This window comes from Mucilaginibacter ginsenosidivorans (assembly GCF_007971025.1).
Lineage (GTDB): Bacteria > Bacteroidota > Bacteroidia > Sphingobacteriales > Sphingobacteriaceae > Mucilaginibacter > Mucilaginibacter ginsenosidivorans.
In genome coordinates this window covers 3457250-3514332 of the sequence record NZ_CP042436.1, presented here as the reverse complement: position 1 = coordinate 3514332, position 57083 = coordinate 3457250, and the positions used below count along the sequence as shown (strand labels likewise).

Annotated in this window: 62 protein-coding genes and 1 tRNA gene (1 of these 63 cut by a window edge); 22 read left to right on the top strand and 41 right to left on the bottom strand. The window is 43.7% G+C overall.

The window, feature by feature from the left end; genetic code table 11:
- From FRZ54_RS16185 to FRZ54_RS16145, 9 genes are all read right to left on the bottom strand, one after another.
- Positions 1-76, bottom strand: partial view of a Crp/Fnr family transcriptional regulator gene (locus FRZ54_RS16185; protein ID WP_147032622.1) — the beginning only. 596 nt of this gene lie to the left of the window's left edge; 76 of the gene's 672 nt are visible here — the first part of the coding sequence; it begins with the start codon at positions 74-76; its stop codon lies off the left edge, out of view.
- A gap of 308 nt (positions 77-384) precedes the next feature.
- Positions 385-1062: a LysE family translocator gene (locus tag FRZ54_RS16180; protein ID WP_147032621.1), complete on the bottom strand. Its 678-nt coding sequence runs from the start codon at positions 1060-1062 to the stop codon at positions 385-387.
- Between the two features lie 2 nt (positions 1063-1064).
- A complete protein-coding gene (locus FRZ54_RS16175) occupies positions 1065-2852 on the bottom strand; it encodes an NRDE family protein (protein WP_147032620.1) in 1788 nt (595 codons plus the stop codon).
- A complete protein-coding gene (locus FRZ54_RS16170; protein ID WP_147032619.1) occupies positions 2840-3340 on the bottom strand; it encodes a DinB family protein in 501 nt (166 codons plus the stop codon). Before FRZ54_RS16170 ends, FRZ54_RS16175 begins: the two co-directional genes overlap by 13 nt.
- 33 nt (positions 3341-3373) lie before the next feature.
- A complete protein-coding gene (locus FRZ54_RS16165; RefSeq protein WP_147032618.1) occupies positions 3374-3775 on the bottom strand; it encodes a DoxX family protein in 402 nt (133 codons plus the stop codon).
- Between the two features lie 13 nt (positions 3776-3788).
- Entirely contained in the window at positions 3789-4484 is a 696-nt protein-coding gene (locus FRZ54_RS16160) for a phosphopantothenoylcysteine decarboxylase domain-containing protein (RefSeq protein ID WP_147032617.1), read from the bottom strand.
- 28 nt (positions 4485-4512) lie between these two features.
- Entirely contained in the window at positions 4513-4953 is a 441-nt protein-coding gene (locus FRZ54_RS16155) for a YHS domain-containing (seleno)protein (RefSeq protein WP_147032616.1), read from the bottom strand.
- Between the two features lie 46 nt (positions 4954-4999).
- Positions 5000-5464: a YHS domain-containing (seleno)protein gene (locus tag FRZ54_RS16150; protein WP_147032615.1), complete on the bottom strand. Its 465-nt coding sequence runs from the start codon at positions 5462-5464 to the stop codon at positions 5000-5002.
- 412 nt (positions 5465-5876) lie between these two features.
- The gene (locus tag FRZ54_RS16145; protein ID WP_147032614.1) at positions 5877-7673 is read right to left on the bottom strand and encodes a sigma 54-interacting transcriptional regulator; all 1797 of its coding nucleotides are present in this window, start codon (positions 7671-7673) and stop codon (positions 5877-5879) included.
- A 314-nt stretch (positions 7674-7987) separates the two neighbouring features.
- Here FRZ54_RS16145 and FRZ54_RS16140 point away from each other — a divergent pair, with 314 nt between their 5' ends.
- Genes FRZ54_RS16140 through FRZ54_RS16125 form a run of 4 tightly spaced genes read left to right on the top strand, consistent with a single transcriptional unit; the run spans position 7988 to position 10009 of the window.
- On the top strand, positions 7988-8317 hold the full coding sequence (locus FRZ54_RS16140; RefSeq protein WP_187359641.1) for a thioredoxin family protein: 330 nt from the start codon (positions 7988-7990) through the stop codon (positions 8315-8317).
- Between the two features lie 11 nt (positions 8318-8328).
- On the top strand, positions 8329-8931 hold the full coding sequence (locus FRZ54_RS16135) for a sigma-70 family RNA polymerase sigma factor (RefSeq protein WP_147032612.1): 603 nt from the start codon (positions 8329-8331) through the stop codon (positions 8929-8931).
- A 13-nt stretch (positions 8932-8944) separates the two neighbouring features.
- A complete protein-coding gene (locus FRZ54_RS16130) occupies positions 8945-9301 on the top strand; it encodes a hypothetical protein (protein ID WP_147032611.1) in 357 nt (118 codons plus the stop codon).
- An 18-nt stretch (positions 9302-9319) separates the two neighbouring features.
- Positions 9320-10009 (top strand): SDR family NAD(P)-dependent oxidoreductase, encoded by a 690-nt coding sequence (locus FRZ54_RS16125; protein ID WP_147032610.1) that lies wholly within the window; start codon positions 9320-9322, stop codon positions 10007-10009.
- A gap of 136 nt (positions 10010-10145) precedes the next feature.
- Here FRZ54_RS16125 and FRZ54_RS16120 read toward each other — a convergent pair whose 3' ends face one another.
- Complete coding sequence (locus tag FRZ54_RS16120; protein ID WP_147032609.1) at positions 10146-10481, bottom strand: DUF1622 domain-containing protein; 336 nt, start codon at positions 10479-10481, stop codon at positions 10146-10148.
- Between the two features lie 177 nt (positions 10482-10658).
- On the opposite strand from FRZ54_RS16120, the gene FRZ54_RS16115 reads away from it, so the two are divergent.
- Positions 10659-11153: a DinB family protein gene (locus FRZ54_RS16115; protein ID WP_147032608.1), complete on the top strand. Its 495-nt coding sequence runs from the start codon at positions 10659-10661 to the stop codon at positions 11151-11153.
- Positions 11154-11450: 297 nt separating this feature from the next.
- Here FRZ54_RS16115 and FRZ54_RS16110 read toward each other — a convergent pair.
- Positions 11451-11524: transfer RNA gene (locus FRZ54_RS16110), tRNA-His, on the bottom strand.
- A gap of 106 nt (positions 11525-11630) precedes the next feature.
- On the opposite strand from FRZ54_RS16110, the gene FRZ54_RS16105 reads away from it, so the two are divergent.
- Together FRZ54_RS16105 and rnhA are read left to right on the top strand one after the other, a co-directional pair.
- Positions 11631-13724, top strand: a complete 2094-nt coding sequence (locus FRZ54_RS16105) for a heavy metal translocating P-type ATPase (protein WP_147032607.1) — start codon at positions 11631-11633, stop codon at positions 13722-13724.
- A gap of 97 nt (positions 13725-13821) precedes the next feature.
- Positions 13822-14292, top strand: coding sequence for a ribonuclease HI (gene rnhA / locus FRZ54_RS16100; RefSeq protein WP_147032606.1), 471 nt, complete (start codon positions 13822-13824; stop codon positions 14290-14292).
- Between the two features lie 129 nt (positions 14293-14421).
- Here rnhA and fbp read toward each other — a convergent pair whose 3' ends face one another.
- The 11 genes from fbp to FRZ54_RS16055 all read right to left on the bottom strand — a co-directional run bounded on the left by fbp (position 14422) and on the right by FRZ54_RS16055 (position 23163).
- On the bottom strand, positions 14422-15471 hold the full coding sequence (gene fbp, locus FRZ54_RS16095) for a class 1 fructose-bisphosphatase (protein ID WP_147032605.1): 1050 nt from the start codon (positions 15469-15471) through the stop codon (positions 14422-14424).
- Between the two features lie 24 nt (positions 15472-15495).
- Positions 15496-15987: a metallophosphoesterase family protein gene (locus tag FRZ54_RS16090; RefSeq protein WP_147032604.1), complete on the bottom strand. Its 492-nt coding sequence runs from the start codon at positions 15985-15987 to the stop codon at positions 15496-15498.
- Positions 15975-16277 (bottom strand): hypothetical protein, encoded by a 303-nt coding sequence (locus FRZ54_RS24760; protein WP_228462512.1) that lies wholly within the window; start codon positions 16275-16277, stop codon positions 15975-15977. Before FRZ54_RS24760 ends, FRZ54_RS16090 begins: the two co-directional genes overlap by 13 nt.
- Positions 16278-16991 carry a tRNA1(Val) (adenine(37)-N6)-methyltransferase gene (locus FRZ54_RS16085; protein WP_147032603.1) on the bottom strand — a complete coding sequence of 238 codons (714 nt, stop codon included), beginning with the start codon at positions 16989-16991 and terminating at the stop codon, positions 16278-16280.
- 3 nt (positions 16992-16994) lie between these two features.
- A complete protein-coding gene (gene gloA2, locus FRZ54_RS16080) occupies positions 16995-17384 on the bottom strand; it encodes an SMU1112c/YaeR family gloxylase I-like metalloprotein (protein ID WP_147032602.1) in 390 nt (129 codons plus the stop codon).
- Between the two features lie 95 nt (positions 17385-17479).
- A complete protein-coding gene (gene tnpA / locus FRZ54_RS16075; protein WP_147032601.1) occupies positions 17480-17938 on the bottom strand; it encodes an IS200/IS605 family transposase in 459 nt (152 codons plus the stop codon).
- Positions 17939-17987: 49 nt separating this feature from the next.
- Positions 17988-18134: a hypothetical protein gene (locus FRZ54_RS24510; RefSeq protein WP_187359640.1), complete on the bottom strand. Its 147-nt coding sequence runs from the start codon at positions 18132-18134 to the stop codon at positions 17988-17990.
- Between the two features lie 37 nt (positions 18135-18171).
- The gene (gene purL / locus FRZ54_RS16070; RefSeq protein ID WP_147032600.1) at positions 18172-20394 is read right to left on the bottom strand and encodes a phosphoribosylformylglycinamidine synthase subunit PurL; all 2223 of its coding nucleotides are present in this window, start codon (positions 20392-20394) and stop codon (positions 18172-18174) included.
- Positions 20395-20550: 156 nt separating this feature from the next.
- Positions 20551-21360, bottom strand: a complete 810-nt coding sequence (locus FRZ54_RS16065; protein WP_147032599.1) for an energy transducer TonB — start codon at positions 21358-21360, stop codon at positions 20551-20553.
- A 118-nt stretch (positions 21361-21478) separates the two neighbouring features.
- Complete coding sequence (locus FRZ54_RS16060) at positions 21479-22057, bottom strand: DUF4468 domain-containing protein (protein ID WP_147032598.1); 579 nt, start codon at positions 22055-22057, stop codon at positions 21479-21481.
- A gap of 68 nt (positions 22058-22125) precedes the next feature.
- A complete protein-coding gene (locus FRZ54_RS16055) occupies positions 22126-23163 on the bottom strand; it encodes a porin (RefSeq protein ID WP_147032597.1) in 1038 nt (345 codons plus the stop codon).
- A gap of 768 nt (positions 23164-23931) precedes the next feature.
- On the opposite strand from FRZ54_RS16055, the gene FRZ54_RS16050 reads away from it, so the two are divergent.
- Positions 23932-26106, top strand: a complete 2175-nt coding sequence (locus FRZ54_RS16050; protein WP_147032596.1) for a glutamine synthetase III family protein — start codon at positions 23932-23934, stop codon at positions 26104-26106.
- 19 nt (positions 26107-26125) lie between these two features.
- Here the strand turns inward: FRZ54_RS16050 and FRZ54_RS16045 are convergent, their stop codons facing one another.
- Positions 26126-27547, bottom strand: a complete 1422-nt coding sequence (locus FRZ54_RS16045) for a chloride channel protein (protein ID WP_147032595.1) — start codon at positions 27545-27547, stop codon at positions 26126-26128.
- Positions 27548-27612: 65 nt separating this feature from the next.
- Between FRZ54_RS16045 and FRZ54_RS16040 the strand changes: the two genes are divergently transcribed.
- Positions 27613-28791, top strand: a complete 1179-nt coding sequence (locus FRZ54_RS16040) for an AIR synthase related protein (RefSeq protein WP_147034515.1) — start codon at positions 27613-27615, stop codon at positions 28789-28791.
- Between the two features lie 249 nt (positions 28792-29040).
- On the opposite strand, the gene FRZ54_RS16035 is transcribed toward FRZ54_RS16040, so the two are convergent.
- From FRZ54_RS16035 to FRZ54_RS16000, 8 genes are all read right to left on the bottom strand, one after another.
- On the bottom strand, positions 29041-30072 hold the full coding sequence (locus tag FRZ54_RS16035) for a PAS domain S-box protein (protein ID WP_147032594.1): 1032 nt from the start codon (positions 30070-30072) through the stop codon (positions 29041-29043).
- 25 nt (positions 30073-30097) lie between these two features.
- Positions 30098-30649, bottom strand: coding sequence for a hypothetical protein (locus FRZ54_RS16030; protein ID WP_147032593.1), 552 nt, complete (start codon positions 30647-30649; stop codon positions 30098-30100).
- A 24-nt stretch (positions 30650-30673) separates the two neighbouring features.
- Entirely contained in the window at positions 30674-30910 is a 237-nt protein-coding gene (locus FRZ54_RS16025; RefSeq protein WP_147032592.1) for a hypothetical protein, read from the bottom strand.
- A 100-nt stretch (positions 30911-31010) separates the two neighbouring features.
- Positions 31011-31643 (bottom strand): response regulator, encoded by a 633-nt coding sequence (locus tag FRZ54_RS16020; protein ID WP_147032591.1) that lies wholly within the window; start codon positions 31641-31643, stop codon positions 31011-31013.
- Complete coding sequence (locus FRZ54_RS16015; protein ID WP_147032590.1) at positions 31615-32703, bottom strand: ATP-binding response regulator; 1089 nt, start codon at positions 32701-32703, stop codon at positions 31615-31617. The genes FRZ54_RS16020 and FRZ54_RS16015 overlap by 29 nt, the downstream gene beginning before the upstream one ends.
- Positions 32704-32714: 11 nt before the next feature.
- Positions 32715-33719 (bottom strand): PAS domain S-box protein, encoded by a 1005-nt coding sequence (locus tag FRZ54_RS16010; protein WP_147032589.1) that lies wholly within the window; start codon positions 33717-33719, stop codon positions 32715-32717.
- Between the two features lie 7 nt (positions 33720-33726).
- Positions 33727-34149 carry a response regulator gene (locus FRZ54_RS16005; RefSeq protein WP_147032588.1) on the bottom strand — a complete coding sequence of 141 codons (423 nt, stop codon included), beginning with the start codon at positions 34147-34149 and terminating at the stop codon, positions 33727-33729.
- Positions 34146-36497: a PAS domain S-box protein gene (locus FRZ54_RS16000; RefSeq protein ID WP_147032587.1), complete on the bottom strand. Its 2352-nt coding sequence runs from the start codon at positions 36495-36497 to the stop codon at positions 34146-34148. The genes FRZ54_RS16005 and FRZ54_RS16000 overlap by 4 nt, the downstream gene beginning before the upstream one ends.
- Positions 36498-36832: 335 nt before the next feature.
- Between FRZ54_RS16000 and FRZ54_RS15995 the strand changes: the two genes are divergently transcribed.
- Positions 36833-37348 carry a hypothetical protein gene (locus FRZ54_RS15995; RefSeq protein WP_147032586.1) on the top strand — a complete coding sequence of 172 codons (516 nt, stop codon included), beginning with the start codon at positions 36833-36835 and terminating at the stop codon, positions 37346-37348.
- 104 nt (positions 37349-37452) lie between these two features.
- Complete coding sequence (locus FRZ54_RS15990) at positions 37453-38160, top strand: DUF4397 domain-containing protein (RefSeq protein ID WP_147032585.1); 708 nt, start codon at positions 37453-37455, stop codon at positions 38158-38160.
- A 40-nt stretch (positions 38161-38200) separates the two neighbouring features.
- On the opposite strand, the gene FRZ54_RS15985 is transcribed toward FRZ54_RS15990, so the two are convergent.
- From FRZ54_RS15985 to FRZ54_RS24845, 3 genes are read right to left on the bottom strand one after another with little or no spacing between them, the layout of a single operon-like run.
- On the bottom strand, positions 38201-38389 hold the full coding sequence (locus tag FRZ54_RS15985) for a hypothetical protein (RefSeq protein ID WP_147032584.1): 189 nt from the start codon (positions 38387-38389) through the stop codon (positions 38201-38203).
- Positions 38390-38434: 45 nt separating this feature from the next.
- Positions 38435-38755, bottom strand: coding sequence for a hypothetical protein (locus FRZ54_RS15980; protein ID WP_147032583.1), 321 nt, complete (start codon positions 38753-38755; stop codon positions 38435-38437).
- Position 38756: 1 nt separating this feature from the next.
- The gene (locus tag FRZ54_RS24845) at positions 38757-38891 is read right to left on the bottom strand and encodes a hypothetical protein (protein WP_262712265.1); all 135 of its coding nucleotides are present in this window, start codon (positions 38889-38891) and stop codon (positions 38757-38759) included.
- A gap of 307 nt (positions 38892-39198) precedes the next feature.
- Between FRZ54_RS24845 and FRZ54_RS15975 the strand changes: the two genes are divergently transcribed.
- Positions 39199-39390, top strand: coding sequence for a hypothetical protein (locus FRZ54_RS15975; RefSeq protein ID WP_147032582.1), 192 nt, complete (start codon positions 39199-39201; stop codon positions 39388-39390).
- Positions 39391-39454: 64 nt separating this feature from the next.
- On the opposite strand, the gene FRZ54_RS15970 is transcribed toward FRZ54_RS15975, so the two are convergent.
- On the bottom strand, positions 39455-39943 hold the full coding sequence (locus tag FRZ54_RS15970; protein ID WP_147032581.1) for a cytochrome c: 489 nt from the start codon (positions 39941-39943) through the stop codon (positions 39455-39457).
- Between the two features lie 24 nt (positions 39944-39967).
- Entirely contained in the window at positions 39968-41593 is a 1626-nt protein-coding gene (locus tag FRZ54_RS15965) for an ArnT family glycosyltransferase (RefSeq protein ID WP_147032580.1), read from the bottom strand.
- Between the two features lie 189 nt (positions 41594-41782).
- On the opposite strand from FRZ54_RS15965, the gene FRZ54_RS15960 reads away from it, so the two are divergent.
- The 5 genes from FRZ54_RS15960 to dnaJ all read left to right on the top strand — a co-directional run bounded on the left by FRZ54_RS15960 (position 41783) and on the right by dnaJ (position 46822).
- Positions 41783-42934: an acyltransferase family protein gene (locus FRZ54_RS15960; RefSeq protein ID WP_147032579.1), complete on the top strand. Its 1152-nt coding sequence runs from the start codon at positions 41783-41785 to the stop codon at positions 42932-42934.
- Positions 42935-42961: 27 nt separating this feature from the next.
- A complete protein-coding gene (locus FRZ54_RS15955) occupies positions 42962-43339 on the top strand; it encodes a hypothetical protein (RefSeq protein ID WP_147032578.1) in 378 nt (125 codons plus the stop codon).
- A gap of 3 nt (positions 43340-43342) precedes the next feature.
- Positions 43343-44881 (top strand): GMC oxidoreductase, encoded by a 1539-nt coding sequence (locus FRZ54_RS15950; protein WP_147032577.1) that lies wholly within the window; start codon positions 43343-43345, stop codon positions 44879-44881.
- A 134-nt stretch (positions 44882-45015) separates the two neighbouring features.
- Positions 45016-45576 (top strand): nucleotide exchange factor GrpE, encoded by a 561-nt coding sequence (locus FRZ54_RS15945; RefSeq protein WP_228462511.1) that lies wholly within the window; start codon positions 45016-45018, stop codon positions 45574-45576.
- An 85-nt stretch (positions 45577-45661) separates the two neighbouring features.
- Positions 45662-46822, top strand: coding sequence for a molecular chaperone DnaJ (gene dnaJ / locus FRZ54_RS15940; RefSeq protein ID WP_147032576.1), 1161 nt, complete (start codon positions 45662-45664; stop codon positions 46820-46822).
- 84 nt (positions 46823-46906) lie between these two features.
- Here the strand turns inward: dnaJ and FRZ54_RS15935 are convergent, their stop codons facing one another.
- Positions 46907-47917: a nucleoside hydrolase gene (locus FRZ54_RS15935; RefSeq protein WP_147032575.1), complete on the bottom strand. Its 1011-nt coding sequence runs from the start codon at positions 47915-47917 to the stop codon at positions 46907-46909.
- 66 nt (positions 47918-47983) lie between these two features.
- Here FRZ54_RS15935 and FRZ54_RS15930 point away from each other — a divergent pair, with 66 nt between their 5' ends.
- The 4 genes from FRZ54_RS15930 to FRZ54_RS15915 all read left to right on the top strand — a co-directional run bounded on the left by FRZ54_RS15930 (position 47984) and on the right by FRZ54_RS15915 (position 52366).
- On the top strand, positions 47984-49162 hold the full coding sequence (locus FRZ54_RS15930) for an exo-alpha-sialidase (protein ID WP_147032574.1): 1179 nt from the start codon (positions 47984-47986) through the stop codon (positions 49160-49162).
- Positions 49163-49224: 62 nt separating this feature from the next.
- Positions 49225-50136, top strand: coding sequence for an ABC transporter ATP-binding protein (locus FRZ54_RS15925; RefSeq protein ID WP_147032573.1), 912 nt, complete (start codon positions 49225-49227; stop codon positions 50134-50136).
- Positions 50137-50138: 2 nt separating this feature from the next.
- On the top strand, positions 50139-51365 hold the full coding sequence (locus FRZ54_RS15920; protein ID WP_147032572.1) for an ABC transporter permease: 1227 nt from the start codon (positions 50139-50141) through the stop codon (positions 51363-51365).
- 71 nt (positions 51366-51436) lie between these two features.
- A complete protein-coding gene (locus tag FRZ54_RS15915) occupies positions 51437-52366 on the top strand; it encodes a Ppx/GppA phosphatase family protein (RefSeq protein WP_147032571.1) in 930 nt (309 codons plus the stop codon).
- 18 nt (positions 52367-52384) lie between these two features.
- Here the strand turns inward: FRZ54_RS15915 and FRZ54_RS15910 are convergent, their stop codons facing one another.
- The gene (locus FRZ54_RS15910) at positions 52385-53182 is read right to left on the bottom strand and encodes a carboxypeptidase-like regulatory domain-containing protein (protein ID WP_147032570.1); all 798 of its coding nucleotides are present in this window, start codon (positions 53180-53182) and stop codon (positions 52385-52387) included.
- A gap of 163 nt (positions 53183-53345) precedes the next feature.
- Here FRZ54_RS15910 and FRZ54_RS15905 point away from each other — a divergent pair, with 163 nt between their 5' ends.
- Entirely contained in the window at positions 53346-55337 is a 1992-nt protein-coding gene (locus FRZ54_RS15905; RefSeq protein WP_147032569.1) for a M1 family metallopeptidase, read from the top strand.
- 4 nt (positions 55338-55341) lie between these two features.
- On the opposite strand, the gene FRZ54_RS15900 is transcribed toward FRZ54_RS15905, so the two are convergent.
- Genes FRZ54_RS15900 through FRZ54_RS15890 form a run of 3 tightly spaced genes read right to left on the bottom strand, consistent with a single transcriptional unit; the run spans position 55342 to position 57081 of the window.
- Positions 55342-55908, bottom strand: coding sequence for a DUF4337 domain-containing protein (locus FRZ54_RS15900; protein WP_147032568.1), 567 nt, complete (start codon positions 55906-55908; stop codon positions 55342-55344).
- A 47-nt stretch (positions 55909-55955) separates the two neighbouring features.
- The gene (locus FRZ54_RS15895) at positions 55956-56525 is read right to left on the bottom strand and encodes a Maf family nucleotide pyrophosphatase (protein ID WP_147032567.1); all 570 of its coding nucleotides are present in this window, start codon (positions 56523-56525) and stop codon (positions 55956-55958) included.
- 34 nt (positions 56526-56559) lie between these two features.
- Positions 56560-57081 carry a KdsC family phosphatase gene (locus FRZ54_RS15890; RefSeq protein ID WP_147032566.1) on the bottom strand — a complete coding sequence of 174 codons (522 nt, stop codon included), beginning with the start codon at positions 57079-57081 and terminating at the stop codon, positions 56560-56562.
- Positions 57082-57083 lie beyond the last annotated feature (2 nt).

Genomic DNA, 57083 nt, shown 5'->3' with positions numbered 1-57083 from the left:
CGCAAAGCCTCTTCTCGCATAGGTTGTTGAAAAGCGGGTGGCTTCTCAGGTAAACATGTTTGATCTCTTCTAACATTGTGGTTGATATTTAGCGTTAACTCTTATGTTCGGCACGATTATTAAGGAAATAGTCATGCCGGGTTGCAGTTTGCGCCATTTTCATTATATGTTTCTGATTTTCAGATTTTTACAATCAGGTCTCGTTATTTACTTCATTATCGAGTTCCCGAAATGTTGGGATTTTCTAAAATTTTAGGAATTTACACCCGGGCGTTCCATGAAACGTTTTCCAACTATCGCCATCTTTTCAAAGTCCAAAGCATCCCCACTCCGGGTATTTGCCAGGTCAGAACAACGTGAATAAATCGGATGGGAATGCGTCAATTACGACGCTTTACTTTGGCCATTGTACTTAATCTCGTTTTTTAAACTCATCCGGTTGGCGATGAGTTTATAAGCAAGCAAAAGTCCGGTAAACAACAGGGTGGCCCCGAGCACCCAGTTTATAAAATTATGCTGCTGTTTAAATACGCCTGTCAAAAGGTTACCTATGAGTCCATAAACAATGAAACATAAAGCTGTGCCGGCGCCTATAGCGGCAATGTATATATTGTACGATCTCGCCGAACTTTGCAAAATCTCTCTCTTTTTCAATACTGCCGTCCAGCCCATCCAAAAAGGAAGGTGCATGGGATTGAGCAGGCTCAGAACCATCCCTGAAAAGAAAGGGTTAAAACCCACCAGTGGCAGCACATCGTTAAAGCTACGCATGTGGAAAGCGGCTTGAAGTGTTTTATATGCCAATACCAGGATGGCCACGCACATAATGGCGCTTAATACCCTGAACAGCCAGGTGAAGCGGGTCAATCTATCGACAATGACTAAAGCCAGCCGAACGATGATAGTCTCGATCAATATTGCGGCAATACTAAATTCAATAGCCCCCCATGCGTTGTCGTTTAAAACATAACTTGTCACGTTAGCTGTTAGAGTCCCTACGGGCAACGAGCCGAGGAAACTAACACAAAATGCTGCCGAGAATAGTTTCAATTGCGTGGCCATGATCACGAGATCGATTTAATATATCTTGAATTGTTCCTTAGAAGGGCAACGCCTTCTTTGAAACCCAGGTAATTTATTTCCAGGCGGTTCCGGTTTATCCGGCTGATCACGTTCAAAAGTTTCCAATGCCGCATGATCTCGCGCCAGGCGAAAAAGATGGAGTGCATCGGGTCATAAATGTGTGTCGGCTCACTACCCGCACCGTTCAGCTCGACAATGGTGAAATTTTTCCCTTCACAAAGTTCTTCCCAGTTATTGTACATTACGTCCAGCCTGCCGAAATAAAAACCAGGTATACGATGGCAAACCTCATCAATGGTCTCAGTCAGTTGCCGGGTCACCTTTTTACTCAGGTCGATAAATTTGGCCCCCCTTGCATGATTGCCGTACGGCACCAGCGTGTGGGTTTTACCTACAGGCAGTACTTGTTGCAGAAAGTGCCCATAAGTTTGCCGAAGCACTTCTAACTGGAGCAGGTACCGGGGCTCGCTGATCACCAGTTGTTCGATGCTTGAGCGACCGTCCCCGGTCACAGTAAGAAAATGTTTACCAACAACACCTGATATTTTGCCTTTCATCGCCCCCGGGATACGGTAATAGAATATACCCACTTCATTTTTATATGGTATACATTCCTGCAGTAAAAAGTCGACTTTGATTGCCCGCAGATAATCAGATAATTCAGCTTCGTTATTTACTTTTTTAACCAGCACGCCCTTCATCCCAATATCAGGTTTGGCGATAAGGGGAAAATCCATCAAATTATTCCGGAGCGATTCCCTGATCGTTTCAAGGCTCGCCCCAGGCCTAAATGCCATAGTTTTGGGTGTATATTTTTCAGGGATCAGTTTATGAATCAATTTCTTGCTTTCCATGGCAAACCCTCCATTTTCGATTGACGGGTTCGCCGTATTAAAGAAGAAGAACGATCTGGCTTTTAAACTTAGCCAAAACCAGTAAGGTAATATGGGCGCATAAACTATGTTAAAGGGCCAGTATTCCCAATTAAAAAGCCTTATGAAAAATTTTCTAAGCGCAAAGAACCTCGTTTTGGCCGGCGTTATGGCAGTGATGTCTGCCTGTTCTACCTCTATTTCGTTTTGGTATACACGATTATCGCGCATATCGTGGTAAAGCATGCTGATCCTTGAGGGTTTAACCTGCAAGCTTGTAATACTGATAGTCTTCATTTTTCCGTCGCGGTTGATCACCAGGCCATCCTTGTCATCGCCGTTGCCTCCATAACGATGGAAGTTGATAATGCCCTCAGTATTTTTTGATAAGTCCGACCGACGCCAGTCGTCAAACCAGCTCCTCCTTTTCGCCGCGGCCATTTTATCGTATAATGTAGCCGACGACCAGATATACTCTTTCCGGTTGTCAAGCATGGTGATATGTTTATCGGATCCGTCCCAGCGGCATTCAAATAGCCTTCCCGATGTATAAAGCACAATAGTAAATGGCTCAATATCATCAAGGTCCATTACTTTGTAAAACTGATCGGGATATTCAGCTCTTATGATGTCCATCAATACCAGTCCCCGGCTCTTCCGATAATTTATTTGACGTACATGCTTCACAAATGCACCATTCAGTAATACAACCACGTCGCCATTATTTTTGGCCACTATCCAACTGCCATTTTTATCAGGGTCTTTCGGATAAAGCAAGCGCCGCTTGCCGCTTGCGTACTCGCGTGGCGTAACTGCCTGCCCGCGGCTGATATGTTCATCCCTGTTCGATGTGAGATGAAAACCGCCCGCAGTAGGTATATAAGTTACTGTGCACATGTCTTGCGGTATTTAAGGGTTGAAGAGGCAACTCCAAATTCTTCAGGGACATTAACGTCAGCTATCGCGTTTACACCGATGCGTATTAGTGCCATGTGATGCACGGCATGCTCAAGGTTGTAAACAAGTTCTCTGAAGTAATTGGTAAATACCGGGAAGGAATAACTGTCGCCATCGTTTTGTTCGGTTTGGAGGATCAGGTCGCGGTCTGGTTTTTCCAGGCTGTCTTCTATCTCCTGTATCTTTTCGAGTGCGAACTCTTTGTCGGCTTCGATAACACGATTGCGGACACGTTTGTCGTAATCAATGATACCGCTTTCATATCCTTTATTTAATTCGATAAAAAATTCAAGTATATGCCTGTTATGCTGACCTATCGATGAGTTTGACAAAACGCCCACAGGTTGCATGTACTGTTCATTACTCAGCTCGCTTAGCACGTATCGCAGTTGGTTTAAAATATTCCGAATTGGTTCTTTGAGTTTCATGATGTTTTTTGTTTTTATGATTGATTCTTTTTTCTATTGACGTACAAAAGGGATATAGGATATCGCCTGCTTTCTGAAAATAACAGCAAGCGCGGCGCTGCATCCAAAAGTTACCAGGGCAAGTATGAACAACTGCCCACCGTCGTCCTGTACCACGATGCCCAGTTTGGTCAGGTGAAACATAAGCGCTCCGGCCATAAGACCAACCGCCAACACAGCGCCCAGACTGGTGGTGCGGGGTATAAGAATAAGTATCGATGCGACGAGCTCAAGGCTTCCGATACCCAAGCGTCCCCAGGGCTCCATATGCAATGTTGAAAAAATATAAACCGATTCAGGTGCCGCGGTGAACTTGAAAAACAAGGTTTGCAGCATAATGGCCGCTGCTATAAGGCGCAGCATCCAGGTTAGTACGTTTGATGTAGTGTGAGTCATGATTGTTTTTTGTTTAATTGAGGTTAATAATTGGCTGAGGATTTAAAACGTTGTTCCTAATGTCCACAGCAATGTCAGCGATATCCCTGGCGACAGCATGCTTATCCTTTAGCGGGAACCGCTTAAATACAAAGTCGCGATTGATGATGGTGATCTTGTTGGTGTCGAAACCAAATGCGGCATTATTATCCCGGGTGGAATTCAGCACCACCAGGTCCAGATTCTTTGAGAAAAGTTTCTTCAATGCATTTTGCTCTTCATCGTTGGTCTCGAGCGCAAAGCCGATCGAAACCTGGTCATCTCTCTTCACTTCGCCAAAAGCGCGGGCGATGTCTACATTTTTTATCATTTGCAAGTTGAACTCAGGTGCCAACTTCTTCATCTTTTCAGTCATCACTTGAGCAGGTTTGTAATCGGCAACGGCGGCAGCGAAAACCGCTATCTGAAGTACTGGGAAATATTGCCGGCATGCGGCAAACATCTCGTCAGCAGTGTTAACATTTACAATAGCCAGATCAGGATGAGCCAGCCCGATACTTACCGGTCCCGACACCAATATCACACGGAACCCCCTGTCCAGGAACGTCCCGGCAATGGCGTAACCCATTTTGCCGGAAGAATGGTTTGTGATGTAACGCACCGGATCAATGGGCTCCCTCGTCGGCCCTGCGGTTATCAGTACGATCGGTTTTTGGCTGTTTGTGCTCATCTCTGATCTGCGTTTTAGTTAAATAAGATTATTGTGCTTTTACTTCCGGCCATTTCTTGTCGGCAACAATGATCAGGCTATCCCTGTCCTTAGTCCAAAGTTCCTTTACTTGCTTGTTGTAATTGAAGTAAAGCTTGTTGTTCAAAACGGTCCATGTTTCAGCTTTCGTTGGCGCTTTGTGACCCTGCGATGTACCATAAGCGCAGTAGCCACCATATTGCGGAGCATACTTTTCAGGGTCGGCTTTAAAAGCCGCCAGATCCTCTGCATTGGCAAAGAGCCATTTTGCGCCCTGCCACTCGAACGAAAAGCTGTCCGATCCTTTAACCGGTTTCGATTGGGTAAAGAAGGCTACGGCGTCATAACCGTTAATAGCTTTCCCGCCAGATACATAGATTTCCGATTTCTGCGCCTTAACCTGTGTCATGCCGAAAATGATGAGTGCGGCAACAATTAGTGTACGTTTCATTAAAATTGATTTTTGATATTTGATATTTGTGTTAATTCGAATGATGTTAGTGATTGATCTTATCCCAATTCGTGTCAGCTTTCTTTTTCAAATTAGCCTCATCCTTGTTCCAGCTTTTTTTGGTGTTATTAAAAAACTTATTGTAAAACAGGTAAAGCTTACCGTCCAGCAATTTGAAAGTCTCCGGGTCGACGTCAACTTTCTCGCCTGTAGCACCCATTGCATAGGCGCACCAGCCACCATATTGAGGTTGATATTTTGAAGGATTGGCCTTGAACAACTCCCTATCCTGTGTAGTTGCGAAGCGATAGGTAACACCTTCGTAGCTTAAGCTTATCGACTCCTTCCCTTCAACAGCTTTCTGGGTGGTGAAATAAGTTACCGGGTCGTACCCGCTGATGGCCAAACCGGATTTGTCCAGGTTGTAATTTTTTTTGTGGGGATCGTTCTGTGCAAAAATGCTCCCTGGTAATGAAGCTGTTAACAATAACAATACAAATAGTTTTTTCATGATGTCGTAATAAACTGGTGTTCTGAATTTTTACTCTTTGTCGCAGGTACATCACAAAACCTTACAACTATTATTTCAGAAAACCACGGAACTGACCTCGCGATGATGGGGAGTTAGAAGACGCAATAAGAAAAATGAGAGACTTGCAGGGCAGGGAAACTCACGACATATTAGGAATTCCCAAAATGTTGCGAAAATCCAGGGGCGGCGCTAAAAAGATGAACTGACAACAAATTGATAATCAAACAATTAAATAACGTGAAAAATAAAGAAAGATTGGCATCGTTTTTGGCCCGAGAAACCTTCGTCAAAAAAAAAAGCGGCAGTGCGCCGCAAAAAAAAATATTTTTTTCAGGAAAAATTTGATGCAATCATTTCAAATATTGATCTGATTTAACATAAGCATGACGGATCAGTCCTTACCGCGCTCAATCCCCAGTTTCTTCATTCTTGACTCGAGCGTGGTGGCATTAAGACCGAGTATTTTTGCGGCTCCTTTTTCTCCGCTGACTTTCCAGTTCGTCTTTTTGAGTATAGAAATAATATGATCGCGTTCAACGTCGGTCATTTTCAGCAATGCGGTCTTTCCATCATTGATTTGCATGATTGCTCCTGTGCCGGCCGGCACCCAATCTCCGTATTCAAGTGTATCGCCCCGCGATAATATCAGTGCCCGTTCAACTATATTTTCCAGTTCGCGTACGTTACCCGGCCAGTCATATCCCATTAGCGAAGTGACTACTTTTTCAGGGATATTTTTTATCTCGCGACCCATTTTTGTTTGGTATTTATTAACAAAATGTTTGACGAGCAATGGTATATCCTCTTTCCGTTCGCGTAATGGCGGGGAAAATATCGGGAATACATTAAGACGATAAAACAGATCCTCGCGAAACTCTTTTTTTGCGATAGCCTCCTGCAGGTTACGATTAGTAGCTGCAATGACCCGTACATCAACCTTAATTGTTTTAGGGTTTCCGAGCCGTTCGAACTCACCTTCCTGCAATACCCGGAGTAACTTAGCCTGTAATGACAATGGCAGTTCACCTATCTCGTCCAGAAAAATTGTGCCCCCGTCTGCCAATTCAAAACGACCTATTTTACGGTCGAGCGCGCCTGTAAATGCTCCCCGCTCATGTCCGAATAATTCGCTTTCAATCAATTCAGCATGTAAGTTTGCGCAGTTGATCTTGATCAGCGGCCGCTTATTTCTCCTGCTTATATTATGAACCGCACGCGCTAACAACTCCTTTCCGGTGCCGCTTTCACCAAGTATTAAAACTGTAGCATCGGTGGATGCAACCTGCTCTATTTGTTGTAATACCTTGTGGAACTTTTTGTTATGGCTTACGATTTCTTCAAAGTTGTGGTTCAGTTTGATCTCGTCCTGCAAATACTGGTTCTGCGCTTTCAACCGGGCTTGTTCCTGTTCCATTAAAACCCTGTCGGTTATATCCAGGAACATCGTACGGGTAAACTGCCCGCCAATATCAGGTTTCGACCACCATTCAATAAATATCGGCTTACCGTTGTCTTTCCGTCGAAGTTCCAGTATAACTCCGCTGGTATTTTTCCCGGTATTTATTGATGCGAAAGCGTCTGTTATCCACCGTTGCGCCGTAGGCGTGTCCGGAGCAAGCGATTTGCCATATGTGTAAGGTACTTCCTCGGGCCGTACCCCTAAAATATTAAGCGCAGCCCGGTTTGCCTTGATAAAACGCGAGTCGAGCCCTTCATGTACATAAGCTATCGGAGCCTCGTCAAATAAATCACGGAAACGTTCCTCACTTTCTTTTAATAAGCCTTCCAGGCGGGTATTGGCTAATTTAAGAGCTTCTTCATCCTTGATGCGGGCACTGATATCTTTTACCAGGGCGCAGGCCAGTTCATGTCCATTGTATTCCAGGTAACTGCAAATGATCTCGACATCGTAAGCCATTCCTTTCTTATGTCTATGCTGGGCCTGGTACGAAATTTTTTTCTGGTCTTTTAGCTTTGTCCAAAACAATGGAAAATTCGCCGACTCTTCCGAATTGCTTATCTCTTTCACCCCCTTCCCGGTGAGTTCATCAGCCGTAAAGCCCAGCATATGAGCCGCAGCCTCATTGGCATAAAGAATTTTCCCTTCGGGGTCAACCCAATAAACCGCTTCGTACAGGCTCTTAAAAGCATATTGAAATAAGTCTTTATCTTTCTGAAAATCAAGCATATTATTCTACTGTAAAATTATTGTGATAACATTTTGCTAATGGATTCTCAGATAAAATTAGTAATAAACTTGTTACAGAAATAAGCTCATAAAACATTTTTTTCTTATCTCAAAAAAAGCAAAACCAATTCTTGAAATCCCAGGGGATCCATATAGCTTTTCACGAAATACCGTGAATTCCCAAAATTCAGGTAAAAGCTCATGCAGCGCTCCCGGACTAATTTTATTGCAAATGGCTGTAAATCTGCTTATTAATATAAAGCAACCGAAATGGCACCAGTTTGGACATAAGAACTATGCCAAATAAAAATAACGTGACCAGAATAACCGACCAAAGAGAATTTAAGAAGCTGATTTTAGACAAACTCGGGCTGCACATTGTAAGGTTTTGCGCCGAATGGAGCGGCCCAAGCCAAATGATGGCGCCGGTATACGATGAGTTGTCAAAAATATTTCAATACCGTGCTTCATTTTATGTAGTGGACATTGACGAGGCCCCGGTTTTAAAAAAAGAGCTTAATGTTTCCGAGTTGCCGACACTACTGTTTTACAAGGATGGGATTTTGATAGGAAAAGCGATTGGGATGCAGTCAAAAAGTGTATTGATCGAACGATTTGAAAACGCTTTAAGTAATAAATATTAATCACTAAAACCATGCAAACGACTGTAGAAATAGATAGAAAAGCGGTTAACACCGATATGGCCGACCTGGGCCGGTCATTGTCGACACACTGGGATTATTTATTCGCATATGCCAATATGCGTTTGCAAAATGAAGATCAGGCTAAAGATTTGGTCCAGGACACTTTCCTGTCGGCGCTCGAAAAATTGGATCGTTTCGAGGGGCGATGTATGGAACGCACCTGGCTCGTTTCTATACTGAAAAATAAAATAGCTGATAAATACCGCAGGAAAACCGTCCTGATAACTTATGATGTTGACAATATTGCGGACGAAGACGAAACTTCTGATCTGCGCGACACGGAAACCGGGTACTTAACAGCCGCCGGTACATTACGATACCGACAAGTGACGCACAATGACGGAGTTGAAAAAAAGGAATTTGACCAATTCCTTCGGAATTATATGCAACGCCTTCCAGCATTATGGTCGTCTGTTTTCACGATGAAACACCTGGAAGATCAACCCACAAAGACCATTTGCAGCGAACTTAATGTAACAGCGTCACATTGCTGGGTTATTATGCACCGGATCAAAAATAACTTCAGGCAATACCTGGAACAAAACTGGAATTAGTAATTAACAAATTATGGTTGAACCGTTAAACCCAAACACTATGTTTTGCCAAAAAGCCCAGACCATCATCGACCTACAGGAACGAGGTTATGATCATGATTTTGTCCTCGACAAGGAAACTATATGGTGTGTCCAACATGAAGTACCTGTTTATCCTGACGATTTTGAAATCGTAGAGGTCCATCATTGTGGCGCTCAACTTGATGAATTGTCATCATGTGTCATTTACGGCATCAGGTTATATAACTACGACATCAAAGGAATTATGATGAGCAGGTACACTACTTTATACAACGGGGTGTCCATCAGGATGTGGACTAAATTGAATAATGCGGTCGCAGCTTTGACCGGTGAACTGGCTTGTGCCTGAAAAACATAAATATTAAAAATGAAAATAGTGATCGTAACCGGATCAACCGGTAATATGGGTCAAGCCATAGCTAAAAAGTTCATTACCGAAGGGCATTTTGTTATCGGGACGGCTACTGCAAATGATGCAACTACACCTGATTTGCCCGCAAACAGGTTTGAAAAAGTAATTGTTGACCTTTTAGACGAAACAGCGTCGCAACAATTCGTCGACGATGTAGTATCCAGATATGGCCGTATTGACGCCGCCTTGCTTACGGTGGGCGGCTTTGCTATGGGAACCATCGAAACAACACCGGTTACCGACATCGCAAAACAGTATAAGCTTAATTTCGAAGCAACTTATAACGTGGCGCGCCCGGTATTTGTGCAAATGCTAAAGCAAAGGGGCGGCCGCATTTTTATGACCGGATCCAGGCCAGGGCTGGATGCTAAAAACGGGAAGGGTATGGTGGCTTATGGGCTTGCAAAGTCCCTTGTTTTTCGCCTTGCCGACTTGATGAATGATGAGGCTACGGGCAGGAACGTGGTTACCAGCGTGGTGATCCCCAGCACTATCGACACTCCCTTGAACCGCAAAAATATGCCTGACGCCAGTTTTGAAAACTGGGTAAAACCTGAGTCCATAGCCGATGCCCTGTATTGGTATTGCACTGATGAAGCATTAGTATTGCGCGAGCCCCTGATAAAAGTTTACAATAATGCTTGACTGATCAAAACAGCCGGTTGTTGTGGTAATGTTTAGTCATCGCTCAGTTACCGCCGGGAATGACTGTAAAGTATTTTACGACCGGGCCTCACCTCATAGTATAGCGCGATCTTACTCATACCTGGAAATTTCAAGCTTATTCTTTGCTTCCGATCTCCTTAAGTTCTTTGCCGAGAAAATAATTCAACAACGTTCTGATGACTGCGATGGCCGCCAGCTTCCCTATGTCGTCCCAGCTTGGGGCAATTGCCGTGGCCAGCACATCTGCGCCTAACAACAGTTCAAGTGAAACGGCAACCGAACTCCCAAACCTGACGCGCAACTCCTCCTTCGAAATCCGGATGCTGTTTCGCTTTATGGGGATAATATAATTGAACAGGGTTTGCACCACGGCTATTCCAATGATGAGTGCGGCCAATATTTCGACCGCCCTGCTTACATCAAGTGTTATTTCTTTTGCTAATTCTTCCATTCCGAAGCAAAATTAGTCCGGCTATTCAGACTCCTTTGTCGGCTCCGCGACAATCGTCCTGTCTTTTTCATCCACAAATTCGCCGGCAATGTCGGTTACACGACAAAGCAAGATCGTTTACCATCTTATTTTTGTTCGTCGATAATAAGAAAATTAAGTAATAAAGACACAGAAGTTATGCAGACAAATGAATCGGTAAAGAACGTATTTACTCAACTGGAAGAGTCGCTGCGTCAATTGACGGATGCAGAATACAAACAGCCCTGTGCAACATTGTTCAATGCTACCATTGGGCAACATGTAAGGCATATCATCGAACTTTTTATTTGCTTATACAAGGGGTATGATATCGGCATAATTGACTATGATAACCGCGAAAGAGATATCAGGATAGAAAGCCATAAGGATTTTGCCATAGAATTACTACAGGTTGTTATATCTGATCTTAATAAACATAATAAGGATCTGCTGCTGGCAGCAAGTTATGGAGATAATTCTTCGCCCCTGCTAATTACGACAAGTTTTAACCGTGAGGTAATTTACAACCTGGAACATACCATTCATCATATGGCGCTGATCAGGGTCGGGATAAACGAGGTTTCGGATCTGGCTCTCCCTGATGAGTTTGGAGTTGCTGCATCGACTATCAGGTACCGGAGAAAGTGCGCATAAAAATCGCCGGCCAGTAGATAAAAGTAAAAGGGCCACCTAAATAATGATTGGAGCTTGCTAAAGCAAAAATGAAATTATTATCGAATAATTTACAAATAAAACTCTTGAACCTTATTATAGAGCTCGAACACTTATGCATTTTCTAACTAATTGATTTTGTTTTAATTGCAAAAAAAATCAGCACCAGTGTTCGCTTTGAGTAAAAATCACCAAACACCATTTCCCCCTAAAACAATGTGTTAAATACCTAAAAATCAATGCATAAAAAAACCTCCCGTTTTCGCGGGAGGTAGTACGGGTAAGCAATGGGGCTCGAACCCACGACCCCCAGAACCACAATCTGGTGCTCTAACCAACTGAGCTATGCCTACCGTTTGGAGGTTGCAAATGTAAAAAAATACCCCCGAAAATCAAGCAAATTTTTAATATTACATTCAACTTACCGGCACCCTGTATATATTACCGAAATTTGCAGCTATGGCAGATCAATTAGTTGAACTGAATGTGACCGGGATGCATTGTAATAATTGCGCCATTTCGGTTCATAAATTACTGGAAAAAAAAGGGTTCCATGATATCCTTGTCGACTTCGCATCTGAAGAGGTAAAGTTTTCGGCTGATAACGATGCCGCTGTTAAAGATGCAATTAAAAGTATCGAAGGCTTAGGCTATAAAGTGATTGATGATGCGGCAACCCACAAGGAGAAGTTTTATGATAAGGTCGAAAATAAACTGATCTTTTGCGCGCTGTTCACCATACCCCTGCTTGTTTCAATGTTGCTTCCCTGGCATTTTTTGTCCGATCCATGGGCGCAGTTTGCATTGTGCCTGCCAGTTTTTATTGTCGGATGCCAGCATTTTGGCAAAAGCGCGTGGAGTTCTGTTAAAGGCGGTGTACCTAACATGGATGTACTGATATTTATCGGCTCATCGTCCGCTTTTATTTATAGCCTGATCGGCACGCTCCAGCATTTAGGAATGCGTTACCAGTTTTACGAAACCTGCGCTACCATTATCACCCTTGTACTGCTTGGCAACTTATTTGAAAAACGCTCGGTTACGCAAACCACTTCAGCAGTAAAGGACCTTATTAAAATACAACAAGTTAATGCCCGCCGGGTTGTTAACGGCGAAATTGAAGTGATCAGCGCAAAGGAAGTGCGTGCAGGCGATACCTTGCAGGTTAACACGGGCGATAAAATACCGGTAGATGGTGAGGTGATCTCTGGCAATGCTTCTGTTAATGAGTCGATGCTGACCGGTGAAAGCATCCCGGTTGAGAAAGCAAAATACGATAAATTAATAGGCGGGTCCATTCTTGAACATGGTAATATCACCATGATGGCTACAAAAGTTGGCTCGAACACCGTTTTGGCCCAGATAATCGAGTTAATGAAAAAAGCGCAAAGTGCGAAGCCGCCCATCCAAAAAACGGGTGATCAGGTTGCTGCAATATTTGTTCCGGCTGTCATTATTATCGCTTTGGTCACCTTTGTGCTAACCTGGATGGTCGGCCATGCAGGCCTGCAGCACGCCATCATGAATGCCATAGCCGTGCTGGTTATTTCCTGCCCTTGTGCCATGGGACTGGCCACACCAACAGCGGTTATGGTGGGCCTGGGCAGGGCAGCAAAAAATGGTATACTGATCAAAGGCGGCGACACAGTTGAGACGGTAACCCGGGCAAAATATATCGTTTTTGATAAAACCGGCACTTTAACTACCGGAAAATTTAGCATAAATGATATAAAAGCAGAGGCTGGTTTTGATACCAGTGTAATAAGGGGGACGATCACCGCTATTGAAGAGCGGTCGAACCATCCCATTGCCCGTTCATTAGTCGACGGCCTGAAGGGCTTACCTCAACAAAAGCTGATACTAAAGTCAGTAACCGAGGAGAAAGGTTTAGGCATGCGTGCCGAGGATGTCGATGGGAACCACTATTTCCTTGGCGCCTCAAAAGACAAAAACAAAGATGCCTTATTTAATGTGTCGCTGTATAAGAACCAAGTGCTAATGGCCCAGATAGAAATAGATGATGAGATAAAACCTGAGGCCGCTTCTTTAATAACCCAATTAAAAGGCATGGGCATAAAACCTGTACTGCTAAGCGGCGACAGGCAGAGCAGGTGTGAAAAAGTCGCCCTTGCGTTGGGTATCAAAGAAGTACATGGAGAAAAACTCCCATCTGAAAAGCTTACAGTTATTGACATTTATAAAAAGAAGGGCCAAACAATTATGGTTGGCGATGGGATTAACGATGCACCTGCCCTTACCCAGGCCGACATTGGTGTCTCGATGAATGATTCCAGCCAGGTAGCTATCCAGTCTGCAAAAGTAATACTGCTGAATACGAATCTTTATTCCCTTGTAAAATTCCTGCAGATAAGCCGGCACACCTTAATCACCATCAAACAAAACCTGTTTTGGGCATTTGCCTATAATATTGTTGCCATCCCCATTGCTGCTTTTGGTTTTTTAAACCCAATGTTCGGCGCTTTGGCTATGGCTTTTTCCGACGTGGTAGTCATCGGCAATTCGTTGAGGTTGAAGGTGAAAAAGGTTTCTTAGCCGACGGCCGATAGACAATAATCCATAGTTCTGTATAATTATTATATTTTTGACCACTGGCTATAAGTTGTCAACCGTGGTCATTGGACTACAAAACATGATTGAAATTTTCACTGACGGTGCATCAAGCGGAAACCCGGGACCGGGCGGTTACGGCGTTATCCTGCGCTCAGGCAAACATTATAAAGAACTTTCGCAGGGTTTTCGCAAAACCACCAATAACCGTATGGAATTGTTAGCGGTTATCAAAGGCCTTGAAGCGCTGAAAAGCCTAAATCAATCTGTTACTATTTACTCCGATTCCAAGTACGTGATCGATGCTATCGAAAAGCGATGGGTATACGGTTGGCTTCAAAAAGGTTTTAAGGATAAGAAGAATAAAGACCTGTGGCTGCGTTATCTTGAAGTAAGCAAACTGCACCAGATCAAATTCGTTTGGGTACGCGGGCACGCCGGTCACCCCGAAAACGAACGGTGCGACGAACTGGCAGTGGCGGCCGGGAAGCAGAAAGACCTGCTTATCGATTCAGTTTTTGAGGCAGAAGCAGGGAAAGTAAATTTGTTATAAGAAGGGCCGGCGGATCGTTGCTTCCAGGCTTCTCAGATCCGGCAAAACATGGTTAACACATTTCAACGCATTTTTAAGTTAAATTGCTTAAAATCAATAGTTTATATAAGACGGGTGTAAACCATAATATTACTGTATCGCCACCAGTCCTTCAAACGTTTTCTTAGTCACCTGCGGCGAAAAGTAAGCCATCATTTCTTCCGCTTTGTGCACCATATTTTCCGAACCGATAAATATGGCCGAACGCTGGTGTAATTCGGTCACTTCGAGGTCCAGAATGCGTTCGTAGCCGTTACTGGCCTTCCCTCCCGCCTGCTCTATAATAAAGGCCATAGGGTTACACTCATAAACCAACCTCAATTTGCCTTTAGGTGCACTGGCCGTTATCGGGTAAATAAATATGCCCCCTTTAATCAAATTACGGTGAATGTCGGCCACCATCGAACCGATATAACGCGAAGTATAGGGCCGCTTTGTTTTATCGTCTTCCACCTGGCAGTATTTGATATATTTTTTTACGCCGTCAGGAAAATGCACATAATAACCTTCGTTGATTGAGTAAATAACACCATCCTTTGGTATTTTCATTTCTGGATGTGAAAGGCAAAATTCTCCGATAGATGGATCAAGTGTAAAGCCATTGACGCCTTTACCTGTAGTATAAACCAGCATTGTAGATGAGCCGTAAATGACGTAGCCCGCGGCAACCTGTTCAACACCACGTTGCAAAACATCTTGCAAAACCGCGCGGCCTTTGGTCGACTTACGCCTGTAAATGGAAAAAATTGTTCCAATGCCAACATTCACATCGATGTTTGAAGATCCGTCAAGCGGATCGATCGCGACAATGTATTTGGCGTCGGTCGAAACGTCTGTATCCAGGTGAATATAATCATCGTTTTCTTCCGATGCTACTATGCAACATTCGCCGCCGTGCTTTAGTGCTGATATGAATTGCTCGTTTGCATAAACATCCAATTTTTTTTGTCCCTCGCCCTGGATATTGGTCGTTCCGTTCTCGCCAAGGATGTCGGCAAGACCTGCTTTATTAACCTCGCGATTAACGATCTTGGCTGCAATACCGATGTCTCTTAGCAGTCTTGAAAGTTCACCCTTAGCGTACGGAAAGTCAGCCTGCTTCTCGATAATGAACTGGCCCAAAGTTTTAGCTATCTTCATTTACTTAGTGTATTAAATACGTCGTTATTTTTGCAATTCTATGGCCTCTAAGGTATGGATTTTTTCCTCAGAAATGCAAAATCTAAGTAGTGTACGTATTTTATGCCAACCTTGTTTCCCTGCTGCTCCAGGATTTAAGTGTAACAAACCAAGTTTTTGATCGTAGATAACCTTTAATATATGAGAGTGCCCGCAAATGAACAATTTGGGAGGCTTAGTGTAAATTTCCTGTCGGATTGACGGATTATAATGCCCCGGATAACCGCCGATATGCGTCATCCAAACATCTACCTCTTCGCAATTGAAACGCAGGTGTTCGGGGTAGCTTATACGCACATCTTTTCCATCTATATTTCCATAAACGCCACGCAATGGTTTAAACGCAGCAAGCTTATCCGCTAGCTCGATATTGCCAAAATCACCGGCATGCCATATCTCGTCGCAGTTCTCAAAATGCTTAAAAACGGAGTCATCCAGGTGACCGTGGGTGTCGGAAAGGAGGCCTATTTTGACCATTCAAAACCAATAAAGAAGAACATAACTAAATAAAATACAATCAACGTACCTGAGAGTATAATATCTGCGACATATTGTTTTTTGAAATATAAAAAGATAGTAATAATTAACGAAACAAGATATATTGAAAATAGGATCATATACGGTTTTTCCAATTCAGTGACCCTTTCTGTTGAAATACCAAAAGCATGTAAGGAAGGAAGTCCCCAGTAAAGAGTTGTTGCCTTGTTTAGAAGATAAAGCGTTGCAATAGACAACAACGCAATGGAAATTATTGAAATTGTTCTCATTTAAAACACGGTAAAATAAGGTTTCAGCAATTTAACGTATTCCTCTGAATAACTGTCCTTCGATTCGTAAATTAAAAAGCTATCCTTCTTGATTTCTGCTTTCTCCAGGCCCAGGCAGACAATCACTCTATGCGGTTGGGATAACGGGAAAGAACGCACATTCACCAATTGCTGTGGACGCATATTATACTTAAGATATAAATCCGATAACGCTTCAGCAGTATCCAATGGCAATATCATACAAAACACCCCCGTCTCGTTAATGTGTTCTGATACTTCTCTGATCAATGCTTCAAAGAAATCGTCACCCGCATGTTTAGCAACCTGTTTATTTTTCTGTGGCGATTTAAGAGAATTGATATAAAACGGCGGATTAGATACGATCAGATCATATTTCTTTCCGGGATTTTCAGCAAAGAACTTTTCAAACCCCATGGAATATGCGGTTAATCGTTCCGCAAAAGGTGAGTTACTAAAATTGCGTCCTGCTGTTTCAGCCGCCTGTTCGTCAATCTCTATGGCATCAACTTGCGCTGTTCCAAACCTTTGCGCCAGCATTAGGGCGATAACGCCTGTACCTGTACCAATATCCAGAATTGCTTTCGGGTCATCAGCATCAGCCAAAGCACCCAGCAATACACCATCCGTATTGATCTTCATGGCGCAACCGGTTTGATCGACCTCAAATTGCTTAAATTTAAAAACGCCGGACATGGCTCAAATTTCGTAAAACTCTATCGGCAATCCATCCGGGTCGGCAAAGAAAGTGAAACGTTTGCCGGTATATTCATCTACCCTTATCGGCTCAACATTAACCCCATGTTTTTGAACTCCGGCAATTGCCTCATCAATATCATCAACTTCAAAAGCCAGGTGGCGTAAGCCTGCGGCCTCCGGCCTGCTTGGCCGTGCGGGTACATTGGGAAATGAAAAAAGCTCCACCTGGTATACGCCGTTAACTTCCAGGTCGAGCTTGCATGAGTTTCTTTCAATGCGAAAAACTTCGCGCACTATTTTTAAGCCGAGTACTTCTGTATAAAATTGTTTCGATTTTTTGTAATCGGTGCAGATGATAGCAATGTGATGTACCTTGTTAATCTCAAGCATAATAGGGGTTTAAAAAATGTTCCATAGGAACATATCGTCGGTAGTAGTAGAATAAAGTGATACAAATATTAAGCGTTCCATCGGAACGCATGGTGTTATTCCAATTCCTGAAATATATATTTTTCATTCCAGTCAATTTCAAACGCATTCAAAAATTTCCGGTATTCATCTAAAAAGGATTCTTTTTGATGATGCTTTTCCTGATTCTGAATATAACGTATTACATCAGGTACCTGGCTTTTTGCGTGAGAAAAAGCACCATACCCTTCCTGCCATGCAAATTGCGGATATAAACGCTGTGCTTTGATCCACTTACTGCTATCTGTCTTTACATTTTGTATCAATGCAGATACGGATTGATGCGGCCGCATTCCAATAAAGATATGAATATGATCGGGCATGCTATTTGTTTGAAGCATCTTGTGGTCATTCTGTTGAAAAATGCCGGTGATATATTGGTGCAATCTTTCTTTCCATTCAGTATCAATAAGCGCAGCCCGGTATGTTACGGCAAATACAAATTGAATATGGATTTGGGTGTAGGTATTGGGCATAGAAAATGAAAACAAACAACAGCAAAACACCATACGTTCCGATAGAACGCTAAAAATGCACATAATTTTCTACCGACCAGCTGTTCCTACGGAACACTTCTGCTATAGCTTGGTCGCCTAAAATAGAGAACAATACATTGTCGTAAACCATTTTAGTATCGGTTATATGCCCGAAAGATTCTTCATCAACCGTCATATAACCATCTGTTCTAACGGAACAGCTCTGCTATTGCTTAGTCACCTAAAATAGAGAACAATACATTATCGTAAACCATTTTGGTATCGGTTATATGCCCGAACGAATCTTCGTCTATCATCATGTATCCATCGGTAACAGTACCCAGTAAACTGAATTCAACTTCGCTGGTTGCCATCAGTTCGATAAATCTTTCCTGTTCTTCCGGCGACACGCTTACCACTACCCTGCCCTGCGCTTCGCCGAACAGAAAGGCATCTTTGCGCACCGAGTTATCAGAAGCGATGTCAAAACCAAAATCATTTGGCAAAGCTGATTCCACAAGGGTAACGTATAGGCCACCATCGGAAACATCATGAGCCGATTGGATCACTTTATGTTTGATGAGCTCTTTGATCACCTGGTGCATGGCATATTCCTTATCCAGATCGAAATAAGGCGCCGGGGCAGCCAGGATTTTATGGTACGATGCCAAATACTGCGACGAAGCAATATCATTAACCGATTCGCCGATCAGGTATACAAGGTCGCCGGGCTGTTTGAAATCTGATGTTGTTATGGTCGAAATATCATCCAGCACGCCCAGCATACCAATGGTTGGCGTCGGGAATACCGGGCCTTCGTCCGATGATTGATTATAAAAGCTCACATTACCACCGGTAACAGGTGTTTCAAATTTGGTACAGGCTTCGCCCATACCTTTGATAGCGCCAACAAACTGCCAGTAAACTTCTGGCTTGTAGGGGTTACCGAAATTAAGACAGTTAGTTATAGCAACCGGCTCGCCGCCTGCACAGGTGATATTACGGGCAGCTTCGGCAACCGCAATGGCACAACCTTTCTGCGAATCTGCATATACATAGCGCGAGTTGCAGTCAACCGTCAGGGCAATGGCCTTGCTGGTACCTTTTACTGCAACCACTCCGGCATCGCAAGGGCGGTTAGTGGTCATGGTCGATGTACCTACTGTCGAATCATACTGGTGGGTTACCCAGCGTTTTGACGCAATGTTCGGGTGCGATATCAAATGCTCAGCCACTTCTTTCAGATTGGCCGGCTCTTTAACATCGTCTATTTTAAACTTCTGATTTTCCTTGAAATATGCAGGCTCACGGTATTCTCTTTTGTAAACCGGGGCGCCTCCACCCAATACCAGGTCTTCAGCCGGAACGTCGGCTACCAGTTCGCCATGCATATAATATAACAGGCGTTTTGTATCGGTTACCTCGCCAATAATGGCACAGTTCAGGTCCCATTTATCAAATATGGCCTCAACTTCAGCCTCGCGACCTTTGTGAACGACGATGAGCATGCGCTCCTGCGATTCAGAAAGCAATATCTCGAACGGTTTCATGTTTTCCTGCCGTGTAGGAACCTTATCCAGGTCGATACGCATACCATGCTCGCCTTTTGCCGACATTTCAGAGTTGGAGCAAATTATACCGGCAGCGCCCATGTCCTGCATACCTACCACAGCGCCGGTTTTGATCACTTCAAGCGTAGCTTCTAACAGTAATTTTTCCTGGAACGGGTCGCCCACCTGCACCGCAGGCAAATCGTTTACCGAATCTTCGGTAATATCTTTTGATGCAAATGCCGCACCGTGTATACCATCTTTGCCGGTGGCCGATCCTACAATATAAACCGGGTTACCAACACCATAAGAAGTAGCCGATACCGTCTCGCCTGCTTTTACAATACCCGCCGACATCGCGTTAACCAGCGGGTTCACATTGTAGCAATCGTCGAAAAACAGTTCACCGCCAACCGTAGGAATACCAAAGGCATTGCCGTAATCGCCAATACCCTTTACCACACCTTTGATCAGCCACTTGGTACGGTCAAGGCTCAGATCGCCAAAACGCAATGAATTTAATTGCGCTATAGGCCTTGCACCCATCGTAAATATATCGCGGTTGATACCGCCAACACCAGTAGCGGCCCCCTGGTAGGGTTCTAATGCCGACGGGTGGTTGTGCGATTCTATTTTAAAAGCGCAACCTATGCCATCGCCCAGGTCTACCAGCCCGGCGTTCTCCTCACCTGCTTTGGCAAGCATTCGCGGACCGTCCTTTGGTAACGTTTTAAGCCAGGTAATTGAGTTTTTGTAAGAGCAATGTTCGCTCCACATCACCGAAAAAATAGAAAGCTCGGTAAAGTTGGGCACGCGTCCCAAAATCTCTTTTATTCGTTCAAATTCTTCGGGCAGTAAACCTAAATCTTTAGCTGTTTCGGGGGTGGTTAATTCCAGGGTCTCCAAGGCAATTATCGTTTGTTGAAAGGAAGCACAAAAGTAGGAAAAAAGGTGAAAAGCAGAAAGGAAAAAGCTTAGGGCCAAAAAGTGTATAAAAACAAAAAGGCGATGAATTTAAAACTCACCGCCTCGCTTTATATATGATCAGTTAACGTGTGCTAATTATTCCTGTGGCAACTGAAAGTTAAACGGCAAATTAAATTTCACGCGTACAGCATGCCCATTTTGTATGCCAGGTTTCCATGCCGGGGCTAGTTTCAAAACCCGCAATGCTTCTTCATCCATCCCATACCCTGCACCCCGTTCAACGGTAATACTGGATAAGTGACCATCCTTTTCCACTATAAAGCTTAGCCAAACCTTTCCACCTACCCCGGCATCTTGCGCCTGGCTTGGGAAACGCAAATTTTTCTGAAGAAATTTCGACCAAGCAGCAGCCCCGCCCACTGGTTCGGGCATTACTTCCACGCTTCGCATGTCCACCGGACCTGTCTCTTCAGTCACCACTGTTGTTCCACCCCCGCCTTTTGAAAGCTCGGGGATATCAATTTTACCGTCGTCGCCCTTAACTGTTTGTTGCCCCGGGTCTGCTGTCTTCAGGTCATCTATTTTGGGTGGATTCTCGGCATCCCGATCATGTGTTACAACAAATGGCGGCATCTTAACAGTACTTTTATGCGGGGGCTCCGGTTGCTGTTTAGGAGGCGTAACCGGCTGTTTTACAACAGGGGGAGTAAAAGTCCTTGGTCGCAAGGTGACATCAATAACTGGGCCTTCTTTGGGTTGACGAGTCATAAAAAAACTGCAAACTAGCATCAAAGTCACAAATCCTCCAATGGTAAAGCCGAGTGCTTTGAACAGGTTATCAGCATAATGTTTCCTGAGGTCGTAGGCGCCGTAGGCTTTATTACGGTCGTCAAATACAAGTTCGAGCCACCCGGACTTGTATAAATCTAATTCTGTGATAGGCATTTTTTCAAAATTTAATTTTACTTAATAACGATTAAACAATATTAAATATTGCATCGTTGCAAAATAAAATTTTGTATGCCTATAAAAAACTATGATAAAATTTTGCCCGAACCGGTTCTCACCACTTATCCGTAACGATCTTTTTTACCACCGGCGCGGTAGTTTTTTTCATAATATGATTTTGCGCCATATACTCTTTCAATTTTGAACCTAATTGCTGGCAATACGCCCCGGTCTGGTCGAGATAGCCGCTCAACTCCTTTTTTTCAAGTTTTGACGAAGCATCATCTAATGACACCTCTTTGCCGCTCGATGGTACAAACGCCCCATACCTGTCTCTTTCATAAGGAGTAAATACGAAGTCGGTGAACCAGAAGCGGTATTTTGAGTCCTTACATTGTATGGTAAAAGTGCAGGCTATCTCGCCATTCTCGTGCTTTGAAAATGAAAGGCTGGAATGGGTAAGAAATTTATCGTGGATAACAAACGTTGTATCCGCTGCCAGCTTTCCCTTAAGTTTATTGTCGATTGCAAAAGTTGACGCTTTTTTGGTCAAACTATCGGCCCCCGCGCCGGGAAGATCAACAACCTGGTAATAGATATACTTATTTTGCTCGTTAACCGATAGCAAACTTTTTTGCGCATTGGCTACCTGGAGTACAAACAGGCAGGCTAAAAATATCAGTATCCTTTTCATAGTATAAAGATAAAGCCGCTCTCCGGTAATTGAAGAGCGGCTTGAAATAAAATTTAACCGGGGTATTATTAGAAGGCGTAAACAGCAGCCAACACAAATTGAGAAGCTGATTTTGTAGGTGCGCCATTGCTATCTGTAAATATTTCGTCGCCACCGTTATCAAACCTGATCTCAGGAATGAAGGTTAAAGGACCTGCTTTGATGTTTGAAGTTACAGTGATGCCGGTAACATGAGCCTTTGGCGTAGTGCCGATAGCTTTAGTTTCGAAATACTCACCTCTTAAACCAAAGGTTACTACTTTAGAAACTGCAAGCTGAGGATACAATGCAATACCGTCATAACCGCCGCCGCCATGAGCAGGTGTAAATGTAGCCCCATTCAGGCCTAATTTAAATGCATCGGTGATCTGGTAAGCAGTGGTCAGGTCAAATATAGTACCAGATGTAGGGCCTGTAGCAAGGTTGAAGTATGCTGTCCAGCCTTTTGCAGGCGCAACCATTAACTGCGCGCCGAAAGTTGATACGTCATGAGTTGAAGTGTACACGTTCCAGTTGTCATTAAATATACCGGCCATCAGGCTAACCTTGTCTGAAAAAGCGTAGGTTGCTTTAAAACCCGCATTCTGGAACGGTCCGGCTCCAAACAAATATGAGGTTGAGTAGTTGAAGTTACCTGTAGGGCTAATTACTTCGTAACCAACAAAAGTTGCCATATAACCCGCAGCTAAGCTAAATTTATCGGTCACCGCGTAATTTACATAGAGGTTTTGTATGTGAAATGAATTATTGCCATTTCCGGGGTTTCCGTCGCCATTAGGTGTTGACTGGTATTGCCCGCGCGGACCGAATCCCAGTTCACCTACAAAGGATGCTTTACCCACGGTTTTCTTTAACCCAACGTCGATCATGCCGATCGACACAGAATTATTGTCTGAAGCGAAATAGGTAGGAATGTTGGCATGACCCGAGAAGTCGTCTTTGTAATAGGTATCTACCGAACCGAAGATAACTAAAGGGGCATCTGAAGTGGTTTTTACAGTATCCTGCGCTTTAGCAAAACTAAAAGCAGCGACACCGGCGAATAAAAGTAAAAATCTTTTTTTCATGATTAGTGTTTTGGTTAATTTGATTGACTGATTGGTTGATTGATTATTATTTAGTTAAGTTGATTTATTTGTTAGTTGCGACATAATAATTTAAAACAGGGGTCGCTTTCCGGGTCTTTCTCCACTGTAAACTCTACGGGTAACCCAGGCAAGTTTTGGTTTTGCCGGTAAAAGCTTTTTCAGCAGGCCTCGTAACAGGTGTTTAGTGAAAACAATCTTCATATAATGACTAATTTGGTTTGATTAACATAAATTATTACACCAAATCTTTATAAGTGATGATTTATTGAAATAAATCATCCTTATTTAATTAATAAAATCACATAAATTTGATTTATAAATACAATTTTATTAATTTTTTCATGAAATTATGAATGTTTTGATAATAAAACAAATTTTTAGTGTTAAAAATCACATAAAACAAGTAAGAATTATTAAATTCATAAAAATTGATTGAAATTTAACATTGATTTTGCATAATTTTCAATCGAAAAACTTATTAAGGCCTCAAAAATATATCAAGTGTTTAAAAAATTGGATTAAACTATATCATCGTTCGTGTATTTATTACAATTTGAAACCATTTGATGTCATGTCCGGGTAAAACCCCAAGCGGGGCCATTGCCGGGCGTATCAGATACAGCCGCCCTTAAAGCCTGTCCCATCATCAATTTTCTTGATCAATATTATATTTTGGAGAAATATTGAATTGTTTTAATGAGGATAATTATACATTTGAAGTAAATCACATAAAAAAATTCAATAAAAATGTCAAACTTCAGGTTTCAGGCTCTGCAGGCGGTTCTCGACAGATCAATTCCGGAAATAAAACTGCCTTCAAACAAAATCTCTGATTATTTCAATTCGAATGTTTTCGATAAACAAAAAATGAAGGACTTTCTTTCCAAAGATGCTTTCCAGGTTATTGTTAGTTCAATTGAGAAGAGTGAGCCGATACCGCGTGATATGGCCGACCAGGTTGCTTCTGCTATGAAAGCCTGGGCGATAAGCAAGGGAGCCACACACTATACGCATTGGTTCCAGCCTCTAACCGGCACTACTGCTGAAAAACACGACGCTTTTTTTGAACCAACCCCCGATGGCGGCGCGATCGAGGTATTTTCGGGCGACGCCCTGGCCCAGCAGGAGCCGGATGCATCAAGCTTCCCAAGCGGAGGGCTGCGTAACACGTTTGAGGCCAGGGGTTACACCGCATGGGACCCTTCGTCTCCTGCTTTTATTATGGGGCGCACCTTGTGTATACCCACTGTATTTGTATCCTACACAGGCGAAGCATTAGATTATAAGGTACCGCTGTTAAAGGCGTTGAATGCATTGGACAAAGCAGCTGTAGACGTTTGCCATTACTTCGACAAAAGCATAGAAAAGGTCAATGCATCCTTAGGCATTGAACAGGAATATTTTTTAGTAGATATAGCCTTATTTAATGCACGCCCCGACCTCTACTTAACGGGCCGTACACTTTTTGGTCACATGTCGGCCAAGAACCAGCAATTAGAGGATCACTACTTCGGATCGATACCTGAACGGGTGTACGCCTACATGCAAGACCTGGAAACAGAAGCTTTGCAATTAGGCATTCCCCTTAAGACGCGTCATAACGAGGTTGCTCCTTCCCAGTTTGAATGCGCGCCGATATACGAAGAGATCAACCTGGCCATTGATCACAACCAGCTATTGATGGACCTGATGGACAGGGTTGCCAAAAGGCACAACTTTAAAGTACTGCTGCATGAAAAGCCTTATGCAGGCGTTAATGGTTCGGGCAAGCACAACAACTGGTCGATGATAACCAATACAGGTAAGAACCTTTTATCGCCCGGAAAAACGCCCAAAAACAACCTGATGTTCCTGACGTTTTTTGTCAACACCATTAGGGCTGTTTATGAACATGCCGATCTGCTGCGCGCGTCTATTGCTTCAGTTAATAACGATCATCGGCTGGGAGCTAATGAGGCGCCCCCTGCTATCATATCCATTTTCCTGGGCAGCCAGTTGAGCGATGTGCTCGACGAGATAGAAACTTCACGCATAAGTAAGAAAATAAAAGACGATGCTTTGTTATGGCAAGGTATCCCAAAAATACCACAAATATTAAAGGATAATACCGACCGTAACCGTACATCGCCTTTTGCTTTTACCGGTAATAAGTTTGAGCTGAGGGCCGTTGGCTCGTCGGCTAATTCGGCTTATCCCATGACCATCCTGAACATGATAATGGCCGAGCAGCTCAAGAAGTTCAAATATGATGTTGACAGGATATTGAGAAAAGGCGAGAAAAAAGACGTTGCGATACTGATGGTAATAAAACGGTACATCAAAGAGTCGAAAAATATACGTTTTGAAGGCAATGGCTACAGCCAGGAATGGGAAGAAGAAGCCGGGGCGCGCGGACTATCCAATTTCAAAACAACACCCAGGGCTTTAGATGCCTTATTAGCCGAAAAATCAGCAATTTTGTTCGAAGACACTGCGGTATTTAGCCCGCGTGAGGCCCATGCCCGCCACGAAGTTTTACTGGAAAGCTTTTATAAAAAATTACAGATAGAAGCCCGCGTAATTGGCGAGTTGGTAATTAATGTTATCATACCCACTGCAATTGCCTACCAGAGTAATTTGGTAGAGAATGTAAGAGGCCTTAAAGATATCGGACTCGACAGCGGCACCTATGCGGCACAACTTGATATTATATCGAAAATATCAGAGCATGTCAATTTCATCAAATCCAATGTGGGTTACATGATCGCAGAGCGCAAACAGGCCAACGGTATCGAAGATATACGCGAAAAAGCTATCGCTTATGATGAAAAGGTTAAGGCTTTCTTTCAGCCGATCCGCTATCACGTGGACAAACTTGAGCAACTAATAGACGACTCGCTATGGCCCTTGCCTAAATTCCGCGAACTGCTGTTCATAAAATAAGCTCAGGCTAAAAAGACAACTAAGCAGGGCTTTCGTTTTTTAGTGGTTCTATTACCGCCGGGGTGGGTTCTTCCTGTGCGTTCTCCTTTTCCTCCTCAGCCTTGAGGTCGATCATGTATTGAACTTTAAGGTGATCGTATAACGAATGTTTGTCTACCAGCATCGCGGCTAAACTTGCTATCATACCTGCCAGGATAAGGTGAAAGATAACATTATTTCGATCGGTCATTTCCAATACCAGGATAGCCGATGTAAATGGCGACCTTGTAACGCCTGTCAGGAAGCCAACCATGCCCGCCAAAATAAGCATGTTGGTGTTAGCTTCGGAGAAATTGAACCAGCTTGCCACGAACGATCCCACGCTTGCGCCTGCTCCCAGGGCAGGTGCGAATATCCCTCCTGCTGCACCCGTTGTAAACGACAGCGCAGGACCGATAATACGGAACACCGGCATATACCACGTGGAATACTTATCTGAAGTAAACAGGACGCGTTGCATCACATCCTTACCAGACCCCAGCGCCGCGAAATTGACAAAGTAAGCAAATGTAACCATGATAAGCGCGCAGCAGACCAGGTAGATCACATGTTCGCGCTGGAACCGAAACTTAGCCTTCCATTTAAGTATGACCAGTATGAATTTAGACATAGCGCTTCCCAATAAACCTGTAATTGCTGCTACCAGTGCCACGCTTAGGAAAATAAAGGTTGAAAGGCTGTCGATCTTAGGATAACCGAGGTAAAGATAAGGGCCTAATATCCCTTGTGCGGTTAAGCCGGCGATGATCACCGACGAAAAAATAGCCGTTTTGAAATAGCTGAAGTGGGTTTTGGTTAGTTCTTCTATAGCAAAAACTATCCCGCCGAGCGGCGTGTTGAAGGCAGCAGCGAGCCCGGCAGCTGCGCCGGTAATTATCATATTCCTTTTAGCAACTTTTGGCCACCAGGCCGGCAAAATCTGATTTATCTTTCTAAATACCGAAGCAGCTATCTGTATTGTAGGCCCTTCACGTCCAATCGCACCACCACCTATCGCCAACACAAGGCTTGATATTACCTTGACCACAATAATTTTGATACTTAAAAGCTTATTTACCTTATCATCTGTTTTAGGGCCGGTAATTTCTATCGCGGCGGCAACTTGCGGTATCCCGCTCCCGCGCGAATAGGTAGCGAACCGCTTTACTATCCACCAGGCAGCAATAAAACAAACCGGGGTTAATATAAACAGCAACCAGGCGTGCCAGTGAAAAACTTTAGCGGTCAGGTCCTCCGCATACAAAAAGAGCCTTGCATACACTACCGCTATTAAACCTGTTATTACTGATGCGATCCAAAATGGAATTGCCTGAAGTACATTTTTTTTTAGTTGTTCGTTATTCAGGCGGTCAAAACTATGTTTAAGGTGAAGGCGAATTTTAGACAGTATATTGTTTGACATCGAATGATAGATAAGAAAACGCAAAAGTAATGTTTAAACCTCATTATACACTATATTTGCCCATGATTTCTTCGCAAAGGTACGATCAGAGAGGCGTCTCAGCCTCGAAAGATGACGTTCATAACGCTATAAAAAACATTGACAAGGGCATTTTCCCCAAGGCTTTCTGTAAGATAATTCCTGATATTTTAAACAACGATCCTGCTTACTGCAACATTATGCATGCCGACGGAGCAGGCACCAAATCGTCGTTGGCATATACTTACTGGAAAGAAACAGGCGACATTTCCGTTTGGCGTGGAATAGCACAGGATGCCATCATCATGAACCTGGACGATCTGCTTTGCGTTGGCGCTATTGACAATATTTTACTTTCATCAACCATAGGCCGCAACAAAAATTTGATTCCGGGCGAAGTTATCGCAGCCATCATCAACGGCACTGAAGAGATATTGGCCGAACTGAGAGATGCTGGTTTAGGTATCTTTTCAACCGGCGGCGAAACGGCTGACGTTGGCGACCTGGTGCGGACCATTATAGTGGACTCCACCGTTACCTGCCGAATGAAACGGGAAGATGTAATATCAAACGACCGTATACAGCCCGGGGATGTGATCGTGGGTCTTGCATCGTTCGGAAAAGCCAATTATGAGCAGGAATATAATGGCGGCATGGGCTCGAACGGGCTGACGTCGGCCCGGCACGATGTATTTGATAAAAGCGTAGCCGAAAAATATCCTGAAAGCTATGATCATGGCGTGCCTTACGATCTTGTATTTTCCGGCAGCAAAAAACTGACAGACAAAATTGATATTGGAGACGGGGCGTTAATAACAGCAGGTAAACTGGTACTTTCCCCTACCCGGACTTACGCGCCAATAATAAAGACCATGTTGGAAGAATACCGCCATCAAATACACGGAATGGTACATTGCAGCGGTGGTGCGCAAACCAAGGTGTTGCATTTTGTTGATAACGTTCATATCATAAAAAACAACCTGTTCCCTGTTCCGCCTCTATTCAAATTGATACAGGAAGAATCCAAAACAAGCTGGCAGGAAATGTATAAAGTATTCAATATGGGACATCGCATGGAACTATATGTGCCGAAGGGAATAGCGGCAGACCTGATCAGTATCTCAAAGCGTTATGGCGTTGATGCCAGGATCATCGGTCACGTTGAGGCCGGCAATCAGAAACAGGTGACCATTAATTCTGAAAACGGCGACTTTATTTACAACTGACGATCGATCACGCAAAGTAATTTATTGTACCTGCGCAAAAGTAGTTCCGTCGTATTGGAAAGTTTAGTGGCTGAGATAGTTGTATCATTGTAAACCTTATACCGTATTGTCGGATATCCAGGGCAAATTGCGGGGCTATATTTGCGAGGCAGGCGTTTTAAATTTAAAGGCCCCGGATAAATTACAGGTTTTGTGTGCCTTTCGGAAAGTCATTGGGAACGGCGGGTGCCATGCCCTGGCGGGCGTAAATTAATTACCTGGTTTTACGATGACATCCGCGCTTGTGTTGGATTTTGCTGTAATATCCTTTATCGCGTTATCCAGTTCATTTGCCGATAATAGTATGTATTCCATAGCCTTTTCTTTGTCCCCGCCGGTTGGCAATTCTTTGAGTATACTAATGAGTCCCATTATCCTGGCCAGCGGTGCGCGCACTATATGAGACTGTATCCATGATATCTCTTTTAATCTTTGATTTTGTAATTCGATCGCCTTTATATAGGTCAGCCTTTCCGTAACGTCAATTGCCAGCGTAACTACGGCTTTTTTCCCCTGGTACTCTATTACTTTACTTTTAGTATCAACCTGTATCAGGTCTCCATTTTTTTTCCGGTGTATATTATTACATTGACACTCCGGTTGCCCGGTCAGTATAGCAGATTCAATGCCCTTGTCTATTTTCGCAAACTCTTCCTCCGGGCGAACGTCTTTTATTGTGATCGACAGGAACTCCTCCCTGCTGTAACCGTATTGCATTATAGCGGCATCATTAACATTAAGAAAGCAAAGTGTGCTGACGTCGAAAACCCACATAGGTTGCGGGCTTAAATGAAAAAGATCGCTATATCTTTTTTCAGAATCTTCGAGCCCCTGCGTTGCCTTTTTGCGCTCGAGGCTATAAACAATACTTTTATATAATGATATCGGGGTCAACTCTTCTTTCAGCACATAATCCGAAACGCCCAGGGAAAGAGATTTTATTCCGAAAGCGAAATCAGTATAGCCCGTCAATACGATAACAGGTGTGTTCATACACAATTTCGTTATTTCGCTGATCAATGGCGCCCCGGTTTTATCAGGCAATGAAAGATCGAGAAGTATCACATCAAACTGCTCGCATCTGCCCGTTAAGATATCTTTTGCCTCGCGGTAGTTCTTGGCGTGGATTAAGTTTAGTCGCCTTATTTGTTCCAGCAAAAACTCTTCAACAAGGGCGAAGTCGCCGGGGTTATCCTCTACAACTAATATATTGAACTCTTTCTTCTCATTCACTATTTCCATGCGCTTAAAAGGACTAATACATTCATCATTTTATGATAAGCACAAATCGTTTTTTCCCAAATGTATTAGGATCAGCTTCATCAATTTCGAAACTACAGGTTTCTGAACGAAGGTCGACACTGTCTTTTTTGTAATTATCTTTTAACCATATCTGTTTATCTACGGGCATGCTGTATTCTCCGCTGATCTTCAAAAAAAATAGTCCGCTCGATTTTGTATGGATATCCAAACCGATGTTCATTCCGGGTACATAGGGTATACAGCTTATGGAAAGGTCTGTTCCGTCCTGGGATATGTTGGCCAGGCTAACATGCCCGAACCCATCCAGGTGGGGTGCGTCTTCGCTAAAAACATAATCAGGACTCGAAGACCGTTTAAATATGATGCAGGTTTCGTCGTAGGTTGTACTGTCCTGGTATAGCTTGATCTTGAATCCCGATTTGTCAGGAATCGTGTCCGTACTTGCCGCAATTATCGCGGTCGTGACCGGGGACTTTATTTCAGGTGCAATTTTTTTATCTTTTTTACAGGCAACAAATAAAACCAGTGTAAATGACAACAGGGTAGATGTTTTCATGGCATATGGATTTAAATAAATGCTTTAATTTTTCATGTAGTTTTTAAGGTCAGGTTTTACCACATTAAGATTGGCAAGTGTATATTTTATTTCGAGATCGATTGCAGAAGCCAGGGGCTGACTGCAATAGGTGCAGCAATGCCGCGATAAAAGACTCTCTTCAGACAACGGCATCTGAGTTGCCATCATATTATGGTAAATTGAATTTTGGCATTGCAAATTCATGCAATACAGGAAATAACGTTCTACAGACTTATCCATCGGCTTTGTTTTTAACTATTCAAAGTTGTTAAACAAGCTGTTGACTGATTATAGTTCTGATTATGAAACTCTTGTAGTTGTTTGGATGACAGGAAATAGATTACACCAACTTTTGGCTGATGGCATAGTTGGTAAGCTCCGCATTATTTTTTAGTTTCATTTTCGCCAGGATGCGGGCACGGTAGGTACTTATGGTTGGAGTACTTAAATAAAGCATATCTGCAATTTCCGAAACAGTTTTCCCCGAAGCGATGAGTAAAAGTGTCTGATATTCCCTGTCAGACAATAATTCATGTGGTTCCTTCATAACATCGTCGTCCATCATCTCGAGAAATCTTTCTGAAACCGCCGGCGATACATATTTTTTCCCGTCCAGAATCTTATTAATAGCCTTTATAAGTTCCTGGTCGGCAGTATCTTTTGACAGGTATCCCGATGCCCCCATCTTCAGCGCCCTGAGGGCGATTTGCTCCTCACCATGAAAACTGAACATCAAAACCGGCACTTTGCATTTATCTGCCCTTATCTGTTTCAAAACATCCAGTCCATTACGGCCGGGCAAATCGATGTCGAGTATAACAATGTCCCAGTCCGATTCTTTTAATTTTTGAAAAACTTCCGCGTAGTTGGTTGCTTCGCCAAATTGAACAAATGGAAATTCGCCGGTGCAAATTTGCCTGACGCCAATTCTAATTGCTGAATGATCATCGGCTATCAATATCTTCGTTGCCATTTGTTTTTATTTTAAGTTCGATATTGGTGCCTTTACCGGGCACACTATTTATATTAAGTTCCGCACCTATCAGGCTTGCTCTCTCCCGCATGTTGAGTAACCCCATCGAAGAAGAATTTTGCAACGTCCGGGTATCAATACCCTTGCCGTTATCGGATATATAAACCTTGATCATTTCTACCCCGCTTTCCAATCTTATCGATACGAGCGAAGCTGCTGCATGTTTAGCAATGTTGGTCAATGCTTCCTGGCATATACGAAAAATGCTGATCCCGGTAGTTCTATCGATTGAGGGCTGATCTATTTCTACATATATTTTACTCTGTATACCAGTTTTTCGCTCAAATTCACTTACCAGCCACTCAATTGCTGCAAATAGCCCCAATTTATCCAATAATGCAGGCCGCAATTCGTTCGCAATCAATCTTAGGGTTTGTATGCTGTTATCTACATCGGTAACTATGGCTTCGATCACCGGTTGTAAATCGGAGCTGACGCCATTATTTTTTTTCAAAGAGGCCATTGACATTTTCAGCCCCGACAATTGCTGACCAAATTCATCATGAATTTCTCGTGCTATACGCAAGCGCTCTTCCTCCACCACACTATTTAATTGTTTCGCAAATCGCCTGGCGCGCTTTTCTGATGTTTCAAGAGCAAGGGCGATTCTTTTGCGTTCGGTACTGTAAACGATGCTTTTATAAAGCGACAACGAAGTAAGCTCGTCCTTTAAAATATAATCTGATACCCCCAGTGAAAGCGACCTTAATCCAAAACTCAGGTCCGAATAACCTGTCAAAACTATTACCGCCGCATTTGCGCTAACCTTAATTATTTCCTCGATAAGGGGTGTCCCTGTTTTATCAGGTAGTGAAAGGTCCAAAAGTATGATATCAAAGGCTGTCGCCGCGTTTGTGAGGACGTTTTTCGCATCAACAAAATTTGAAACATGTGATAAAACAGGAGACTCGATCTGCTCAAACAAGAACTCTTCAACCAGGGCAAGATCACCCGGGTTATCCTCTATAATTAATATATTATGATCACCTTTATTGGGCATCGGCGTTAATATTATTTTTGAAGTGTAAAATCATCATCTACAGCAATTTTATCTGTAATTTTTTTGATTACCTCATCCAGTTCATTTGCGGATGACATCAAAAAATCCAATGTCATTTCTTTTTCTTCATCATTGTCCTTTAATTCCCTTATTACTTCAACCAACCCCATTATCCGGGCCAACGGAGCTCTGACTATATGCGATTGCATCCATGATATTTCCCGAAGCTTTTCATTTTGCTGTTCAATCGCGTTAATGTAACTTAACCTTTCGGTGATGTCGCCAGCGATTGTGATCTGAGCTTTTCTACCCTTGTAACGAATAAAGTTACTTTGTAAATCGACGTGTATAACCTCGCCGTTTTTCTTAACATGCTTAGCTATTCCTGAAACTCCGTTCCTGCGTTTAGCATCCGCTATAGAGCCCGTTATAGTTTCAGTTAATTTGATGTCCGCTAAATTCATCTGTAGCATTTCTTCCCTCGTATAACCATAATTTTTTATGAATGCATCGTTCACATCCAGGAATATTGACGTCTCCAGGTCGAAAACAAACATGGGTAACGGACTCAGCTGAAATAACTGACTATATTTCTTTTCTGACTCTGCTAATTCCAAAATTGTTTTTTTACGTTCAAGGTTATATACTATGCTTCTGTACAACGTTATAGAAGTCAGTTCATCTTTTAGCAGATAATCTGAAATTCCGAGAGAAAGCGATCTTACACCAAAATTTAAGTCGGCATAACCTGTCAAAACAATAACAGGTGCATTCGTTGCAATTGCTATTACTTCCTTTATTAAGAGTATGCCGGTGCAATCGGGCAATGAAAGGTCAAGAAGTATCAGATCAAAAAGGGTCGCTTTGAAAAACAGGATTTCATATGCCTCTTTAAACGTTGATGCTTGTACAATAAGCGGGGCCTCAATTTGCTCAAGAAGAAATTCTTCGATCAGGGTGAAATCGCCCGGATTATCCTCTATAATTAAAATATGATAATTGCCTTTGTTTAGCATTGTCGTATTATTTACCAGGTATGGAAACTATATTTATCCAAAACTCTTCAATTTTTATCATTGCATTCATGAAATCGGTTACCTCAATTGGTTTGGTTATATAACAGTTCACATGGTTTTTATAGCTTTTTAAAATGTCCTTTTCCGACGATGAAGTAGTGAGTATAATAACAGGTATGCTCGCATATTTTTCAGCATTTTTAATATACATCAATACTTCATGGCCGCTTACTTTTGGCAGATTGATGTCCAAAAGAACAAGATCCGGTATTTCGTCTTTCACAGTTATGGATTCAAAAAAGCTGATTGCAGCTTTCCCGTCCCTAATTACCCTGATCTTATTAATTATCTTGCTATCCTCGAGGGCCTCTTTTGTAAGTAAAATATCGCCTTCGTTATCTTCCACCAACAAAATGTTTATTTCTTTCATGTTCTTGAACTTTTGGGAAGTGTGAAATAAAATGTACTTCCTTCGCCCTCTGCCGATTCAATCCATATCTTTCCACCAAGGTTTTCGATGATCTTTTTTGCAATGGCCAGCCCCATGCCGGTACCCGAATATTCATCCTTATTATGCAGCCTTTGAAAAATGACGAATATTTTGTCGAAATACTCAGGGGCTATCCCTATTCCATTGTCTGTTACCGAAAACTGAAAATTCGTTTTAGTTTCGACGGATGAAATTTTGATAACCGGTGCGCTGCCCGGCTTGTGATACTTCAAACTATTACTAATGAGATTTTGAAACACCTGCCTTACCGGGGTTTTATAAGTTTGAAGTGTCGGAAGTTTTTCTGAAACAACAACCGCCTGCAATTCGTCTATCTGCCGCCGGTAAAGAGCGAGCAATTCATCAACAAGCTTATTAAAATTCAGGGTTTCCAGGTCATCGTCTGTCCTGCCTACCCTGGAAAAGTCAAGCAGGTCCAGTATGATCTGGCGCATCCTTTTAGCCCCATCAACCGCAAAATGTATGTATTGCCGTCCCTTATCATCTATTATATCACCATACTTCCTTTCAAGTTGCGTAAGAAAACTGGTCACCATTCTAAGTGGTTCCTGCAAATCATGTGACGCCACATAGGCAAACTGTTCCAATTCTGCATTGGAAACAGCAAGGTCCTTTGTCCTCCTTGTTAAATTTTCATTCAGTTCTTTCATCCGGGCCTCGGCGGCTTTTCTTTCAGTTATATCTTTAAAATACACTGACAACCCGGCGGCCGAAGGATAGGCGCTTATTTCATACCATTTATTTAAAGGCGGATAAAAGTCTTCAAAATGAACTGCGCGCTGTGTTTGAATGGCTTCGTGATAACACTTGTACGATTGCGAACCTACGGCTGTAGCAAAAACCTCCCATAAATTCTTATTTATGATGGCAGCTTTCGGTGTCCCCAGTACCTCCTCAGCTGTATTGTTCCAGTAAGTAACAACCCAATCCTTGTCAACAGCAAAAAAGGCATCATCAATGCTTTCAAGTATGGTATTTCTTTCTTCGAGCGCCTGTATACTTGCTAATTCGGCCATTTTCACTTCAGTGACGTCGTAGATAAGCGAATAGAAGCCTTTGACGCTGTCACCCTGTTTATCGGGGAGGTATTGGGTGTCGGAGTCAATTGCTTTGCCATCAGCCCTGTGAAATGTATGTTCGAACCTCTGTGCTTCTCCCTCCAAAACCTGCCTGATATGATTTTCCTGCAGATCAAATTCTCTTTTACCCCAGAGTTCGCTCATACTAATGCCAAGTATTTCTGACGACGGCTTCTCAAACCAGTCCATATATGGCTGATTAGCGAACAGGCAATGCAGACCGGCGTCCCAATAAGATATCATTGCCGGCAAACTGTCTGTTATCGTTTTAATGAACCGCTCACTCTCAGCAATCCTTTCCAGTATCAATTTTCGATCGGAAATATCAATAAAATTCGAAACCATGGCATTGATGGCCGGCTCATGCAGCATGTTGGTAGTAAAACCCTCGCACCATATCCAACTCCCATTTTTATGGCGTAAACGAACTTCGTTGAAGACGGAGTTGCCCGGCGCGTGAATTATCCCCTCTCTCTTATTGAGAAACGCCGGCATGTCGTCATCATGAACCAGATCAACGATAGATTTATGTAAAAATTCATCAATAGTGTACCCAAGTGTGGTTGTAACCGAAGGACTGGCGTAAAGAAATTTACCATCAGGGCTGCTGAGGGTTTTCATTTCTGTGCTCTTTTCTATAAGGGCCCGAAAGCGCATCTCGCTTCGAATTAGCTCATCTTCAACTTTACGCTTTTCCCGCCTTTCCGCAACATCATCAAGCGCCCGCCTTACTTTAATAGCCAGCGTATACAGCTTATCTTTCAGCACATAATCGGTTAATCCGTCCTTCATATAACCGACAGATTTTTCTTCCCCTATAGTTCCTGAAATAAAAATAAATGGCGTATCTGGTATTAATTGGTTCCTGATTTTGAACGCGGTATCTCCGTCAAATTTTGGAAGGGCAAAGTCGGAAAGGATAATATCAGGCACAAAATTGCTGATCGCAAGCCGGTAATCGTTTTCATTTTGAACAACTTCGGATATATAAGACATGCCACCCTTTTTCAATTCATTCTGCGTGAATTCAACGTCGACAGGGTTATTCTCGATCATCAATATTTTCACAACGCCGGGCGCAACCTGGTTACCAGCCGTGCGGGAACGGTCGCCTTTACCTCCCTGTTCGTCACCAGGTCGTTCACCCGGCTTTTTAACCGGCTTGCCCTTTGTGAGAATTTTTGGCATAACATTTATAAGTTTAGAAATGGATCAATTCGCGGCATTCCTGAAGGCTGTTGGTTAACCTTTACGGAAATAACGCTTTTTGTAAATATTGCCAATTAATAGTTAATATTCAACCCGTGTTTTAACGGTATTTTCGCTATAATTAAGCCCACTATTTAATTCGTAACGACAAATTCTTTAAACCGAAGTTAAATTGCATTTTCCAGGTCAACAGATTTGATTATTGAAATGTCGCTATAAAACACTATCAATGAAGTTGATATATTTTGTTAAGGCCGAATATTTTTCCTAAGTTAGTTTCGTTATCTGCTTGCACACCTATCAAAATTTCAGCCATGCCCAATCACCTCTCAGTTCTCGGAATCATTCACACGGCCATTAGCATTATTGCCCTGCTGGTTGCTTATTATGCTCTTTATCGCTCAGGTAAACTCGATCCTGCGACGGGCCCCGGAAGAACATATATTTTACTGACTATACTTACCTGTGTCACGGGTTTCCCGATCATGAAGACGGGACATTTAACTGCCGGACATTTTACAGCGATCATTATTTTGGTGCTTTTACCTATTGGAATATACGCCCACCGTATTTTTGGTAAAGCCGCAAAATACGTGCAGGTGATCGTAATGTCTACTACGCTTTTTCTTTCGATGGTGCCTGCAATTGTTGAAACGCTGACAAGGCTACCTATCAGCAGTCCGATTGCGACAGGGCCAAATGACCCTATAATTCAAAATGGTTTATTGATTTTATTTATACTTTACATCGCCGGCGTGATATACCAGGTCATCAAAATCAAAAAGAGAGGGAAGACGACACCGCCACAGGCCACGCCTTCGGGTGCTTAAACCAAGGTACAAGGTTGCCCCGTGAAGGTCATGATGTTTATTTATGACGTTGTTTGTATCGCTTGCACGGTTTAGTGCGTATATGTGAAAAAGTGCAAACGATTATGAAAACCTATTTATTAAAAACGGCAGCAGCAGTTATCGGAGTAATGGGCCTGCTGTCATTATCTTCATGTTTAAAAGACAATAACAACAATTACAATCCGCCAATTGCTTTGGTATCGTTTTTCCAGGCTGCGCCTGATGATCCTGCCCTGGATTTTTACCTTGATAACAACAAAGTAAACTGGGGACCTATCAACTATGGAGATGGTGTAGATTATTTCCGGGCCTTTGCAAGTAAACGCATGGCTAACTTCTACCTCCCTTCGACAATGGACAAACAGTTTTCGGATACGATATCCTTTAAAGACGGGAATATATATTCCCTGTTTCTGGCAGGACCAAAAACTCACCAGGAACTTGTTTTATTAAGCGATACCGTTGAAAAGCCTGCAGGCGGTAGGGCAAGCATTCGTTTTGTCGACCTAAGCCCGGATGCGCCTGCTGTTGATGTGGCCGTAAAAGACAGTGCAGCTTTTATTACAAATAAAAGTTATAAGCAATACACGTCATTCGCACCATTGGTGGGTGATAAAAATTACACTTTTACCATTTTACAAAAGGGAACGAGCACTGTTTTGGCTACGCTTGACAATGTCAGCATTGCTAACGGCGGAGTGTACACGATAATTTTTACCGGACTTTCAGCCGGAACTACAAATACTGATAAATTGAAGGCGTTTATTGTTACCAACGCACGATATTATTAAGAATCAAAAAGGCGGATAGTATTGATTGTCCGCCTTTTTATTATCCCACCAGATCGGTAAAATATTTATCTACTACCATATCGACGCCGTTGTATTTTACCTGTATCTGGTAAATACTATGCGTTGCGATATAGATCATATAAGGCTGGCCTTTGATATACCCGGAAAAGCCCTTTCCCGTGTAGCGTAAATTTTGGCCTTCCGCCAGTTTCATGTTTTTTCTGATCATATATTTTAAATAGCAGGCCATCCATTGTTGGTTCCTGCGCTGTAATTACCTGTACCGCTTGGGGTTAAATGCAACCAAATATTGCATGTTGCTATTAGCCTGGTTGCCGGTATCCAATTTGTTTTGGATATTACTTCTTGCCTGCACAAGTTTATCTTTCACGAGTCCAAATAGTTCGACCAGTATCTCAGGTAAAACCTTGGTTGAAACAATTGGATAATATTTCTTTTCGAGAGCCTTTCGTTCATCCTGGGTAGCTAAACTCAATTCCCATCCTTCGTCGTCTTTAAAACCAAATTCCCTGGCGCAATTATTCAGATCGTATACATAAACTTTAGCCTGGAAATCAACTATTTTGTTTGCCATCTTATTTTTTCTTGTTGAATGAAAATACGTCATTTTGTGATACCGAGCTTTTGCCGGCCTGGTAATCCGATTTTGCTTTTTTCCCCGTGGGATCGGGTGCTTTTTTCTTTTCCCTGCTCCCTTTGTCTTTGCTCATGAGTTATTTTTTTAATGTTCGTTTAATAAGAATGGCGGCTGATGTTCGCCATAAGCATAAAAGCGGACAACCGCTATCATGTTGTATGACTTGTTATTAAGCCACGATGTATGTTTTATTGCTTAAATATTACCTGTAACAGAGGCAGGCAATGCCCAAGTGAAGGAGAATTATACGCACTGTTCCATGCGTTTTTTCTAAAGGTAACTATAAAATACCGATAAATGGCATTTACAGGGTTATTTTCTTCATTCGCGATTTTTTGGCAGCAAAATTGCTTTAAATCAGGTATTCAAACCAACAACAAATGATAACGATATATTGGGCGCTTAGAGTGAGCGCTGTACTTATAAGCCTGATACTGCCGTTCGAAGATCCCCGGAAAAAGAAAAACAGGGGTTATATAGCCTTAAGTGATTGGGTGGTGAACGAAAAAGGAGAATTAGAAAACCTGGAGGAGATCGAACACAACAGTCACCCTATTAAGATAAGGCACTAATAAAGGCATTATATGCACACAAAGGCCCCGCTGAATAGCGGGGCCTTTGTGGTTTTAACGGGAATTATTGCCCCGGTTTGAATCTTTGATTTTCTACAGGCAACCCCGTGGGTATGGTTATCACATTAAAACCATGCTGATTATCTTTATGGCAATTGTTGCAGCTATTGGTGAGATCGGTGAATGCTTTTTTAAATTGCTCCACACTTTTTTGTTTGATCGCGGCATCGATGCTGCTTATCGCCGGATCGATAATACCTATACTTTTTACTTCGGGCCTGTCGGTACAGTATTGTTTGATGTCGTCCACCGTCTCGCCAATTTCATGAACCTCGAAATCGGCTAACGGCCAGTTCTGGTTGATGCCTGCGAACCAAAGTTTCGCATGATGCTCCTGCACCCCCATCATAAATTCTCCCAGGCCCGGTTTGTAGGTGTGATTGAGCTGTTTTTGAAGGCTGTCTACTTGATGTTGCAAAGTAGCCATATCATTATTCCCCTGACCGCACGAAACCAGCACGATGGCAAGAGAAAGGCTGATGATTATTTTCATGGATTACAGTTTTTACACCCACAACTATTTCCCGAATGGAGGCAAGCCGTTCAACTGGCGGTACAGCGGCATATCGGGCCTTGGCTTACCTGACTGATGAAAGTTTTTGCAGTAGTACACTTGCAGGTGCAGTTCATCAACGCCATGCCGTATGATAGCGATATCTGGCAATTGCTTTACATCGTCGAAATATGGCTTAACATCATCTATCACACTTTGCTGCTGATCCTGGGCTATGATAATGGCATCATAGCCCAGCACAGTGTTCGGGTCGACAAGAAATGCAGTATTTCGCGGATCGTTTGTAAAACTGATAACTTCCTTTTGCCCTTTTAATGCCCAGTCAACTTTACCGGTAAGCCACCAGCGTGTACTGCCTGCAAACAGATGCTTATTTTGGGTCCATCCTTCTTTGGCGAAACGTGTACCGATGTCGTCATAATCCACCCCCTGTATGGTTGGGTCTACATTGTCGCCGTGAAAACGGTGGACTATCCATTTAGGCCCATACCAGGTCCAAAAGCCGGTAACCATATGCAGGCTCAATACACCGATGGTAATGACCGTAAAATAAGCAGAGAATGTTATCCATCGCCGGGTAAGTTTTGTCCATTGTACCTGGTTCGAAAGGCTTTTATCAACAGCAAAACCCAGCGGGATAAACAGCATCATATAACCGGGTGCCTGCCAGTGAAAATGGTATTGCAGATCGGACCATAGTGTAACGACTGTAAAAAATACAATCGGCAATATCGAAAGCCAGAAAAAGAACCCATATATTTCTGATGTCCTTCGGAGAATGAAAGACTTAAACAGTTGCCGCACCGTCGGGAACCATATCCACGGCAGCAGCCATAATGCCTGCCCGCCTATGCTGCGGAAAAACCAATCAAAATGGAGCTTAAAATTTGAACCTGTGCCGGCCCGTGATCCCTGGAATACAAATGACGCCCAGTTATTATTATAGTTCCACCACAACACGGGGAAAGAGAAGATCAAAGTGATCAATATAGCAATATAAGGCCCGGGGTGCCAAAGCCAGTGCCGCTGACTTTTACTAGTAGCGAAGAACATGAACACACCAACGAAAATAAAGAGCACGTGATACTTGCTCAGCGTGGCCAAACCAAGACAAATTCCGGTCATTACCCATAAAAACCAGGTACGGCCACTGCTCCTGATATACCGTACATCTCTCGAATCCTGGCCAAAGATCAGCTCGACAATAAAATAGATGCTGGCGAGCCAGAAGAACATAAGCGGGGCATCGGGTTGAAACCAACACGCTATAGCGACTGTAAAAACAGCGCTCAGGTTCATCACCACCACGGCCCAAAAACCGGCCCTTGCGGTAAACAGCTTTTTGGTGATCAGGAAAAGCAGCCAGCTTGTAGCGGCAAACAGCAGTACCGCAGGGAATCTCAATCCAAGATTCGTCAAACCAAATATTTTTATACTTGTCCCGCTAAGCCAAAAGAAAAGAGGCGGCTGGTCGAAATAGCTCCACTCCAGGTGGACGGCGCCCCGAAAATAATAAGCTTCGCCTATCCCCAGCCCGGTGTACGCTGCCAGCCAGATGCGGATGAGAAATGTGATTACGATCAGGATGGTAGTGTAAAGGGCCGCATTGGCCTCTGTTAGTTTTCTCATTAGCTGGGGTGGATGTTTCTGATGTGCAAAATGAGCAATTATTTTATAAAGTTCCTAATTCGCGGGTTCACTCAAATGGTTGATATACGACCAAAATAATTGCCACATTAATTTTACTTTGATTTTTAGGGGAAATACTTAGCTTTATTATTCATAAACCTCGCTCACTTTTTTTAATTTTTTAATAACATGGCACAAACCCAGGCTGATGATTTTCAGCAAACCCCTACCCGGCTCTATTCACTGGATGCATTGCGCGGCTTTGATATGTTCTGGATAATGGGGGCCGATGCACTATTTCAAAGTTTACACGAAGCGGTGCCCGGATCGGGCATTTTAAAAGTAATTGCCGACCAACTGGAGCACCCCTTATGGAACGGCTTTCATTTTTACGACCTGATCTTTCCTCTATTCCTGTTTATGGCAGGTGTTTCCACTCCTTTTTCGGTGGGCCGCGAACTGGAAAAAGGAAAAACGCGCAGCCAGCTTTTGCTTCGGGTTATCAAACGGGGATTGATACTGGTTATACTTGGCCTGATCGCCAATAACGGTCTGCAGCTTAAACCGCTTGCCGATATACGCTTCCCATCCGTTTTAGGGCGAATCGGTATAGCTTATATGTTTGCTAACATCATCTACCTGTACTCGAAGGAGGTTGCGCAGATGGCCTGGTTTTGGGCGCTGCTTATCGGCTACTGGCTATTGCTTAAATTCACCTCAGCGCCGGGGTTTCATCCTGGTGATCTGACACCGGAGGGTAATTTTGCATCTTACATCGACCGCACGATATTGCCCGGCCACCTGTACGTTCCCTTCCCCGACGGGCGACCCAATATGCACGACCCGGAAGGTTTATTTTCGACCATACCCGCCATAAGTACGGGTTTGCTTGGCATTTTAACGGGCATCACGCTAAAAAAACACAACCTGACACAAATTCAGAAAACGGGCAGAATGGCCATTGTCGGTGTGATCTTTATTATACTGGCTCTGATCTGGAATTTTGATTTCCCGATCAATAAAAACCTTTGGACAAGTTCGTTTGTGTTATTGGTGGGCGGTATCAGTTTATTGTTAATGTCGCTGTTTTATTATGTGATCGATGTACTTGGACATCAAAAATGGGCCTTTTTTTTCCGTGTGATCGGGATGAATTCCATCCTCATTTACATGTCGGGGAAGTTCATCAGGTGGGAGTATACGGTAAACGGTTTTTTTAAATGGCTGGTGCAGTGGGCGGGTGACCCATGGGGGGCGGTGGTATTTGCTATTTGCCTGCTATTGATAAAATGGTTGTTTTTGCATTTCATGTATAAAAAGAAAGTGTTTTTGCGGGTCTGACCTGCGCTTGTTATATTTCAGAAACCTATGGAGAGAAGAGCATTCGTTCGATTATCGGCTTATACGGCATTGGTGCTTGCAATTCCTTTAGCCGATGGTTGCAAGACAAATCCGAATGACCCGCTGAGCCAGCCCTTTCTTTTTTCCCGCATCGCCGATATTAAAACGCTGCGTGAGGCCGGTATGGCTTATCGTAAATTAGCCCCTCATGAAAACGACCCGACATCGCTCCGGCAGTTGTTATCTGAAGGCAAGCCTACAACCGATGCAAAATTGCTGACAACACTGCTGAACAGGCAGGTGAAGCAGGATTTTGCATCAGCAAAGGTCATAACCGTTGCAGGCTGGGTGCTGTCCGTTACCGAGGCCCGTCAATGTGCCTTATTTTCTATTCTTAACACCTGATCCATGCATATCGACGCTAAACTAATACCCGATCATTCTGTAATTGAAGGCGATATATGCATCATCGGTGCCGGCGCGGCAGGTATCAGTATGGCGCTGGAATGGATAAATACGCCTTATAATGTAATATTGCTTGAAGGCGGGGGCTTTGATTATGAACCAGCCATGCAGGACCTATACCGTGGCAAAACTACCGGGCAGCGGTATTACCCGCTTGAATCCGCAAGGCTGCATTATTTTGGCGGTACCACAGGGCATTGGGCAGGCTTTTGTTCGGTATTCGACCCAATAGATTTTGAAAAACGTGACTGGGTGCCATACAGCGGTTGGCCTATTAAACGCGGCGACCTGGATGCCTTTTATGTTCGTGCACAAAGAAATCTCGACCTGGGGCCATACGAGTATAGTTATGAATACTGGCGGGAGAACGACCCATCGCTGGTATCACTGCCTTTTGATCCGAACGCTGTATTTAATAAAATGTGGCAGTTCAGTCCGCCAACCAGGTTCGGTTCGAAGTATAAGGACACTATAGTAAATGCTCCCAATATCTACTTGTACACCTATGCTAATGTTACCGATATTACTGCAAATGAACATGCATCGGCCATTAAACAGGTTACTATAAAAAATCTGGCCGGTAAACAGCATACCGTGAAGGCCAAATGCTTTGTGCTCGCCTGTTGTTCCATGCAAAATGCCCGCCTTTTGCTTGCCTCAAACAAACAGGCGCCAAAAGGCCTGGGGAATGACCACGATGTGGTTGGCCGTTATTTTATGGAACACATTGAGATCAAATCAGCAGAAATGTGGTTTCCCGATCCCGAACAGCTTAAATTGTACTCGATAGATTACGGCAAAACAAAGGTACGGGCCGAACTGGCCATTACCGCCGAAAAACAGCGTGAACATCGTATATTAAATGGCACTGCTTCTTTCTCGCCCCTGGAAGCGGCAAGGAACCAGCCTGCGTTTATAGATATCTGGAAATCGAGCGATCCGAAGGAACGCGCAAAAGCATTTGGCAAGTTTGATGAAACTGAACGGAAATCAAAAAGCAGCAACGGGCACAATTCCTTCCAGCTTTTTACCCGGATAGAACAGGCGCCCAATCCTAATAGCCGCATCAGCCTGGATACCGAAACCGATGCCCTTGGGATGAGGCGTGCTATGCTGCACTGGGAGCTTACGCCGCTTGAAAAGCGAAGCATCCGGATGATCTATGAAATAATCGGCCGCCAGATAGGTATTGCCGGGAAAGGCCGCGTGCGTTTGATGGAATACCTGCGCGACGAGCACGACGATAGCTGGCCCGAATTTACCGGCGGCGGCTGGCACCACATGGGTACTACCCGCATGGGCACCGACCCTAAAACCAGCGTCGTCGATGCCAATTGTAAGGTGCATGGCATTTCCAATTTGTTCACGGCAGGCGCGTCAAATTATGCGACTGCCGCCGCACCAAACCCTACGCTAACCTTAGTGGCGCTCACCCTCAGGTTATCCGATCACTTGAAAAGATCGGCCGGGATATTTGTATGACAATTGCTGACAACTGTACCGCCTTCTGTCACCCGGAAATAAAAAACTGCCAATTGAGAACTTCAAATTAAAAACTGCTGACACCTTGTCGGATTTTGTGCTATGGCAGGATAGTTGATTTGCACAGTTGAATCATGAATTTTAATGATATGTTGAAAAAGAAAAAAAACGAGAACACCGAAAACACTGATAATAACAACGAAGCTATTGCTACCGAAGGCAATGATGTCATGACATCGGAGTCGACTCCCGAAGAATTACTGAAACAGGAAGTAGCATTGGCTAATGACAAATACTTGCGTTTGTACGCCGAGTTTGACAATTTCCGCCGCCGGACAATGAAGGAAAGAAGCGAATTGCTGCAAACTGCCGGACTGGATGTAATTGTATCCCTGCTGCCGGTACTTGATGATTTTGACCGCGCAACCCGTTATATGGATAACGCCACTGACGTAAATGCCGTAAAAGAGGGCGTTGGACTGATCCAGCAAAAGTTAAAAAATATATTGGGGCAAAGGGGTTTGAAAGAAATGCAGGCCGTTGGTACTGATTTCGACCCTGAACTGCACGAAGCCATAACTAATATCCCCGCGCCTTCTGACGATCAGAAAGGCAAGGTGGTAGACGAGGTGGAAAAAGGCTATTACCTGAATGACAAGGTGGCCCGCCACGCGAAAGTAGTGGTTGGCAATTAATTATTGATTTATTGAATTATCGAATTACTGAATTGATTCCGTATTGTGTTCAGTAAATCAATAATACAACAATTGGAAAATATACATGGCTAAAAGAGATTATTATGATGTTTTAGGCGTTCCGAGAGGTGCCGATGCCGATGAGATAAAGAAAGCCTACCGCAAGATGGCTATCAAATATCACCCGGATAAAAATCCAGGGGATAAGCAGGCTGAAGAGAACTTCAAAGAAGCCGCCGAAGCATACGAAGTGCTGAGCAACCCTGAGAAAAAACAGCGCTACGACCAGTTTGGTCACGCGGCCAACGCGCACTCGGCCAATGGTGGTGGCTTTGGCGGGGGCGGTATGAATATGGAAGACATATTCAGCCAGTTTGGCGATATATTCGGAGGCGGCAGTCCGTTCGACGGGTTCTTTGGTGGTGGTCGTCAAAGCGGTGGTGGCCGAAGGGTGCAGCGCGGCAGCAACCTGCGAATTAAAGTACGTTTGACGCTGGAAGAAATAGCCAACGGCACCGAAAAGAAAATAAAAGTAAACAAGCAGGTAGCCTGTAAAACCTGCGATGGCACAGGCGCCAAAGACCGTTCGTCGGTTCAAACCTGTAAAACCTGCGGCGGCCAGGGTGCTGTACGCAGAGTGACCAATACCATACTCGGCCAGATGCAAACCACCAGCACCTGCCCTACCTGTAACGGCGAAGGAACAGTTATCACCGCAAAATGCACAGTTTGCCATGGCGATGGTGTAGTTCGCGACGAGGAGACTATCAGCATAAACATACCTGCCGGCGTAAGCGAGGGTATGCAGCTGAGTATGAGCGGCAAAGGTAACGCGGCACCCCGCGGCGGTGTACCGGGCGACCTGATCATCCTGATAGAGGAAATACCGCACGAAACTTTAAAGCGCGACGGCAATAATATCATATACGACTTGCACATCAGCTTTGTTGACGCTGCATTGGGCACCAGCGTTGAGGTACCAACAATTGACGGTAAAGCAAAGATCAAGATAGATCCCGGAACACAGGGTGGTAAAATATTAAGACTGAAATCGAAAGGTGTGCCTGAAGTAAACTCCTATCATCGCGGCGACCAACTGGTGCACGTTAACATCTGGACACCCAAAGCGCTGAGCCGTGAGGAACGCGAAACACTGGAAAAACTACAGGATTCGCCCAACTTCAAACCAAGTCCCGGAAAGAATGAGAAATCGTTTTTTGAGCGGATGAAGGAATATTTTGAGTAGACCTTAAAGGTAACAGCATAAAACTAAAGCCCAATATCGATTAGATTTTGGGCTTTTTTAGTTATGACATATCAGCTTTCAGCTTTAGTCTTTGCGCTTTTTGCTCCCAACAGGCTGATGCTGTATCAGATCGTTGATCAGTTTTTGTACTTCTTTGTAATCCACCTTTTCTACCAGGTATGCCTGTCCCTTGCCATTATCGTCCCACACATCGCTTCCATCATCAGCTACTTTCATCCTTCCGGAGTGCAGCGTGTAGTATTGGGAATATCCCCGTACTGCCACTAAAGCTGCTGTTTCGTCCCAGCTCATCCGCCCTGCAGAGTCCTCTTTGGCCTTAGGTATCGATATTCTGAATACGTCTTTAACTGGATCGTTTTGAATAGCCGAATTGTTTATCAGGGGAATTCCTGCATGTATCTTCGCTCCTATCTCGAAACCACTTAATATGACTTTGGTCGGCCAGTTTTGATAAACATTTTGAGACGCCTTGGCATCCTTCATCGCATTAAATTCAAATCCTGATGGAAATTTCCCGGCCATGCAAACCAATAGTTTTACTTTTTTGCCGACCAATGCTTTACCATCCAGGTTTGAATAGCTATCGGGGTTTGAATTAAGCAGGTTGGATAGATTGGTAAGAAAGCCTACCGTTACAACCGTTACACTTTTATCGGGCTGCGCTGCCAGTACCTTCCGGTAAAGTTCTACTGCGTCCCAGGCATCTGTATTACTTTTGAGTTTATGCGGATATTTGGCCAACAGTGTATCTGTCCAATGCTGCCAGTCGCGCAATTCAAGGGCATCGCCCTTAGGTACGCCGACCGGTATGCCCGGCCTGTTGAAATAAGTGTTGAACACACTGAACACCCCTGCAACTCTTTCGTATTTTGTACTGGCTATGGTAGCAAGTATTTTGCAGTCACCCTTATCGGCCAGCGCATGCAGGATGGTTATGGCGCCTGCATCGTCATAATCGGGACCCATGTCACTATCGAATATGATATTGACTGGTTTAGACGTGTTTTTTTGCGCATAAGCACCATTTATTGCTGTTATGCCAAAGCAAAAAAGGATAATAAGACTTCTCATCATAACATCTAAGGTATCAAATTATTACTTTTAAGCGCCATCTATCGAATATCAAAGTAATAACCCGTAATGAAAAAAATCAAGCTCCCGATATATATCACACTCTTATTTATTACCTGCCACAGCGCAAACGGCCAAAACCATTCACCTATCCGGAATAATTACCGGACCGAAGCCGGCGTGCCTCATTTAAAGATCGGGCGGAGTATGATCTACTCTCCGGGTAAAAGCTGGCTTTACAATCATCACCCGTCAATTATTCATTTCAAAAATAAGTTTATTGCACTTTGGTCAAACGGCCTGATAGATGAAGACTCGCCGGGTCAGCGCGTGATTTTTTCGGTCTCCACGGATTGTATCCATTGGTCGGCTCCTGCTGTTTTGGCGTCACCACGCCTTGACCATGATACGTTGACCGTACTTACGGCTGCGGGATTATACCAGCACGGTGGCAGATTGGTGGCTTATTACGGAGAATATACAAAACACCGTACCAACACTCACCTTTGGGCAAAAACCAGCATCGATGGCATGCATTGGAGTACTGCTATAGATATGCATGTTCCGCTTATTCCAAATCATGGGCCCGAAATGACAAAGAGCGGCAGGCTCATCATCAGTGGTAATTTTACTTTCCCTTATACTGATGACGCGTCCGGATTATCTGGCTGGAAGATGAGCTGCTTTTACCCCGACTCGCTTTACTCGCAGGATAATTCCGCTACCTTTTATGCCCCGGCTGCAAAACTTGGCTTACCCCCATTATGCGAGGGATCGTTTTTCCAAACCGATGACAGTGTCCTTCACATGCTGCTAAGAGTTACGGGAAAAGGGTGGAAAGGCCGACTGTGGCTAACCGAAAGCAGCGACAATGGCAAAAAATGGTCGCACCCGGTTGAAACAGCATTTTCTGATAATGACAGCAAGTTTCATTTTGGCCGCCTGCCCGACAAACGCTTTTACTATGTTGGTATTCCCGATACCCTGCATCACTACGATCGTACACCGCTCGTTTTATCACTATCAAACAACGGCGAATTGTTCGACAAGAACTATATTATAGCCGATGAACCATACAAATTAAAAAAAGCCGGTTTATGGAAAGGCGGACAATACGGTTATCCGCACACCATGGTTTATAAAGGATGTTTGTATGTGATAGTCTCAAGACAGAAGGAATCGATAGAAATTATAAGAACTAAGTTGAATAAGCTACCTTCAACATCAATACCACCCGGCAATAATTGATACCTTTATCGTAACAAATAGGCCATTGTGCTATCTTATTACCAAAACTGATCCACAACAATATGCTTAGTATTCGACACATCGAAAAGCAGTATGCCGGTCATAAGGCATTAAGCGATGTGAGTTTGGAAGTAGAAAACGGGCAGATATTCGGACTTTTAGGTCCGAACGGCGCCGGCAAAACTTCACTCATACGCATTATTAACCAAATCACAGCTCCCGATTCAGGCGAGGTATATTTCAACGGCGAAAAGCTTAACCAATCGCATATCAACCGCATCGGTTATCTACCCGAGGAACGCGGCCTGTACAAAAAAATGGAGATAGGCGAGCAAATGATCTACCTGGCGAGGCTGAAAGGTTTGAGCAGGGACGAAGCTACCCGCCGGCTGAAATTATGGTTTGAAAAACTAGGTATGGAAACCTGGTGGAAAAAGAAGATTGAAGAACTATCAAAAGGTATGCAGCAAAAGGCGCAATTTGTAGCTACGGTGCTGCACGAGCCTGACCTGATCATATTAGATGAACCTTTCAGTGGTTTCGACCCGGTAAATGCCGAGCTGATCAAGGATGAGATCCTGGAACTGAACCGTAAGGGGGCTACTATCCTATTTTCCACCCACCGCATGGAATCGGTTGAGGAACTTTGCGACGCTATAGCGCTGATAAACCTTTCACATAAAATACTTGATGGCAGGATCAAGGCCATCAAGGATGCTTACCGGAATGACACCTACCTGGTGGAATATATTGGCAACCGCGTTGACAAGGATAGCAAGCAGCCTTATGATGTATTAGATGAACTTGCCGGAGAAGATAACAGTTTTACCATTCGTGTTAAACTTAACGAAGGTAAAAGTTCAAACGACGTATTACACTACCTGTTACCCAAAGTGCATATTAATATGCTGAAAGAAGTAATACCGAGCATGAACGAAATATTTATTGAAAAAGTCAACCAAAAATCAGCCTGACCATGAATAAGATTTTTTTGATCATCCAGCGTGAATATACCACCCGTGTAAGGAAAAGGGCATTCATAGTCATGACTTTGCTGGTTCCTTCATTATTTGGCGGCATGTTTGCAACCATTTCCTACCTGGCTAACAACAAAAACCAGACGATTCATATCGTCAACGTTATTGATAACAGTCACCAGTTCCAGGATAAATTTACAAGTACAAAAACTTTAAAATTCCAAAATACCAATAAGCCGCTTGACTCCGTAAAGGCCTCGCTTAATGACGACGACATTGTCCTGATGATCCCCGAAGGGAAAAACGATACTGCGGAATTGTTTGCCCGAAAAAAGAACACACTTGCGCTTTCGGATGAAATTCAGCAACAAATGAATAATATCGCGTCGAACGAAAGCCTTGTAAAAATGGGTATAGATACCGCGCGGCTCCATAGCGTTAAAAGTAACATAGTGCTAAAAACGCGCGAAATGACCGCTGAAGGTGATAAAAATGCCAATATCGGGTCGGCCTACGCGCTGGCTTTTGCCGGGGCCATTCTTATTTACATGTCGTTGTTTATTTACGGCGCACAGGTTATGCGTGGCGTTATTGAAGAGAAAACAAGCCGCATTATCGAAGTAATTGTTTCTTCGGTAAAGCCGTTCCAGCTAATGGCGGGTAAAATTATTGGCGTTGGGCTGGTTGGGCTCACGCAATTTGCCTTGTGGATCGTCTTATCTTACCTGGTTGGCAAGCTATTAGGTCAGAACGGGGCATCGCAAAGCTCTACCTTTAAATTCGTCCAAACCATGGCTTCAAGCGCCGGTTATGAACTGGCTTGCTTCGGCTTTTACTGGCTAACGGGCTTCCTGTTGTACAGCGCACTGTTTGCAGCGGTAGGCTCGGCAGTTGACAGCGAAACTGAAACACAGCAATTTATGTTTCCAATAACGTTGCCTTTGTTGTTCACATATATTCTATCAGTATCGTATTTGTTCCAGGCGCCTGACAGCACATTGGCAGTTTGGCTATCTATTATACCGTTTACAGCTCCGGTGGCCATGATGGTGCGTATCCCGTTCGTCGTTCCACCCTGGCAGTTGGGATTGTCAATGGGATTAATGGTAGTGGCCTTTATCTTTTGTACTTATGTAGCTGCAAGGATATATCGGGTTGGTATTTTGATGTATGGCAAAAAAACCAGCTTTAAGGAGTTGGCCAAATGGTTCTTTTATAAGGAGTAATCTCAGTCACAATAATTTTCCAATAATCCCTCTGACCCTAAACAATTCGAGGGATTATTTATTTTAGAGGCATGGACAAGCGCTTCGCCGTAATGGACCTCGGCACAAACACTTTTCATTTATTGATAGCTGAAGGCAGTATTGAGGATTTTAAAGAGATCGTGCACAAACATATAGCCGTAAAACTGGGAGAAGGTGGTATCAATAAAGGGATTATCCTTCCTGCGGCGTTCGGACGGGGCATGGACACGATGAAAGATTTTAAGCGGCAAATAAACGAACATAATGTTCAAAAGATTAGCGCTATAGCTACATCCGCCTTAAGAAACGCTTCAAATGGAAAAGATTTTGTTGACGAAGTGAAAAAGGAAACAGGCATAGAAATAGAGGTGGTGGACGGCGAGCGTGAAGCCACATTCATTTATGAAGGTGTAAGGGCGTCGGGCCTTTTGTCGGACGATCACTCCTCCCTGGTAATGGATATCGGCGGAGGAAGTGTTGAGTTTATCGTCTGTAATAACAGAAAGCTGATCTGGAAACAAAGTTTTGAGATCGGCGCCGCAAGGCTTTTGGAAAAATTTCATCATAACGACCCCATCCCGCCGGCAGCAATTGAAGCCTTATATCATTATCTGGAAGATGAACTGACTAGCCTGTTCGAAGCGGTAAAAAGTTTTAAAATCAATAATCTTATAGGTTCGTCCGGTGCATTTGAAACATTCGCTGAACTGGCAGCCTTTAAAAGAAATGAGGAATTTGATCTTAAAAAGATCAAAAGCTACGAGTTTGACTATGATGAGTTATTTGCAATTACCGGTGGGCTTATATTGTCATCTCACGCCGAACGCGAGGCCAATCTGTTAATCGTACCGGTAAGAGTTGACATGATCGTGGTTGCATCGCTGATTACCCGCTACGTTGTACAAAAGCTTGACATTAACCACGTGGCGTTGTGCACTTATTCGTTGAAAGAAGGTGTTTTAGCACGAATGATGAGTTAGTGAGTAAAGATGACTTGTCTACCAATTGGAAGAGATATAATCTTTTATGTCCGGTGCCAAAACAGAATAGCTTCCCAGTATTCCCCTTACCCTGATCCACACATTTTTAGGGCGCGAACTCCTTGTTTTGACAATCACAACTTCGCCCATGCTTACTGAGTTGCTACTCAAGGCTATTTTGTATGATGGATTATCATTTTCCTTTACTAAAATTTCTTTTGTTTCATACCCAACGAACGATATTGCAAGTTTAGCATTTTCTGCAGGTACGGTTATTTTGAAATCGCCGTTAACATTCGCTTCAGCCATGATAGTGGTACCTGTTAGTTTAACCACGGCGCCGGGTAGCGGCAGTCCATCCTCTTTAGCGGTTACGTTTCCTTTTATCATGATTTTAGATTTATTTTTCATGACAGCATTAATGTCTTTTGAATTGTCGCCGGTCGTAGGTTTTCGATCATTTTTGTAAATATCGGTCTTAGCTTCAGTGCCTTGTTTGACAAGATCACTGACTTTGCAGGCAGAAATTGTTCCCGCCAGAGTTAAACAAACAAGGGCGCGCTTCCACCAGCTTGCGCCAGGTAAATTATCCGCACAAGGTGTATTATTGATATTGGCCAATTGATGTTGTTCAAACCGACCACATATATTACTGACATTGGAAAGTTGCCTGATGACCTCATTGTTGGTCATTCCGCTAAAGTCTACTACGGTTTTACAACAGTTTTCACAATGGCGTCCCTGTTCAACGGCTGTCATTTGCTGCCACGACTGACTGCATGGATTTGGAATTGTGATTTGTTTGATAGATTTCATACGGTCTTTTTATTAACAGATGCAAATCGCTTATCAATTCCATAAAAAAAATATTAAAAAAACGGATTATAACTATAACGTAATTAAACCTTAGCCCCATTATCAAATCAAATACAAAATATAGCTATCCTTTGTATATTGCGACCCTTATTGCGGCACCTTTATGAAATTACGATCTATACTCACCTGCCTTATCATTCTGACAGCATTTTTTGTACAGGCGCAACGGAAAAACCGGCCGGTAACTGCGGATACTATCATATCCAATTACCAGCCCGCCGACCTTTTTGCCCCGATGTTCTATCCCGAACGCGGCAACGATCAGCACGCAGCTAACGGTGAGCCTGGTATTAAATACTGGCAGAACAGGGTGAATTACCAGATAAAGGCCGCCATCGACACAAATACTAAAACGCTTTCCGCTACGGAAACTATTGACTACCTGAACAATAGCCCTGATGCATTACAATATTTATGGCTGCAACTGGATCAGAATACTTACAAAAAAGACGCGCGGTCGAATTATTATACCGATGCTGCGCCCACCCAGCATACCAGTGGCTATGAGATAGAATCGGTTGCTATCGATCGCGGGGATGTGGTAAAAAAAGTTGACTTCATTATTACGGATACTCGCATGCAGGTGCGGCTGCCTAATGCCGTTAAACCAAACGGCGGCGTGATACGACTGCGCATTACGTACCACTACACTATACCGGGCGTATTCGGCAATCGCACCGACTACAACGACACTAAAAACGGCAAGATATACGAGATTGCACAATGGTTCCCGCGAATGTGTGTGTATGACGATAATGAGGGCTGGGATACATTGCCTTTCCTGGGAAGTGGGGAGTTTTATTGCGAGTACGGCGATATCGATTACGAGGTGACGGTTCCATGGGATATGATCGTGGCCGGTTCTGGCGAGTTATTAAACCCAAAAGAGGTATTGACCCAAAAACAAATAGATCGCCTTGCGGCAGCCCGCAATAGCGATAAAACCATTATGATACGTGATGTTAAAGAGGTGAACGACCCTGCATCACGACCTGTACGCAAAGGCATGCTAACCTGGCATTTCAAGATGAATAACACGCGCGATGTGGCCTTTGGCGCATCAAAGGCTTATGTGTGGGATGCGGCACGGGTTAATTTGTCCGGCGGAAAAAAATCGCTTGCCATGTCTGTTTACCCGGTGGAAAGTGTTGGCGACAGCGCCTGGAACAGGGCTACAGAATATTTAAAAAAATCGATAGAGTATTTTTCTGAAAAATGGTTCGTATACCCTTACCCTGTAGCTATTAATGAGGCCGGTGTCGCCGGTGGTATGGAATACCCCGGTATTGTGTTTGATGGTATCACAGACAAGGGGAAAGACCTTTTTTGGGTAACAGCGCACGAGATAGGCCATAATTGGTTCCCGATGATAGTTGGGTCGAACGAGCGTCGCTACGCATGGATGGATGAGGGTTTTAATACATTTATTGATGTTTATGCATCTGACGTAATCAATAATGGTGAATTTGCCCCTAAACGCGACAGCGAATACGCCCCGGGCGGTGGTAATCCTGCTGATGAGATTATTCCAACCATACTCGATCCTGATGCGCCCACTATCATGACCGCTGCCGATGCTGTGCCGGAAAAATACCGTCACCCCATTACCTATTACAAAACCGCGTTTGGGCTGGTGTTGCTGCGCGAGCAGATACTGGGACCAGACAGGTTTGATTATGCCTTCAGGAACTACATCAACAAATGGGCGTTTAAACATCCTCAACCTGATGATTTTTTCCGGTCGATGGATAATGGCGCCGGCGAAGACCTTTCCTGGTTCTGGAAAGGCTGGTTCTACAATAATCTTAAGCTGGATCTGGAACTGCTAAGCGCCGGATATGTAAACAACGACCCGAAGCAGGGCCTTAGTGTTACTGTTGCCAACCTTGAGCAAATGGCCATGCCATTTACCGTTGAAGTAAAATTAAAGGACGGTACAAAGCAGCGTGTAAAGATACCGGTTGAGGCGTGGCTGCAAAATAACATGGTGACCTTTATGGTTCCTACAACAGGCGAGGTTAAAAGCGTAATTGTGGACCCGGATGCTACGCTGCCCGACATAAACAGGGGTAACAACGGCTTTATATTCAAATAACCTGTTATAAATTCTTTAACAAGCCAAATAGATCAGGATATAACCCTATTACGAATTGCAGTATACCAAGAGCAAACAGGACGAGGCTGACATACCATAACGGCTTTTTCTTTGACAGTAGCGACATTGCCGAAATGGATATCGCTATCTGGAAAAAGGTAACGGCCCGAGCAAGCAGCATGTCTTTGTTCAGGTGCTCTTCCGACTCTGCTTCCAACTTCCGGGCCTCTTCCTGTATCTTTTCCTGGTCCTTCTTTAACTTTTCTTTCCTTGCTGCTGCCGCTGCTTCGGAGGCATCAGATTTATTGGTTTCTTTTAATTGCAATACCGCGTCGGCCACTTCGGCTTTGATACCTTTTGCATTGTAGTACGACCATTGATCGGAAGCCTTTACCTGTGTGATCAATGCCTCGTTGGATTGGTGCCCCGCCATCAGGCTGCTTACAGCTGCAAAAGCGGCCATAAACGCGGTTGAAATAGCCACCCGCATCGACCATCTATCATGGCCCTGGTGCGCAGCTTCGTGAATATGTTCGTGTAAATGTTCGGTTGGGACTTCTGGCTCTTCCATTGTGTCATAAGGGGTTATGACGTAAATTTAGAAAAATTATATTTCTGTTAACCCAGCCTTTTCAGCTGCTGATATAATTTTTCTGTAGGCAAGCCAACAACATTGGTATACGAACCGTTTATACGTTCAATGCCTATAAGCCCTATCCATTCCTGTATACCGTAGGCCCCGGCCTTATCAAGCGGCTGATACTTATTAACGTAGAAATTGATCTCCTCATCCGTCAGTTTACGAAAGAAAACTTCAGACACATCATGAAATAAATTGTATTTATGCCTGTATAACAGGCAAACACCGGTGACAACCTTGTGGACTTTTCCTGAGAGCGTCCGCAGCATTTCGGCGGCCTGTTCAACGGTTTCCGGTTTGCCCAATATCTGCCCGCCTACGTTAACTATGGTATCGGCGGTAAGAACAACCTCATCTTCTACCGACTCATCAAACGCTTTTGCTTTCTTTTCGGCAATATAAACCGCTGTCTCTTCAGGAGTCAGGTTTTCAGGGTACGATTCATCGACATCTTTCAGTACAATGCGAAAATCGATATCCATAAGGCGCAAAAGCTCCTGGCGGCGCGGAGACTTGGATGCGAGAATAATTTTGGGAACAGTATTCAAATCGTTATTCGTAAATCTAAAATCGTAAATCAAATCACCAGCTATACGCCTGTTCGCTCATCCACTTGCCCTGCACCTTCAGCACCTTCTCGATAACATCGCGTACAGCGCCCCTGCCACCGGGCAGCGGCGATATATACTGGCTTATGGCTTTTATTTCTTCGGCGGCATCCGCAGGGCAAACGGCAAGGCCCGCCAATTTCATTACTTCCAGGTCGGGTATATCATCACCCATAAATAGTACACTGGCCGGCAACACATGCTTCTCTTCCAGGTACAGCCTGAAATTGTCTGATTTGGTATGCGCACCTACATAAACATCCTTTACACCAAGACTGTTTAAACGGTGAATAGATATCTTGGACCGGCTTCCTGATATGGCGCAGACATTATAGCCCGTTTTTACCGCAAGCTGTATCGCATATCCGTCTTTAATGTTAAACTGCCTGAATTGTTCACCACTGTCTGTAACATAAACAGAACCATCGGTCAGCACCCCGTCCACATCAAAAATGAAGGTTGAAATATCTTTTAATTTATTTAGAAACGATTCCACTG

Coding starts and splice junctions, on each gene's coding strand:
- FRZ54_RS15910 (WP_147032570.1), bottom strand. CDS start 53,182: ATGAAATCTATCAAACAAATCACAATTCCAAATCCATGCAGTCAGTCG.
- FRZ54_RS16065 (WP_147032599.1), bottom strand. CDS start 21,360: ATGCCTATCACAGAATTAGATTTATACAAGTCCGGGTGGCTCGAACTT.
- FRZ54_RS16035 (WP_147032594.1), bottom strand. CDS start 30,072: ATGGAAATAGTGAATGAGAAGAAAGAGTTCAATATATTAGTTGTAGAG.
- fbp (WP_147032605.1), bottom strand. CDS start 15,471: ATGAAGATAGCTAAAACTTTGGGCCAGTTCATTATCGAGAAGCAGGCT.
- FRZ54_RS15980 (WP_147032583.1), bottom strand. CDS start 38,755: ATGGCAAACAAAATAGTTGATTTCCAGGCTAAAGTTTATGTATACGAT.
- FRZ54_RS15925 (WP_147032573.1), top strand. CDS start 49,225: ATGCTTAGTATTCGACACATCGAAAAGCAGTATGCCGGTCATAAGGCA.
- FRZ54_RS16145 (WP_147032614.1), bottom strand. CDS start 7,673: ATGCTTGATTTTCAGAAAGATAAAGACTTATTTCAATATGCTTTTAAG.
- FRZ54_RS15945 (WP_228462511.1), top strand. CDS start 45,016: ATGAATTTTAATGATATGTTGAAAAAGAAAAAAAACGAGAACACCGAA.
- FRZ54_RS15930 (WP_147032574.1), top strand. CDS start 47,984: ATGAAAAAAATCAAGCTCCCGATATATATCACACTCTTATTTATTACC.
- FRZ54_RS16120 (WP_147032609.1), bottom strand. CDS start 10,481: ATGGAAGAATTAGCAAAAGAAATAACACTTGATGTAAGCAGGGCGGTC.
- FRZ54_RS15975 (WP_147032582.1), top strand. CDS start 39,199: ATGATAACGATATATTGGGCGCTTAGAGTGAGCGCTGTACTTATAAGC.
- FRZ54_RS16020 (WP_147032591.1), bottom strand. CDS start 31,643: ATGGCAACGAAGATATTGATAGCCGATGATCATTCAGCAATTAGAATT.
- FRZ54_RS16005 (WP_147032588.1), bottom strand. CDS start 34,149: ATGAAAGAAATAAACATTTTGTTGGTGGAAGATAACGAAGGCGATATT.
- FRZ54_RS16170 (WP_147032619.1), bottom strand. CDS start 3,340: ATGAAACTCAAAGAACCAATTCGGAATATTTTAAACCAACTGCGATAC.
- FRZ54_RS16150 (WP_147032615.1), bottom strand. CDS start 5,464: ATGAAAAAACTATTTGTATTGTTATTGTTAACAGCTTCATTACCAGGG.
- FRZ54_RS24760 (WP_228462512.1), bottom strand. CDS start 16,277: ATGAGAACAATTTCAATAATTTCCATTGCGTTGTTGTCTATTGCAACG.
- FRZ54_RS16125 (WP_147032610.1), top strand. CDS start 9,320: ATGAAAATAGTGATCGTAACCGGATCAACCGGTAATATGGGTCAAGCC.
- FRZ54_RS15900 (WP_147032568.1), bottom strand. CDS start 55,908: ATGGAAGAGCCAGAAGTCCCAACCGAACATTTACACGAACATATTCAC.
- tnpA (WP_147032601.1), bottom strand. CDS start 17,938: ATGCCCAATACCTACACCCAAATCCATATTCAATTTGTATTTGCCGTA.
- FRZ54_RS16090 (WP_147032604.1), bottom strand. CDS start 15,987: ATGGTCAAAATAGGCCTCCTTTCCGACACCCACGGTCACCTGGATGAC.
- FRZ54_RS16135 (WP_147032612.1), top strand. CDS start 8,329: ATGCAAACGACTGTAGAAATAGATAGAAAAGCGGTTAACACCGATATG.
- FRZ54_RS15985 (WP_147032584.1), bottom strand. CDS start 38,389: ATGATCAGAAAAAACATGAAACTGGCGGAAGGCCAAAATTTACGCTAC.
- FRZ54_RS16015 (WP_147032590.1), bottom strand. CDS start 32,703: ATGCCCAATAAAGGTGATCATAATATATTAATTATAGAGGATAACCCG.
- FRZ54_RS15950 (WP_147032577.1), top strand. CDS start 43,343: ATGCATATCGACGCTAAACTAATACCCGATCATTCTGTAATTGAAGGC.
- FRZ54_RS16025 (WP_147032592.1), bottom strand. CDS start 30,910: ATGGATAAGTCTGTAGAACGTTATTTCCTGTATTGCATGAATTTGCAA.
- FRZ54_RS16050 (WP_147032596.1), top strand. CDS start 23,932: ATGTCAAACTTCAGGTTTCAGGCTCTGCAGGCGGTTCTCGACAGATCA.
- FRZ54_RS16060 (WP_147032598.1), bottom strand. CDS start 22,057: ATGAAAAGGATACTGATATTTTTAGCCTGCCTGTTTGTACTCCAGGTA.
- FRZ54_RS16055 (WP_147032597.1), bottom strand. CDS start 23,163: ATGAAAAAAAGATTTTTACTTTTATTCGCCGGTGTCGCTGCTTTTAGT.
- FRZ54_RS16010 (WP_147032589.1), bottom strand. CDS start 33,719: ATGCTAAACAAAGGCAATTATCATATTTTAATTATAGAGGATAATCCG.
- FRZ54_RS15965 (WP_147032580.1), bottom strand. CDS start 41,593: ATGAGAAAACTAACAGAGGCCAATGCGGCCCTTTACACTACCATCCTG.
- FRZ54_RS16175 (WP_147032620.1), bottom strand. CDS start 2,852: ATGTGCACAGTAACTTATATACCTACTGCGGGCGGTTTTCATCTCACA.
- FRZ54_RS15960 (WP_147032579.1), top strand. CDS start 41,783: ATGGCACAAACCCAGGCTGATGATTTTCAGCAAACCCCTACCCGGCTC.
- gloA2 (WP_147032602.1), bottom strand. CDS start 17,384: ATGCTTGAGATTAACAAGGTACATCACATTGCTATCATCTGCACCGAT.
- FRZ54_RS16030 (WP_147032593.1), bottom strand. CDS start 30,649: ATGAAAACATCTACCCTGTTGTCATTTACACTGGTTTTATTTGTTGCC.
- FRZ54_RS15920 (WP_147032572.1), top strand. CDS start 50,139: ATGAATAAGATTTTTTTGATCATCCAGCGTGAATATACCACCCGTGTA.
- FRZ54_RS16130 (WP_147032611.1), top strand. CDS start 8,945: ATGGTTGAACCGTTAAACCCAAACACTATGTTTTGCCAAAAAGCCCAG.
- FRZ54_RS16165 (WP_147032618.1), bottom strand. CDS start 3,775: ATGACTCACACTACATCAAACGTACTAACCTGGATGCTGCGCCTTATA.
- FRZ54_RS16085 (WP_147032603.1), bottom strand. CDS start 16,991: ATGTCCGGCGTTTTTAAATTTAAGCAATTTGAGGTCGATCAAACCGGT.
- FRZ54_RS15970 (WP_147032581.1), bottom strand. CDS start 39,943: ATGAAAATAATCATCAGCCTTTCTCTTGCCATCGTGCTGGTTTCGTGC.
- FRZ54_RS24845 (WP_262712265.1), bottom strand. CDS start 38,891: ATGAGCAAAGACAAAGGGAGCAGGGAAAAGAAAAAAGCACCCGATCCC.
- FRZ54_RS15905 (WP_147032569.1), top strand. CDS start 53,346: ATGAAATTACGATCTATACTCACCTGCCTTATCATTCTGACAGCATTT.
- FRZ54_RS16000 (WP_147032587.1), bottom strand. CDS start 36,497: ATGCCAAAAATTCTCACAAAGGGCAAGCCGGTTAAAAAGCCGGGTGAA.
- FRZ54_RS24510 (WP_187359640.1), bottom strand. CDS start 18,134: ATGACGGTTGATGAAGAATCTTTCGGGCATATAACCGATACTAAAATG.
- FRZ54_RS16105 (WP_147032607.1), top strand. CDS start 11,631: ATGGCAGATCAATTAGTTGAACTGAATGTGACCGGGATGCATTGTAAT.
- rnhA (WP_147032606.1), top strand. CDS start 13,822: ATGATTGAAATTTTCACTGACGGTGCATCAAGCGGAAACCCGGGACCG.
- FRZ54_RS15995 (WP_147032586.1), top strand. CDS start 36,833: ATGCCCAATCACCTCTCAGTTCTCGGAATCATTCACACGGCCATTAGC.
- FRZ54_RS16155 (WP_147032616.1), bottom strand. CDS start 4,953: ATGAAACGTACACTAATTGTTGCCGCACTCATCATTTTCGGCATGACA.
- dnaJ (WP_147032576.1), top strand. CDS start 45,662: ATGGCTAAAAGAGATTATTATGATGTTTTAGGCGTTCCGAGAGGTGCC.
- FRZ54_RS16115 (WP_147032608.1), top strand. CDS start 10,659: ATGCAGACAAATGAATCGGTAAAGAACGTATTTACTCAACTGGAAGAG.
- FRZ54_RS16180 (WP_147032621.1), bottom strand. CDS start 1,062: ATGGCCACGCAATTGAAACTATTCTCGGCAGCATTTTGTGTTAGTTTC.
- FRZ54_RS15915 (WP_147032571.1), top strand. CDS start 51,437: ATGGACAAGCGCTTCGCCGTAATGGACCTCGGCACAAACACTTTTCAT.
- FRZ54_RS15990 (WP_147032585.1), top strand. CDS start 37,453: ATGAAAACCTATTTATTAAAAACGGCAGCAGCAGTTATCGGAGTAATG.
- FRZ54_RS15955 (WP_147032578.1), top strand. CDS start 42,962: ATGGAGAGAAGAGCATTCGTTCGATTATCGGCTTATACGGCATTGGTG.
- FRZ54_RS16160 (WP_147032617.1), bottom strand. CDS start 4,484: ATGAGCACAAACAGCCAAAAACCGATCGTACTGATAACCGCAGGGCCG.
- FRZ54_RS15935 (WP_147032575.1), bottom strand. CDS start 47,917: ATGATGAGAAGTCTTATTATCCTTTTTTGCTTTGGCATAACAGCAATA.
- FRZ54_RS16045 (WP_147032595.1), bottom strand. CDS start 27,547: ATGTCAAACAATATACTGTCTAAAATTCGCCTTCACCTTAAACATAGT.